The 55693-nt window shown below is 74.3% G+C and carries 45 protein-coding genes and 1 tRNA gene; 25 read left to right on the forward strand and 21 right to left on the reverse strand.

Annotated features, from left to right (window positions below; translation table 11 throughout):
- Positions 1-142: 142 nt before the first annotated feature.
- Positions 143-991, reverse strand: coding sequence for an SDR family NAD(P)-dependent oxidoreductase (locus AB0469_RS36910; RefSeq protein WP_366455946.1), 849 nt, complete (start codon positions 989-991; stop codon positions 143-145).
- Positions 992-1092: 101 nt separating this feature from the next.
- Here AB0469_RS36910 and AB0469_RS36915 point away from each other — a divergent pair, with 101 nt between their 5' ends.
- On the forward strand, positions 1093-1554 hold the full coding sequence (locus AB0469_RS36915; RefSeq protein WP_366455948.1) for a MarR family transcriptional regulator: 462 nt from the start codon (positions 1093-1095) through the stop codon (positions 1552-1554).
- 50 nt (positions 1555-1604) lie between these two features.
- Here AB0469_RS36915 and AB0469_RS36920 read toward each other — a convergent pair whose 3' ends face one another.
- Both AB0469_RS36920 and AB0469_RS36925 read right to left on the reverse strand, forming a co-directional pair.
- On the reverse strand, positions 1605-2483 hold the full coding sequence (locus AB0469_RS36920; RefSeq protein ID WP_366455949.1) for an acyl-CoA thioesterase II: 879 nt from the start codon (positions 2481-2483) through the stop codon (positions 1605-1607).
- Positions 2484-2489: 6 nt separating this feature from the next.
- Entirely contained in the window at positions 2490-3647 is a 1158-nt protein-coding gene (locus AB0469_RS36925) for an acyl-CoA dehydrogenase family protein (RefSeq protein ID WP_079427101.1), read from the reverse strand.
- Between the two features lie 267 nt (positions 3648-3914).
- On the opposite strand from AB0469_RS36925, the gene AB0469_RS36930 reads away from it, so the two are divergent.
- Together AB0469_RS36930 and AB0469_RS36935 are read left to right on the forward strand one after the other, a co-directional pair.
- Entirely contained in the window at positions 3915-4487 is a 573-nt protein-coding gene (locus AB0469_RS36930; protein WP_366455950.1) for an RNA polymerase sigma factor, read from the forward strand.
- Positions 4484-4801: a hypothetical protein gene (locus AB0469_RS36935; RefSeq protein ID WP_366455951.1), complete on the forward strand. Its 318-nt coding sequence runs from the start codon at positions 4484-4486 to the stop codon at positions 4799-4801. Before AB0469_RS36930 ends, AB0469_RS36935 begins: the two co-directional genes overlap by 4 nt.
- Before the next feature lie 15 nt (positions 4802-4816).
- On the opposite strand, the gene AB0469_RS36940 is transcribed toward AB0469_RS36935, so the two are convergent.
- Positions 4817-6694, reverse strand: a complete 1878-nt coding sequence (locus tag AB0469_RS36940) for a PucR family transcriptional regulator (protein WP_366455952.1) — start codon at positions 6692-6694, stop codon at positions 4817-4819.
- 116 nt (positions 6695-6810) lie between these two features.
- Here AB0469_RS36940 and speB point away from each other — a divergent pair, with 116 nt between their 5' ends.
- From speB to AB0469_RS36955, 3 genes are all read left to right on the forward strand, one after another.
- Entirely contained in the window at positions 6811-7779 is a 969-nt protein-coding gene (speB, locus tag AB0469_RS36945) for an agmatinase (RefSeq protein ID WP_366455953.1), read from the forward strand.
- A 56-nt stretch (positions 7780-7835) separates the two neighbouring features.
- Complete coding sequence (locus AB0469_RS36950) at positions 7836-9524, forward strand: thiamine pyrophosphate-binding protein (RefSeq protein ID WP_366455955.1); 1689 nt, start codon at positions 7836-7838, stop codon at positions 9522-9524.
- A gap of 130 nt (positions 9525-9654) precedes the next feature.
- Positions 9655-13443, forward strand: a complete 3789-nt coding sequence (locus AB0469_RS36955) for an ABC transporter ATP-binding protein (protein WP_366455956.1) — start codon at positions 9655-9657, stop codon at positions 13441-13443.
- A 29-nt stretch (positions 13444-13472) separates the two neighbouring features.
- On the opposite strand, the gene AB0469_RS36960 is transcribed toward AB0469_RS36955, so the two are convergent.
- Positions 13473-14027, reverse strand: coding sequence for an EF-hand domain-containing protein (locus AB0469_RS36960; RefSeq protein WP_366455957.1), 555 nt, complete (start codon positions 14025-14027; stop codon positions 13473-13475).
- A gap of 126 nt (positions 14028-14153) precedes the next feature.
- Between AB0469_RS36960 and AB0469_RS36965 the strand changes: the two genes are divergently transcribed.
- Entirely contained in the window at positions 14154-14555 is a 402-nt protein-coding gene (locus tag AB0469_RS36965) for a hypothetical protein (protein WP_366455958.1), read from the forward strand.
- An 86-nt stretch (positions 14556-14641) separates the two neighbouring features.
- Positions 14642-16114, forward strand: a complete 1473-nt coding sequence (locus AB0469_RS36970) for an aminopeptidase (protein ID WP_366455959.1) — start codon at positions 14642-14644, stop codon at positions 16112-16114.
- A 31-nt stretch (positions 16115-16145) separates the two neighbouring features.
- Here AB0469_RS36970 and AB0469_RS36975 read toward each other — a convergent pair whose 3' ends face one another.
- Both AB0469_RS36975 and AB0469_RS36980 read right to left on the reverse strand, forming a co-directional pair.
- Positions 16146-17909 (reverse strand): glycoside hydrolase family 3 N-terminal domain-containing protein, encoded by a 1764-nt coding sequence (locus tag AB0469_RS36975; RefSeq protein WP_366455986.1) that lies wholly within the window; start codon positions 17907-17909, stop codon positions 16146-16148.
- Between the two features lie 55 nt (positions 17910-17964).
- Entirely contained in the window at positions 17965-18924 is a 960-nt protein-coding gene (locus AB0469_RS36980) for a LysR substrate-binding domain-containing protein (protein WP_366455960.1), read from the reverse strand.
- Between the two features lie 104 nt (positions 18925-19028).
- On the opposite strand from AB0469_RS36980, the gene AB0469_RS36985 reads away from it, so the two are divergent.
- Complete coding sequence (locus tag AB0469_RS36985; protein ID WP_366455961.1) at positions 19029-19964, forward strand: EamA family transporter; 936 nt, start codon at positions 19029-19031, stop codon at positions 19962-19964.
- Between the two features lie 123 nt (positions 19965-20087).
- Here AB0469_RS36985 and AB0469_RS36990 read toward each other — a convergent pair whose 3' ends face one another.
- Positions 20088-20609 carry a DUF937 domain-containing protein gene (locus AB0469_RS36990; protein ID WP_366455962.1) on the reverse strand — a complete coding sequence of 174 codons (522 nt, stop codon included), beginning with the start codon at positions 20607-20609 and terminating at the stop codon, positions 20088-20090.
- Positions 20610-20905: 296 nt separating this feature from the next.
- Between AB0469_RS36990 and AB0469_RS36995 the strand changes: the two genes are divergently transcribed.
- Positions 20906-23152, forward strand: a complete 2247-nt coding sequence (locus tag AB0469_RS36995; protein WP_366455963.1) for an ATP-dependent RecD-like DNA helicase — start codon at positions 20906-20908, stop codon at positions 23150-23152.
- Between the two features lie 182 nt (positions 23153-23334).
- Complete coding sequence (locus tag AB0469_RS37000) at positions 23335-24624, forward strand: citrate synthase (protein WP_042820327.1); 1290 nt, start codon at positions 23335-23337, stop codon at positions 24622-24624.
- Between the two features lie 357 nt (positions 24625-24981).
- On the opposite strand, the gene AB0469_RS37005 is transcribed toward AB0469_RS37000, so the two are convergent.
- From AB0469_RS37005 to AB0469_RS37025, 5 genes are all read right to left on the reverse strand, one after another.
- A complete protein-coding gene (locus AB0469_RS37005; protein WP_366455964.1) occupies positions 24982-27282 on the reverse strand; it encodes a heavy metal translocating P-type ATPase in 2301 nt (766 codons plus the stop codon).
- Between the two features lie 88 nt (positions 27283-27370).
- A complete protein-coding gene (locus tag AB0469_RS37010) occupies positions 27371-27592 on the reverse strand; it encodes a heavy-metal-associated domain-containing protein (RefSeq protein ID WP_042816569.1) in 222 nt (73 codons plus the stop codon).
- A 136-nt stretch (positions 27593-27728) separates the two neighbouring features.
- Positions 27729-27929 carry a MerR family transcriptional regulator gene (locus AB0469_RS37015; RefSeq protein ID WP_042816568.1) on the reverse strand — a complete coding sequence of 67 codons (201 nt, stop codon included), beginning with the start codon at positions 27927-27929 and terminating at the stop codon, positions 27729-27731.
- A gap of 242 nt (positions 27930-28171) precedes the next feature.
- Entirely contained in the window at positions 28172-29185 is a 1014-nt protein-coding gene (locus AB0469_RS37020; RefSeq protein ID WP_366455965.1) for a Gfo/Idh/MocA family oxidoreductase, read from the reverse strand.
- Between the two features lie 19 nt (positions 29186-29204).
- Entirely contained in the window at positions 29205-30119 is a 915-nt protein-coding gene (locus AB0469_RS37025) for a sugar phosphate isomerase/epimerase (RefSeq protein ID WP_366455966.1), read from the reverse strand.
- 69 nt (positions 30120-30188) lie between these two features.
- Here AB0469_RS37025 and iolC point away from each other — a divergent pair, with 69 nt between their 5' ends.
- The 4 genes from iolC to AB0469_RS37045 are packed head-to-tail and all read left to right on the forward strand — an operon-like array spanning position 30189 to position 35584.
- The gene (iolC, locus tag AB0469_RS37030) at positions 30189-31169 is read left to right on the forward strand and encodes a 5-dehydro-2-deoxygluconokinase (RefSeq protein ID WP_366455967.1); all 981 of its coding nucleotides are present in this window, start codon (positions 30189-30191) and stop codon (positions 31167-31169) included.
- Between the two features lie 14 nt (positions 31170-31183).
- Complete coding sequence (gene iolB, locus AB0469_RS37035; RefSeq protein ID WP_366455987.1) at positions 31184-32191, forward strand: 5-deoxy-glucuronate isomerase; 1008 nt, start codon at positions 31184-31186, stop codon at positions 32189-32191.
- Positions 32188-34074: a 3D-(3,5/4)-trihydroxycyclohexane-1,2-dione acylhydrolase (decyclizing) gene (iolD, locus tag AB0469_RS37040; RefSeq protein WP_366455968.1), complete on the forward strand. Its 1887-nt coding sequence runs from the start codon at positions 32188-32190 to the stop codon at positions 34072-34074. Before iolB ends, iolD begins: the two co-directional genes overlap by 4 nt.
- A gap of 10 nt (positions 34075-34084) precedes the next feature.
- Positions 34085-35584, forward strand: a complete 1500-nt coding sequence (locus tag AB0469_RS37045) for a CoA-acylating methylmalonate-semialdehyde dehydrogenase (protein ID WP_366455969.1) — start codon at positions 34085-34087, stop codon at positions 35582-35584.
- A gap of 158 nt (positions 35585-35742) precedes the next feature.
- On the opposite strand, the gene AB0469_RS37050 is transcribed toward AB0469_RS37045, so the two are convergent.
- The 4 genes from AB0469_RS37050 to AB0469_RS37065 all read right to left on the reverse strand — a co-directional run bounded on the left by AB0469_RS37050 (position 35743) and on the right by AB0469_RS37065 (position 40811).
- Positions 35743-36768 (reverse strand): DUF916 domain-containing protein, encoded by a 1026-nt coding sequence (locus AB0469_RS37050; protein ID WP_366455970.1) that lies wholly within the window; start codon positions 36766-36768, stop codon positions 35743-35745.
- A gap of 90 nt (positions 36769-36858) precedes the next feature.
- A complete protein-coding gene (locus AB0469_RS37055) occupies positions 36859-38154 on the reverse strand; it encodes a hypothetical protein (protein ID WP_366455971.1) in 1296 nt (431 codons plus the stop codon).
- A 224-nt stretch (positions 38155-38378) separates the two neighbouring features.
- Positions 38379-39629 (reverse strand): S8 family peptidase, encoded by a 1251-nt coding sequence (locus AB0469_RS37060; RefSeq protein WP_366455972.1) that lies wholly within the window; start codon positions 39627-39629, stop codon positions 38379-38381.
- A 480-nt stretch (positions 39630-40109) separates the two neighbouring features.
- Positions 40110-40811, reverse strand: coding sequence for a 4'-phosphopantetheinyl transferase superfamily protein (locus AB0469_RS37065; protein ID WP_366455973.1), 702 nt, complete (start codon positions 40809-40811; stop codon positions 40110-40112).
- Between the two features lie 82 nt (positions 40812-40893).
- Between AB0469_RS37065 and AB0469_RS37070 the strand changes: the two genes are divergently transcribed.
- Positions 40894-41664: an alpha/beta hydrolase gene (locus tag AB0469_RS37070; protein WP_366455974.1), complete on the forward strand. Its 771-nt coding sequence runs from the start codon at positions 40894-40896 to the stop codon at positions 41662-41664.
- A gap of 4 nt (positions 41665-41668) precedes the next feature.
- Here AB0469_RS37070 and AB0469_RS37075 read toward each other — a convergent pair whose 3' ends face one another.
- Together AB0469_RS37075 and AB0469_RS37080 are read right to left on the reverse strand one after the other, a co-directional pair.
- Positions 41669-42211, reverse strand: a complete 543-nt coding sequence (locus tag AB0469_RS37075) for a hypothetical protein (RefSeq protein ID WP_366455975.1) — start codon at positions 42209-42211, stop codon at positions 41669-41671.
- A 347-nt stretch (positions 42212-42558) separates the two neighbouring features.
- A tRNA-Arg gene (locus AB0469_RS37080) sits at positions 42559-42631 on the reverse strand.
- A gap of 322 nt (positions 42632-42953) precedes the next feature.
- Here AB0469_RS37080 and AB0469_RS37085 point away from each other — a divergent pair.
- From AB0469_RS37085 to AB0469_RS37105, 5 genes are all read left to right on the forward strand, one after another.
- On the forward strand, positions 42954-44573 hold the full coding sequence (locus AB0469_RS37085) for a dynamin family protein (protein ID WP_366455976.1): 1620 nt from the start codon (positions 42954-42956) through the stop codon (positions 44571-44573).
- Between the two features lie 4 nt (positions 44574-44577).
- Complete coding sequence (locus AB0469_RS37090) at positions 44578-46611, forward strand: GTPase (RefSeq protein WP_366455977.1); 2034 nt, start codon at positions 44578-44580, stop codon at positions 46609-46611.
- 100 nt (positions 46612-46711) lie between these two features.
- A complete protein-coding gene (locus tag AB0469_RS37095) occupies positions 46712-47119 on the forward strand; it encodes a single-stranded DNA-binding protein (RefSeq protein ID WP_366455978.1) in 408 nt (135 codons plus the stop codon).
- Between the two features lie 176 nt (positions 47120-47295).
- Positions 47296-48594 carry a thioester domain-containing protein gene (locus tag AB0469_RS37100; RefSeq protein ID WP_366455979.1) on the forward strand — a complete coding sequence of 433 codons (1299 nt, stop codon included), beginning with the start codon at positions 47296-47298 and terminating at the stop codon, positions 48592-48594.
- 49 nt (positions 48595-48643) lie between these two features.
- Positions 48644-50326, forward strand: a complete 1683-nt coding sequence (locus AB0469_RS37105; protein ID WP_366455980.1) for a phosphatase PAP2 family protein — start codon at positions 48644-48646, stop codon at positions 50324-50326.
- Between the two features lie 2 nt (positions 50327-50328).
- Here AB0469_RS37105 and AB0469_RS37110 read toward each other — a convergent pair whose 3' ends face one another.
- Positions 50329-50898 (reverse strand): hypothetical protein, encoded by a 570-nt coding sequence (locus AB0469_RS37110; protein WP_366455981.1) that lies wholly within the window; start codon positions 50896-50898, stop codon positions 50329-50331.
- Between the two features lie 201 nt (positions 50899-51099).
- Between AB0469_RS37110 and ettA the strand changes: the two genes are divergently transcribed.
- Genes ettA through AB0469_RS37125 form a run of 3 tightly spaced genes read left to right on the forward strand, consistent with a single transcriptional unit; the run spans position 51100 to position 53984 of the window.
- Positions 51100-52764 carry an energy-dependent translational throttle protein EttA gene (ettA, locus tag AB0469_RS37115; protein ID WP_366455982.1) on the forward strand — a complete coding sequence of 555 codons (1665 nt, stop codon included), beginning with the start codon at positions 51100-51102 and terminating at the stop codon, positions 52762-52764.
- Between the two features lie 9 nt (positions 52765-52773).
- Complete coding sequence (locus AB0469_RS37120; RefSeq protein ID WP_366455983.1) at positions 52774-53253, forward strand: thioesterase family protein; 480 nt, start codon at positions 52774-52776, stop codon at positions 53251-53253.
- The gene (locus AB0469_RS37125; RefSeq protein WP_366455984.1) at positions 53250-53984 is read left to right on the forward strand and encodes a hypothetical protein; all 735 of its coding nucleotides are present in this window, start codon (positions 53250-53252) and stop codon (positions 53982-53984) included. Before AB0469_RS37120 ends, AB0469_RS37125 begins: the two co-directional genes overlap by 4 nt.
- 63 nt (positions 53985-54047) lie before the next feature.
- On the opposite strand, the gene AB0469_RS37130 is transcribed toward AB0469_RS37125, so the two are convergent.
- Positions 54048-54452 (reverse strand): globin, encoded by a 405-nt coding sequence (locus AB0469_RS37130; protein WP_042818584.1) that lies wholly within the window; start codon positions 54450-54452, stop codon positions 54048-54050.
- Positions 54453-54561: 109 nt separating this feature from the next.
- Between AB0469_RS37130 and AB0469_RS37135 the strand changes: the two genes are divergently transcribed.
- On the forward strand, positions 54562-55605 hold the full coding sequence (locus AB0469_RS37135; protein WP_366455985.1) for a methyltransferase domain-containing protein: 1044 nt from the start codon (positions 54562-54564) through the stop codon (positions 55603-55605).
- Positions 55606-55693 lie beyond the last annotated feature (88 nt).

The raw sequence follows: 55693 nt of genomic DNA on the forward strand, positions 1-55693 counted from the left end.
AGCTACCTCGCAGGCCTCCACCTCCGCGCCGCCATGATCTGGATCAAGGACCTCACCCGAACCAGCCCTTGATCACGACCAAATACGCGCCCTAGCTGCTAGCCCGCCGGGTGCGAACGGGTCGCCGCGCGGCGGCGCCCGGTCAGGCGAGCCAGGACGAGGTCATGGACTGGACGGCCGAGCCGTCCAGGTCCGTCAGCTTCGTGGCGACGAACTGCCGCGCCCAGTCCGAGGTCTGCACCCGCAGCGGCATCCGCTCGGCGTCCAGCAGCTCCACGATCGGGGCCGCGGCCTGCGCGGGGGTCTGCGCACCCCCGTAGGACTTCCGCGTCCGCTCCACGTACGCCTGGAGCGTCGCCGTGTACGGTCCCGCCGTGGACAGGAGTTCCGTCACGTAGTCCAGCTGGCTCGCCACGAACTCGCTGGTCACGGCGCCCGGTTCGACGAGGGACACCTGGACCCCGACCGTGGCCGCGACCGGCGCCAGCGACTCCATGAACCCCTCGACGGCGAACTTGGCCGCGCAGTAGGCCTCGTTGAACGGCTGCCCGACCACTCCGCCGACGCTCGTCACGGTGATCACCCGGCCGCCCGAGGCGCGCAGGTGGGGGAGGGCCGCGCGGGTCAGCTCCACGACGCCGAAGTAGTTCACCTCCATCGAGGCCCGGACGGCGGTCATGCCGTTCTGCTCGACGGTGCCCACGAAGCCGGCCCCCGCGTTGTTGACGACGGCGTCCAGGCGGCCGTGTTCGGCGACCACCTCCGCCACGCAGGCCTCGACCGCGGCGGCGTCGGTCACGTCCAGCGGCTTGACCTGCACGAGCTCGGCCACTCCGGCCTCCCGGGCGGCTTCGAGCAGGGCTCCGGCCCGGCCGGTGTCCCGCATCGTGGCGACGGCGTGCCAGCCGGCCCGCGCCGCGGCGACGGCGGCGGCCAGGCCGATGCCGGTGGAGGTTCCGGTGATGAGGACGGTGCGGGTGTTGCCGGACATGAGGGCTCCCAGACGAGGGTCGATCGGATGCGATCATCAAGTGCGTGTGCACACACATTATATTTCCGTGCGCGTGCACGCAACCGGGGTACGCTGCCGGCATGGCGAAGAACAACCTCACCCTCGGCGACCTCAGCCCGCGCGACCACGCCTTCTACGGCCTGGTGTGGGCCGGATCCACGCTCAGCGCCCGCGTCGACCAGGCCCTCGCCCGCCGCCACGACCTCCCGCTGTCCTGGTTCGAGGTCATGCTCTGGCTCCAGGCCCAGCCGGAGCCGGTGGCCCCCTCCGACCTCGGGGCGATGACCCTGCTCAGCCGCAGCCAGGTCTCGCGCGTCGTCGACTCGCTCCAGGCCCGCGGGCTCGTCGAGCGGATACCCTCCCCGACCGACGCCCGCTCGGTCCGCATCGCCCTCACCGGGGCGGGCCGCCGCGCCTACGCCGAGGCCGACGCCACCCGCCGCGAGACCCTCGCCGAGGTCTTCGACGACCTGCTCGACGACGAGGACATCGCCGCCCTGGAAGCCGTCTGGGCCAAGCTCAAGGCCCGCCCGAAGGAGTAGGGAACGCGCGAGGCCCCCGGACCGGGTCCGGGGGCCTCGAAGGGCGGGGGTCAGGCGCGCGGTACGCGGACCACGCCCTCCTGGATCACCGTGACGGCCAGCCGGCCGTCCTGGGTCCAGATGCGGGCCTGGCCGAGGCCCCGGCCGCCGTGCGACGTCGGCGAGTCCTGGTCGTACAGGAGCCACTCGTCCGCCCGCAGCGGGCGGTGGAACCACATCGCGTGGTCCAGGGAGGCCCCGACCACGTCCCCCACGGCCCAGCCGCCGCGCCCGTGGGCGAGCAGCACCGAGTCCAGCAGGGTCATGTCCGAGACGTACGTGGCCAGGCACGTGTGCAGCAGCGGGTCGGCGCTGTCCAGCTTCCCGGCCGTGCGGAACCACACCTGCGAGCGCGGCTCCACCGGCTCGCCGATCGACCCCCACGGCGGCGTCGTCGCGTACCGCAGGTCCACCGCGCCGCGCGCCTCCAGCAGCCGCTCCACCGTGCCCGGGTCGCGGAACAGGTCCCGGTAGGCGGGCAGGGCCTCGGCGGCCGTCGGCAGGGTCTCCGGGTCGGGTGCGGGGGGCATCGTGACCTGGTGGTCGAGCCCCTCCTCGTACACCTGGAAGGAGGCCGACAGGTGGAAGATCGGCTGCCCGTGCTGCACGGCGACGACCCGCCGCGTGGTGAAGGAGCGCCCGTCGCGGATCCGGTCGACCGTGTAGACGATGGGCGCGCCCGGGTCACCCGTGCGCAGGAAGTACGAGTGCAGCGAGTGCGCCGTACGGTCCCCGGGCACGGTGCGGCCGGCCGCGACCAGTGCCTGGGCCGCGACCTGTCCGCCGAAGACGCGCGGGACCAGCGACGGGCGGCTGGTCCCGCGGAAGATGTTCTCCTCGATCTGCTCCAGGTCGAGCAGGTCGAGGAGACCGCTGAGCGACTCGTTCAACGGGACTTACAGACCCATCGACTTGGCGATGATCGACTTCATGATCTCGCTGGTGCCGCCGTAGATGCGGTTGACGCGGTTGTCCGCGTACAGGCGGGCGATCGGGTACTCGTTCATGTAGCCGTAGCCGCCGTGCAGCTGGAGGCAGCGGTCGATCACGCGGTGCGCGACCTCGGTGCAGAAGAGCTTCGCGGAGGCGGCCTCGGCCGGCGTCAGCTCGCCCGCGTCCAGGGCCTCCAGCGCGCGGTCGGCGACGGCCTGGGCGGCGTCCACCTCGGCCTGGCAGGCGGCCAGCTCGAACTTGGTGTTCTGGAAGTGCGCGACCGGCTTGCCGAAGACGGTGCGGTCGGTGACGTACTGCTGGGCGAACCGGACGGCCGCGGCGGCCTGGGCGTACGCGCCGAAGGCGATGCCCCAGCGCTCGGAGGCCAGGTTGTGGCCCAGGTAGTAGAAGCCCTTGCCCTCCTCGCCGAGCAGGTCCTCGACCGGCACCTTGACGTCGACGAAGGCCAGCTCGGCGGTGTCGGAGGTCTTCAGGCCCAGCTTGTCGAGCTTGCGGCCGATCGAGTAGCCCTCGGACTTGGTGTCCACGGCGAACAGGGAGATGCCGAAGCGGCGGTCGTCCTCGCTCGGGGCGGAGGTGCGGGCGCAGACGATCACGCGGTCGGCGTGGACGCCACCGGTGATGAAGGTCTTGGAGCCGTTGAGGACGTAGTGCGTGCCGTCCTCGGAGAGCTTGGCGGTGGTCTTCATGCCGGCGACGTCGGAGCCGGTGCCCGGCTCGGTCATCGCGAGGGCCCACATCTCCTCGCCGGAGACGAACTTCGGCAGGAAGCGCTTCTTCTGCTCGTCGGTGGCGAGCATCTTGATGTACGGCAGGGCGAGCAGCACGTGCACGCCGGAACCGCCGAAGTTCACGCCCGCGCGGGAGGTCTCTTCGTAGAGGACGGCCTCGAACTTGTGGGTGTCCAGGCCCGCGCCGCCGAACTCCTCGGGGACGTTGATGCCGAAGACGCCCAGCTCGCCGAGCTTGTAGTAGAAGTCGCGCGGCGCCTGGCCGGCCTGGAACCACTCGTCGTAGACGGGGACCACCTCGGCCTCGATGAAGGCGCGGAGGGTCTCGCGGAACGCCTCGTGGTCCTCGTTGAACACCGTACGGCGCACGGCCGGCTCCCTTCGTCGCGGCGGTCCGCCGCTTATGTCTAAGCGCTTGCTCATAGCTAAGTTACCGGCGGGTTGTCGATCCTGTCCAGACTCGGCCGCCCCGTGCCGAATCCTTTGCGGCGGCCCGCGCCTCTTATCCCCGTACCGCGACGGACGTCGGTACGGGAACCGACCTGGAGGTCGCCATGATCATCGCCATCGCCATCGCAGCGGGCGCGGTCCTGCTCTGCACGTGCGTGTTCGTCCTGAAGCGGGGGCGCGGCGCGCGTGGCTGACACCTCCTGGCCCGGCGAACAGCTGATCACCGAGGCCCAGCGCGGTGACACGGACTCGATCGCCGCGCTGGTCTCGGGCTCGCACCCGAACGTACGGCGCTTCGCCCGCTCCCTCTGCGCGACCCCGGAGGACGCCGAGGACGCGGCCCAGGAGGCCCTGATCATCCTCTACCGCAAGATCGGGATGCTCCGGGCCTCGGGCGCCCTGGCGTCGTGGATGTTCCGCATCGTCCGCAACGAGTGCCTGCGGCGCGCACGGGCCGTCGTCCGCGACCGGGAGCACCCGGCGGTCGCGGACACCGCCGCCGACTCGGCGGAGGACGAGGCGCTGCGCCGCTTCGAGGCGGGCCGGGTGGCGGCCGCGGTCGCGGCCCTGCCGGCCGACCAGCGGCGGGTGCTGATCATGCGGGACGTCCAGGGCCTCAGCGGCCGCATGGTCGCCGACGCGCTGGGCCTCACCACGGCGGCGATGAAGTCCCGCCTCCACCGGGCCCGCGCGACGGTCCGCAGCACGCTCCGCGCCACATCCGACACCGACACGGCTCCCGGAGGGGACGAACGATGACCGCGACGACGACCGCTACGACCACCGCGACGGAGGCCGCGACGAAGGCCGACGGCCGCCCCGACTTCGCGAGCGCGTCCCTGCCCCGGCACCTGGTGCGCGGCGCGCTGGGATTCGGCTCGCTGGCCCTGGCCGTCGTCCTCCTGCCGTACGCCTGGCCGGTCGGCCTGGCGCTCGTGCCGGCCGGCCTGCTCGCCCTGCGCGGGTGCCCGATGTGCTGGGCGATCGGGCTGGCGCAGACGATCTCCAGGGGCCGCCTCCAGCGGTCCTGCGAGGACGGGCGGTGCAGCCTGAACGTCGCCCGCCCGGCCTGACCCGGAGGGGGCGGCCTACGCCGGCCGCCCGGGCCCCGGCGCGGGTGCCGCCGCCCAGCGCAGGGCGAACCACAGCTCCATCCGGGTGTCCGCGTCGTCCAGGTCGGCGTCGCCGAGCAGGGCGGCGCAGCGGGCCGTGCGCTGGCGGACCGTGTTCCGGTGGACCCCCAGCGCCGCGGCCGTGCGGTCCCAGCTGCCGTGGTGGGACAGCCAGGCCCGCAGGGTCTCCCGGAGGGCGGGGGATAGGGGCGCGAGGAGGGCTTCGGCGTGGGCGCGGGCCTCGGCCTCGCCGACCAGGCCCGCGAAGCCGGGGTCGGTGTGGCGGGCCAGCGGGGTGCGGGACGCCTCGGCGCGGGACAGGGCCCGGCGGGCCTGGGCGTCGGCCGTGCGCAGCTCCGCCGGGCCGGCCGGGGCGCTGACCCCGAGCCGCCACCCCGGCTGCGGGCCGGGTTCCCGGTCGGTGAGGAGGCGTGCGCCGTCCCCGCGCGGGTCCAGCAGCACGGTGCCCAGCGCCGCCGCGAGGGTCCGCGGGTCCCCGCCGCCCCGGGCGTGGACGGCGTACCAGGGGCCCGGGGGGAGGGCCGCGGCCGGATCGCCGTCCAGCAGGAGACGGGTCAGCGCGACCGCCTCCGCGCCGGCCGGGCCGCTCGCGGTGAGCAGGGTCAGCAGGACGGCGGCGACCGAGGCGATGGTGTGGTCCCCGGGAGCCCGCCCCGGGGTGGCCAGGACCAGCACCTGGCCACCGCCGACCGCGTAGGCGGCCAGCTGGGTGCCGCCCAGGCTGTCGGTGGCGGTCGCGGCGCTCCCCGGCGCCACCCGCAGCGCCAGCGCACCCAGCGCCGCCCGCAGCTCCTCCCCGGGCTCAGCCCCGGCCGTGGCCCTGGCCGGGCGGAAGGCGGGGGACGCCGCGCCCGTGGCCGCCGCCCCCGGAAGGGGGCCGACGCCAGGACCCGGGCCTGCCAGCCCCGGCCCGGCCCCGACGGCAGGGCCGGAGCCCGCGCGTGCCGGACCGGGCGCGGTCCGCATCCCGGCGGCGGCAGCGGACGCGACGCGCGCCCCGGCGACCGTTCCCGCACCGGCGGTGGTGCCCGCAGGACCGGCCCCTGCACCCGCCGATCCGGGCCCGGGACGCGTTCCGGCGGCGGCCCCGGGTGAGCTGCCCGCAGCGGTGACCGTGCCCGTACCGGCCGCGGGGCTCGCCCCGGCGGCGCCCCCCGGGCCGGGGCCCGCGCCCGCCGGACCGGTTCCGGGCCCGGGGCGCACCCCGGTGCCGGGGCCCGGCGTGGCGCCGGCACCGGCGGCCGGGACCTTGCGGGTCCCCGGGCCCGCCCCGGCGGCGCCCACCGCCCCCGGCTCACCCTCCGGCCCCCACAGGGCCGCCCAGCCCCCCAGGGCCGTCGCCAGGCGGGACAGGACCGCCGCGACCGGGTCCGGGCGGGCGGCGGCCGCCGCCAGGGACTGCTGGGCCTCGGTGACGCGGCGGAGCTCACGGGTGCGGGCCTCCGCCATCAGCCGCCACACCGTGCGGGCGACCGCCGTGAACGGGGTTCCGGGCGGGACCTCCACCAGCGGGAGCCCGTACGCCCCGCAGGCCTCCGTCAGTCCGGACGGGACCGTCTCGTGGACCGGGGTCACCCCGAACCCGAGCCCGGCCACCCCCGCCCGCACCAGCCGTTCGACGTACGCGCCGCACTCCGCCCCCGCCAGCCCCGAGCCCGCCGTCAGCAGCAGCTCCCCGCCCAGCAGGTACGGCGACGGGTCGGCCATCTCCGAGGCGTGCACCCCGTGCACCTCCGCCTCGGCCGGGCCCGCCAGCCGGCGCAGCCCCAGCTCACGGTCGGCGAGCAGCGCCGCGAGGGCGACCGGCGCGGTGGGAGGGGCTTCCGCTGCCATGGACACTCCCTCCACATCTCAACGGTTCGGTGGATAGAACGTACACTTCGCGCCCCCTCCCCGCCCCCTTACGCTCGAAGGACCGCACCAGCAGGACCACCAGAAGGGCACCCCCCATGAGCACCGACCAGACGCCGCGCGGCCCCGTCGACTCCTCCCGGATCCCGCGCTACGCCGGTCCGGCGACCTTCGCCCGCCTGCCCCGCCTGGACGAGGTCGGCTCCGCCGACGTCGCCGTCGTCGGCGTACCCTTCGACTCCGGTGTCTCCTACCGCCCCGGCGCCCGCTTCGGCGGCAACGCCATCCGCGAGGCCTCGCGCCTGCTGCGCCCCTACAACCCGGCGCAGGACGCCTCCCCGTTCGCCCTCGCGCAGGTCGCCGACGCCGGCGACATCGCGGTGAACCCCTTCAACATCAACGAGGCCGTCGAGACGGTCGAGGCCGCCGCCGACGAGCTCCTCGGCAACGGCTCCCGCCTGATGACCCTCGGCGGCGACCACACCATCGCCCTGCCCCTGCTGCGCTCGGTCGCGAAGAAGCACGGCCCGGTCGCCCTGCTGCACTTCGACGCCCACCTGGACACCTGGGACACCTACTTCGGCGCCGAGTACACCCACGGCACGCCGTTCCGCCGCGCCGTCGAGGAGGGCATCCTCGACACCGAGGCCCTCTCCCACGTCGGCACCCGCGGTCCGCTGTACGGCAAGCAGGACCTGGACGACGACGCCAAGATGGGCTTCGGCATCGTGACCTCCGCCGACGTCTACCGCCGCGGCGCCGACGAGATCGCCGACCAGCTGCGCCAGCGCATCGGCGACCGCCCGCTGTACATCTCCATCGACATCGACGTCCTGGACCCGGCGCACGCGCCCGGCACCGGCACGCCGGAGGCGGGCGGCATGACCTCCCGCGAGCTGCTGGAGATCATCCGCGGCCTGTCGTCCTGCAACCTCGTTTCCGCCGACGTGGTCGAGGTCGCCCCGGCGTACGATCACGCCGAGATCACCTCGGTCGCGGCCTCGCACACCGCGTACGAGCTCACCACGATCATGAGCCGCCAGATCGCCGCCTCCAGGGCGAAGTAGGGCGAGACACGGCGGCCCGGCAGCGCAGCGCGACGGCACGAAGGGCACGCAAGCACGTGACGCACGACCACGACCTGGTTCTCCGCCCCACCGAGGCCCAGACGGCGGCCGCCCTGGCCCCGCCGCCGGGCCGCACGGGCGGGGACCTGGTCGTGGAGACGCTGCGGGGCCTCGGCGCGACGACCGTCTTCGGCCTGCCGGGGCAGCACGCGCTGGCCCTCTTCGACGCCGTCGGCCGCTCCGACCTGCGGCTCATCGGCCTGCGGACGGAGAACAACGCGGGGTTCGCCGCCGACGCCTACGGCCGCCTCACCGGCGAGGCGGTCCCGCTGCTGCTCTCCACGGGCCCCGGGGCGCTCATGTCCCTGCCGGCCCTCGCCGAGGCGGCGGCCGCCTCCGCCCCGGTCCTCGCCATCTCCTCCCAGGTCCCCTCCGCGGGCCTGGGCGGCGGGCGGCGCGGCCACCTGCACGAGCTGCGCGAGCAGTCCGCGTCCTTCCGGGACGTGGTGAAGTCGGTCCACACCGCCCGCACCCCCTCCCAGATCCCCTCGGTCGTCGCCGAGGCCTGGGAGTCGGCCCTCACGGCCCCGCACGGCCCCGTCTGGGTGGAGATCCCCGAGGACGTGCTCCGCGCGGAGACGGTGGTCCCCCAGGTCACGGGCATGGACGCGAGCCCGCACGAGCTCGCCCCGCGCCTGGAGCTGACCGCGCTGGCGGCGCACTGGCTGTCCCGGGCCTCCCGCCCGGTGATCATCGCGGGCGGCGGCGTGGTCCGCGCCGACGCGGCGGGCAAGCTCAGGCAGCTCGCCGAGCGCCTGGACGCCCCCGTGGTCACCACCTTCGGCGGCAAGGGCGCCTTCCCCTGGACCCACCCGCTCTCCCTCCAGTCCTGGCTGGAGGACCGCCACATGACGGACTTCCTGGAGGACGCCGACGTCCTCCTCGTCGTCGGCTCCGGCCTGGGCGAGCTGTCCTCGAACTACCACACCTTCTTCCCCACGGGCCGGGTCGTCCAGATCGAGGCCGACCTCGGCAAGCTGGAGTCCAACCACCCCGCGCTCGGCATCCACGCGGACGCCCGCCTGGCCCTCCAGGCCCTCCTGGAGACGGTCGAGCCCCGCGAGGACGTGGACGCCCCCGCCCGGGTCCGCGCGGTCCTCGCCGACATCGCAGCCCGCCTCGACGCCCAGGACCTCGGCCTCGAACAGGAGCTCCTGAGCTCCATCAGGTCCGCCCTGCCGGCCCGCTCCCCGTCCTTCTGGGACATGACGATCCTGTCCTACTGGGCCTGGTCGGCCTTCGACGCCAGGCACCCCAACACCATGCACTCGGCCCAGGGCGCCGGCGGCCTCGGCTACGCCTTCCCGGCGGCCCTCGGCGCGGCGGTCGCGGAGCCGGGCACCCCGGTCCTCGCGGTCTCCGGCGACGGCGGCGCGATGTACTCCGTCGCCGAACTCGCCACCGCGAAGCAGTACGACCTGGACGTCACCTGGCTGATCGTGGACGACGGCGGCTACGGCATCCTGCGCGAGTACATGACGGACGCCTTCGACGGCCGCACCACCGGCACCGAGCTCACCCGCCCCGACTTCGCCGCCCTGGCCCGGTCCTTCGGCGTCCCGGCCGCCACCACCACCCCGGCCGCCCTCCGCGAGGACCTCGCCGCCTCCCTCGCCACCCCCGGCCCCTCGGTCCTGGTCCTCCCCGCCACCCCGAGGATGTTCGCCCCGACGCACCTCGGCTAGCCCGTTCGGGCGCTCCCGGCGTGCGCCGGAGGCGCCGTGCGCGCATGTTCGCATTGTTGCGGCGGGATGAAATCCGCCGGTCGGAGCGTTGGGGGTGGCGGCAGGACAGGACCTACGGGGAGGCACCCACGTGACGGCGGCTGGGGAGAAACAGGGCTGGGGCAGGCGGCTGGCCGCCTACACCTGGCGGTACAAGCTCAACGTGCTGCTGGCGCTCGGCTCCTCGCTGGCCGGCATGGCCGTCATGGCGCTCGTACCGCTCGTCACCCGGGTCATCATCGACGACGTCATCGGGGACGGGACCAGGCCGATGGGGCCCTGGGCGGGCCTGCTCGTCGGCGCCGCCCTGCTGGTCTACGCGGCCACCTACGTGCGCCGGTACTACGGCGGCCGCCTCGCCCTCGACGTACAGCACGACCTGCGCACCGACATGTACGACACCATCGCCCGCCTCGACGGGCGGCGGCAGGACGAGCTGTCGACCGGACAGGTCGTCGGCCGTGCCACCAGCGACCTCCAGCTGATCCAGGGCCTGCTGTTCATGCTGCCCATGACCATCGGCAACTTCCTGCTCTTCGGCATATCCCTGGCCGTCATGGTGTGGCTGTCGCCGCTGCTGACGGTGGTCGCGCTGCTGATGGCCCCCGCGCTGTGGTTCATCGCCAAGCGCAGCCGCAGGAAGCTCTTCCCCGCCACCTGGTACGCCCAGGGCCAGGCCGCCGCCGTCGCCACCGTCGTCGACGGGGCCGTGACCGGTGTGCGCGTGGTCAAGGGCTTCGGGCAGGAGGAGCAGGAGACCGGCAAGCTCCGCGAGGCCGGCCGCCGGCTCTTCGGCGGGCGGATGCGCGCCATCCGGCTGAACTCCCGCTACACCCCCGCCCTCCAGGCCGTCCCCGCGCTCGGCCAGGTCGCCATGCTGGCCCTCGGCGGCTGGCTGGCCACCAACGGGCACATCACCCTGGGCACCTTCGTCGCCTTCTCCACCTACCTCGCCCAGCTGGTCGGCCCCGTCCGCATGCTCGCCATGGTGCTCACCGTCGGCCAGCAGGCCCGGGCCGGCGTGGAACGGGTCTTCGAGCTCATCGACACCGAGCCGGTGATCCGCGAGGGGACGCGGGAACTGCCCGCCGACGCGCCCGCCACCGTCGCGTTCGAGGACGTCCGCTTCGGCTACGACCCCGAGCGGCCCGTCCTCGACGGCTTCTCGCTCGCCCTCCGGGAGGGCGAGACGGTCGCCGTCGTCGGGGCGTCCGGCTCGGGCAAGTCCACCGTCTCGCTGCTCCTGCCGCGCTTCTACGACGCCGACCGCGGCACCGTCCGCGTCGGCGGCCACGACGTGCGCGAGCTGACGTACGACTCCCTGCGCGCCGCCATCGGGCTCGTGCCCGAGGACTCCTTCCTCTTCTCCGACACCATCCGGGCCAACATCGCCTACGGGCGTCCCGGCGCCACCGACGAGGAGATACGCGCGGCCGCCCGCGCGGCCCAAGCGGAATCGTTTGTTCAGGCGCTGCCGGCCGGCTACGACACCAAGGTCGGCGAACAGGGCCTGACCCTCTCCGGCGGCCAGCGCCAGCGCATCGCGCTCGCCCGCGCCCTGCTGACCGACCCCCGGCTCCTCCTCCTCGACGACGCCACCTCCGCCGTCGACGCCCGCGTCGAGCACGAGATCCACGAGGCGCTGCGCGCCGTGATGGCCGGCCGCACCACCCTGCTGATCGCGCACCGCCGCTCCACCCTCGCCCTCGCCGACCGGATCGCCGTCCTCGACGGCGGCCGGCTCGCCGACATCGGCACGCACGAGGAGCTGGAGGTCCGCTCCGCCCTCTACCGCCGCCTGCTGACCGACCCCGAGGCCCTGGGCGCCGGCTCCCCGCGCATCCCCGACGCCCCCTCCATGGCCGAGTTCGAGCGGGACATCGACGGAGACCTCGAACGGGACATCGAGCTGGAGGCCGAGATCGACTCCGAGCCGGTGAACGCCAAGCGGCGCGTCGCCGACGGGGTCACCCCCGAGCTGTGGCGCCGCGAGGAGGAGACGAGCGCACCCGGGACCGCGTCCGGGATGCCGGGCGCCACCCCCGAACTGCTCGCGCAGGTCGCCGCCCTGCCGCCGACCGACGACCGGCCGCAGGTGGACGAGGACCGGGCCGCGGCCGCCGAGGAGAGCTACGGCCTGCGCCGGCTGCTCCACGGCTTCTGGGCCCCCCTCGCCGTCAGCCTCGCCCTCGTCGCCCTCGACGCCGGCGCGGGCCTGCTGCTGCCGGTCCTGATCCGGCACGGCATCGACCAGGGCGTGGAGAAGGCCGCCCTGGGCGCGGTGTGGGCCGCCGCGGGACTGGCCCTGGTCGTCGTCATCGCCCAGTGGGCCGCGCAGTTCGCCGAGACCCGGATGACCGGGCGCACCGGCGAGCGCATCCTCTACGCCCTGCGCGTCAAGATCTTCGCCCAGCTCCAGCGCCTCGGCCTGGACTACTACGAGCGCGAGCTCACCGGCAAGATCATGACCCGGATGACCACCGACGTGGACTCCCTGTCCAGCTTCCTGCAGACCGGGCTGGTCACCGCCGTCGTCTCCGTCCTGACCTTCTTCGGCATCCTGGTCGCCCTGCTCGTCCTCGACCTCGAACTCGCGCTGATCGTCTTCGCCACCCTGCCGGTGCTGGTCCTCGCCACGATCGTCTTCCGCCGCAAGTCGGTCGCCGCGTACGAGCTCGCCCGCGACCGGGTCAGCCTGGTCAACGCCGACCTCCAGGAGTCGGTGGCCGGGCTGCGCCTGGTCCAGGCCTTCCGCCGCCAGCGCTCCGGCGCCGAGCGCTTCGCCGGGCGCAGCGACTCCTACCGGCAGGCCCGGGTGCGGGGCCAGTGGCTGATATCGGTCTACTTCCCCTTCGTCCAGCTGCTGTCCTCGGGCGCGGCGGCGGCCGTGCTGATCGTCGGCGCGGGCCGGGTGGAGGCCGCCACCCTGACCACCGGCGCGCTGGTGGCGTACCTGCTCTACATCGACCTGTTCTTCGCCCCGGTCCAGCAGCTCTCCCAGGTCTTCGACGGCTACCAGCAGGCCACCGTCTCCCTCGGCCGCATCCAGGACCTGCTGCGCGAGCCCACCACCACCCCGCCCCCGGCCGCGCCCCGCGAGGTGCACGCCCTGCGCGGCGAGATCGCCTTCGAGGACGTGCGCTTCGCGTACGCCACCGCGGAGGAGCGCGGCGAGAACGGAGAGGCACTGGGCGGCATCAGCCTGCGGATACCCGCCGGTCAGACCGTCGCCTTCGTCGGCGAGACCGGCGCCGGGAAGTCCACCCTGGTCAAGATGGTGGCCCGGTTCTACGACCCGACCTCCGGCCGGGTCACCGCCGACGGCACCGACCTGCGGGACCTGGACCTGACGGCGTACCGCCACCGGCTGGGGGTCGTCCCCCAGGAGTCGTACCTCTTCCCGGGGACGGTCCGCGACGCCATCGCCTACGGGCGGCCGGGGGCGAGCGACGCCGAGGTGGAGGCGGCCGCCCGCGCGGTCGGCGCCCACGACATGGTCGCCACCCTCGACGGCGGCTACCTGCACACCGTCACCGAGCGCGGCCGCAACCTCTCCGCGGGCCAGCGCCAGCTGATCGCGCTGGCCCGCGCCGAGCTCGTCGACCCCGACGTGCTGCTGCTCGACGAGGCCACCGCCGCCCTCGACCTGGCCACCGAGGCGCAGGTCAACCAGGCCACCGACCGGCTCGCGGGCAAGCGCACGACCCTGGTGGTGGCCCACCGGCTGACCACCGCCGCCCGCGCCGACCGGGTGGTGGTCATGGAGCGCGGCCGGGTCGTCGAGGACGGCAGCCACGCCGAACTGCTCGCCCGGGGAGGCCGCTACGCCGTGCTGTGGCGGACCTTCGTCGGCGAGGACGAGCCGGCGGCCGCCGCGTAGCGGAGTTCTCCAGGAGTGCGCCCCGGGTCTCAGAGCTCGCCGAAGAGCAGGTTGCCCGGGGCGTCCTCGTCCTCACCCGTGTAGTACTCGCGCACCGCGTCGAGGAGCTCGTCGACCGACAGGTACCCGTCGTGGTTCCTGTCGATCCGCTCGAAGAGGGCGTCCGCGTCGGCGGGCTCCAGCCGGGTGTCGAAGGCCAGCTGGGCCTTGTGGAACTCCTCGGGGCTGATGTGGCCGTCCCCGTTGGTGTCGACGACGGTGAGGATCGCCTTCATCATCGGCCGGAACGACTTCTCGTACGCCGGGCCGCCGTCCTTGTAGAGGCGGGTCATCCCGTCCCGGTACTGCCCGGGCGTCAGCTTCTGGTCCCCGCCCACGCCCAGCTCGCTGAAGAGGTCCACCCAGAAGTCGGTGAGCCCGCGGAACACCTCGGCCGCCCTGGGGGAGTCGGCGGGCTCGGCCAGCGCCGTCAGCAGCCGGGAGCCGAGCGCGATCATGTCCTTCTCGTCGATCACGCCGTTGTCGTCGGCGTCCAGGTGCGCGAACGCGCGCTCCAGCTTCCGGTCGAGCAGGTCGGTGGTCATGGGCGGACGCCTTTCACGGTGACGGTGGGCATGCGGTCGATCGCCCAGAGTAGTGCAACCTTCCGGTGGCCCAGCGCGTCGTACGTACGTCAGTACGGGTCGCGTACGACCGATCGGGGGGTCAGGGTGTCTCAGGGGTGGAAGGCGCGGGGGCGGGGCGCGTCGCTCGCCACGGTCTTGGCGGCGCTGTGGCTGGCCGCCGGCGGGGTGTTCGCGGCGGCCCCCCGGGCGGCGGCCGCCACCGGCGGCTGCGCGGGCGATCTGGTCAGGACGATGCCCCTGCCGGACGCCGAGGTGCGCGTGTACAAGAGCCGGACGCAGGTCTGCGCGGTGACCGTCGCCCTGCATCCCGGGGAGCGCCGCTACCTCGCGGTGAGCGTTCAGCCGCGCGGCGGGGTCCCCGTCGGCGATGCGGGGCAATTCACCCGCTACGCGGGCCCCGTCACCGTCGGCGCGATCAGCCGGTGCGTGTACGTGAAGGGGGCCGTGGCGGCCGGATCCGTGGAGTCCGGCTGGATCCTGTGCTGACGCAGCGGCCCAACCGGTACTGTTCACGGGCGTGTTGACCCCGCTAGGTTCACGGCGACCACCAGTGGACTGAATGGGGAGAGTGCATGCGCAAGACCCTTGGCCGGCTGCTGCCGCTCGCGGTGCTCATCGGCACCATCGGCTCGGCCGGTCTCACGGCGCAGGCGGCCACCGCCGCAGAGCCGTCCGCCGCCGTGCCGACCACCGCCGGGCAGGGCGCCACCGCGGACATCAAGGACCGGATCCTCGCCATCCCGGGCATGAGCCTGATCGAGGAGAAGCCCTACCCCGGCTACCGGTTCTTCGTGCTGAACTACGAGCAGCCGATCGACCACCGGCAGCCGTCGAAGGGCACCTTCAAGCAGCGCATCACCCTGCTGCACAAGGACGAGTCCCGGCCGACCGTGTTCTACACCTCCGGCTACAACGTCAACACGAACCCGCGCCGCGCCGAGCCGACGACCATAGTCGACGGCAACCAGGTGTCCATGGAGTATCGATTCTTCAACCCGTCCCGCCCCGACCCGGCGGACTGGTCGAAGCTGGACATCTGGCAGGCCGCCAGCGACCAGCACCGCATCTTCACCGCCCTGAAGAAGATCTACACCAAGAACTGGCTGGCCACCGGAGCCAGCAAGGGCGGGATGACGGCGACGTACTTCGAGCGCTTCTACCCCCGCGACATGGACGGCGTCGTCGCCTACGTCGCGCCCAACGACGTGGTCAACAAGGAGGACTCGGCCTACGACCGGTTCTTCACCAAGGTCGGCACCAAGGAGTGCCGCGACAAGCTGGCGGCCGTCCAGCGCGAGGCCCTCGTCCGCCGCGAGCCGCTGGAGGCCAAGTACAAGGACGCCGCCGCCGCCAACGGCTGGACCTTCAACACCATCGGCAGCCTGGACAAGGCCTTCGAGGCCGTCGTCCTCGACTACACCTGGGCCTTCTGGCAGTACAGCCTGCTCTCCGACTGCGGCACCCTGCCGGACGCGAAGACCGCGACCGACCAGCAGATCTGGGACAGCGTCGACACCATCTCCGGCCTCTCGGCCTACACCGACCAGGGCCTGGAGACCTACACGCCGTACTACTACCAGGCCGGCACCCAGCTCGGCTCGCCCGACATCAAGCAGCCCTGGCTGAAGGGCCTGAGCCGCTACGGCTACCAGCCGCCGCGCGACTTCGTGCCCCGGGACATCCCCATGGCCTTCCAGCCGGGGGCCATGGCGGACGTGGACACCTGGGTGCGCAACAACGCCCACCAGATGCTGTTCGTGTACGGGCAGAACGACCCGTGGGGCGCCGAGCCCTTCCACATCGGGTACGGGGCGACCGACAGCTACGTGATGATCGCACCGGGCGCCAACCACGGGGCCAACGTCTCCAAGCTCCAGGACGGCGAGAAGGCCCTGGCCACCGCCCGGATCCTCCAGTGGGCCGGAGTGGCCCCCGCCGCCAACGCGTTCAGCACGCAGAAGGCCGCACCGCAGGCGGCCCCGCTGGCCAAGCCGGACCCGCAGCTCGACCGGACCGACCTGCGCCGCGACTCCCTGCGGCCGTAGCGGCCCCCGCCGGGCCGCGGGCCGGGGTACGTCAGTACGCCAGTCCGTGGCCCAGCGGGTAGCGGCCCGGTACGGGCACCGGCAGGCGGCCGGCCGGCCGCCGCGCCCCCGTCAGCACCCGGGCCGCGGCCTGCAGTTCCACGTCCGTCCAGCCGTACGTCGCCACCTCGGCCGCGCATTCCGGCAGCCGCGCCGGGTCGTAGGGGTTGCGGACCGCCACCAGCACCACCGGGACGCCCGTCGCGATCAGGTCCGCCACCAGCGTCCGCTGCGGACCGGCCCCCTCCGGGACGTTGTACGTGCACACCAGCACCGCCGCGTGGCCCGGCGCGGCCGCCACGGCCCGCTCCGGGACCAGTGCCTGCGCCCGGCAGCCCAGGGCCGTCAGCTCCCGCGCCAGGACCGTCGTGGGCGGTCCCGTCGTCCCCGTGGGGGAGGCCGGATCCGCGCCGGTCACCAGCAGCCGGGGACCGGCCGACGCGTCCAGGGGGAGCAGCCCGCGCGGGTTGGCCAGCAGGGTGGTCGTCCCGGCCGCGACCGCGTCGGCCGCCTCCAGGTGCTCCCCGGTGCCCACCACCGCGTCCACCCGCTCCTCGTCGGCGTACGGGTCGTCGAACAGGCCCCGGCGGGCCTTGACCTCCAGGATCCGCAGCACCGACTCCTCGACCCGCTCCCGCGTCAGCTCGCCCGACCCGACCGCCGCCAGCACGCTGCGGTACGCCAGCCCCAGGTCGGGCGCGTTCAGCAGCTGGTCGCAGCCCGCCTTGAGGGCCAGCACCGGCACCCGGTCGTCCCCGTACTTCTGGCGGACCCCGGCCATGTCGAGGGCGTCGGTCACCACCACCCCCCGGAAGCCCAGGCGTTCGCGCAGGATGCCGGTCACGATCGGCCGCGAGAGGGTCGCCGGATCCCCCGAGGGATCGAGCGCGGGGAAGACGATGTGCGCCGTCATCACCACGTCCGCGCCCGCCCGGACCGCGGCCCGGAAGGGGGGCTCGTCCAGCTCCTCCCACTGGGCGCGGCTGTGCCGCATCACCGGCAGCCCGACGTGGCTGTCGGTCTCGGTGTCCCCGTGCCCCGGGAAGTGCTTCGCGGTCGCGGCCACCCCCGCCCCCTGGTAGCCGCGCACCTGGGCGGACGCCAGCTCCGCCACCGCCCGCGGGTCGGAGCCGAAGGAGCGGACACCGATCACCGGGTTGGCCGGGTTCACGTTCACGTCGGCCACCGGCGCGTAGTCCTGCCGGATGCCCAGCGCGGCCAGCTCCGAGCCCGCCACCCGGGCCGCCCGGCGGGCGTCGGCGGGGGAGCCGCCCGCGCCGAGCGCCATCGCCCCCGGGAACAGGGTCGCGGGGCGGCCGATCCGGGCGACCGCCCCGTGCTCCTGGTCCACGGAGAGCAGCAGCGGGATCCCGGCCCCGGAGCCGGCCGCGGCCCGCTGGAGGCCGTTGGAGAGGGCGGCGATCTGCCGCGGGGAGCGGGTGTTGTGCGCCCAGGCGAAGTAGACGACGCCGCCGAGGTGGTAGCGGGCCACCAGTTCGGCGGCGGTCCGCACCCCGAACTGGGCCCGGTTCAGCTCCGCGTCCGCCGGGTCGGGATCGGTCGCCGAGTGCCCGTAGGCCCGGGAGACGAACAGCTGTCCCACCAGCTCGGGCAGGCCCATCGAGGCCACCAGGGCGCGCAGCCGCTCCCGGTCCGGGCGGCCGCCCGGGGGGCTTTCGGGGGAGCGGGGGTCGTCGGGGGTGCGGCGGGAGCCCACGGCGGAGGAGGCGGCGCCGGCGGCCGTGGCGGCGGCCATGGCCGCGGCGGCGAGCAGGGACCGGCGGGAGGCGTGGTACGGCACCCCCGGGACCCTACTCCCGGACCGCGCCCCGCGTCCCCGGGACACCCGCGGCGTCCCCCGGAAGCAGGCCGGACACGGCCGGCCAGTGCTCCCTGAGGGTGCGCACGGTCTCGGTGATGGCCGGCCGGCGGGAGGCGCCCGTCCGCCACAGGGCGTACAACCGGCGTACGGGGACCGGCTCCAGGGGGACGGCCACCGCGCCGGGCGGCAGCGGGCCCGTGCCCAGCCGGGGCACGATCGCGATCCCGAGCCCGGCCGCGACCAGCGCGACGATGGTGTGGTTCTCCTCGGCCATGTGCGCCACGTCCGGCTCGAACCCGGCCGTGCGCAGGGTCCGCATCAGCCAGTCGTGGCAGACCCGCCCCGGCGGCTGGCAGACCCACCGCTGGCCGCCCAGGTCCGACCGGCGGAGCTGGCGCCGGGCGGTGAAGGGGTGCCCCGCGGGGACCACCAGGTCGCAGCGGTCGTCGCCGATCAGCGCGTGCTCCACGCCCTCGGGGGCGGGCAGCGGGGCGATGTCCCAGTCGTGGGCCACCGCCAGGTCGGTGACGCCCCGGGCCACCAGGTCCACCGAGAGGTGCGGGTCCACCTCCGTGAGGCGTACGTCCAGTGCCGGATGGCGGGCGGCGAGGTCGGCCAGGACCCCCGGCAGCAGTCCGCGCGCCGCCGAGGCGAAGGCGGCCACCGTCAGCAGCCCGCCGGGCAGGCCGCGCCGCTCCTCCAGGGTGGTCTCGGCCCGCTCGACGATGGCCAGCAACTCCCGGGCCGTCTCGGCCAGGTGGCGGGCCTCCTCGGTGAGGGCCACCCCGCGCCCGCGCCGCTCCAGCAGGGTGGTGCGGGTCTCCCGCTCCAGCTTGCCGATCTGCTGCGAGACGGCGGAGGGGGTGTAGCCGAGGGCGGCGGCCGCGGCGGCGACGGAGCCGTGGACGGAGACGGCGTGCAGGGCGCGCAGCCGGGGCAGGTCGAGCATCCGCCCATCGTAGGGGCACGGGACGGGAACCGTAAGCAGTGCTTCATCCGTACCGGAAGAGATCCGCGCTGGTGCTACATCGTCGGGGCGCCGATGCTCGGAGCATGCGTCCCGTACACACCGCTCTCGCCGTACTCGTCGCCGCCGTCTGGGGGTTCAACTTCGTCGTCATCCAGATCGGGCTCGGCCACTTCCCGCCGCTGCTGCTGTCCGCCCTGCGCTTCCTCGTCGCCGCGCTGCCCGCCGTGTTCTTCGTGGGGCGGCCCAAGGTCGCCTGGAAGTGGATCGTGGGGGTCGGGGCCGCCCTGGGCATCGCCAAGTTCGGGCTGCTGTTCACGGGCATGGCCGCCGGGATGCCGGCCGGACTGTCCTCGCTGGTGCTCCAGATCCAGGCCGTGTTCACCGCCGTCCTCGCCGCCGCCGTGCTGCGCGAGCGGCCCGGGCGGGTGCGGATGCTGGGCATGGCCGTGGCGCTGGCCGGGATCGCGGTCGCCGCCGTGGAGCGGGGCCTGTCCGGCCCGGCGACCGGGTTCACGCTCGTCGTGGCGGCCGCCGCCTGCTGGGGCGTGTCCAACGTGCTGACCCGCAAGGCCGCCCCGCCCGACGCGCTGAACTTCATGGTGTGGGTGTGCACGGTCCCGGTGGTGCCGCTGCTCGTGCTGTCGCTGCTGACGGAGGGGCCCGAGCGGGACCTGGCCGCGCTGCGGGCCCTGGACTGGTCCGGGGTGGCCGTCATCGGCTACGTCGCCTGGGTGTCCACGGTGTTCGGCTTCGGCGCCTGGGGCCATCTGCTGCGCCGCTACCCGGCCTCCGCGGTCGCGCCGTTCTCCCTGCTGGTACCGGTGTTCGGGATGTCCTCGGCCGCGCTGGTGCTCGGGGAGTCGGTCTCGGGGCTGCGCTGGCTGGCGGCCGTGCTGCTGGTCGGCGGGGTGGGCCTGACCTCGCTGGCGCCGGCGGCCGGGAAGCGGGGTGCGCCGGCCGCCGGAGGCGCCCGCACGGCTGCCGCCGCCGGTCCCGGTCCGGTGGGGGCGGCCCGCTAGGGCCTGTCGTCGAACTCCCGTCCGCCCCGCGACGCCTGGCACGCGCTCCGTGCGCCGCGGGGCCGCCCTCCGGGCGACGACGGGACTTCGACGACAGGCCCTGGGGGCCCCACCGGGCCGCCGCTACTTCTTGCCGCCGCCGAGGACCTGGCCCAGCAGGTCGCCGAGGCCGCCGCCCTCCGCGGGGGCGGCGCCCGGGGCCGGGGCGCCCGCGGGTGCACCCGCACCCTTGCCGGCGGAGGCGCGCTTGGCGAAGACGGCCAGCAGGACGGGGACCAGCATCTCGATGACCCGGGCGACCGTCGGGGCGGGGATGCCCGTCTTCTTCGAGACCGCACTGGCCACCGGCCCGCTCACCTTGCCGAGCACCCCCGCCATCATCCCGCCGCCGAGCAGGCCGCCGAGGCCGCCGCCCAGGGTGGCCACGCCCTGGAGCGGAGGCTGGGACACCTCCTCGAAGGCCTGGCGGACCTCGTCGTCGCCGCCGTCGGCCTTCTCCCGGAGACCGCCGGTCATGCCGCTGACGGTCGTCGAGACCACGTCCTCGGCACCGGCCCGGTCGGTGCCGAGCAGACCGGCGATCTCCTGGAGCCGGTCGTCACCGAGCTCGCGCATCACGTCGTCCTGGAAGGAAGATTCGCTCATGCCCGGAACGCTACGTGTGCGGTGGTTCATCGGCATCTCAGAGCGACCTCCGGAGCACCGTCGGTAATGGAAAGGTAAAGCTGTGATTCCGCATGCAACCCTTCGGGCCGCACGCGGGTCGTACGGTGCGTCGGGACTTCCGGGAGGGGATCCGGGGGGATCGGGAAGTCCGACGAGGGAGGGGTAACCGTGAGGGGGTCCGGCCGCGAGGCCGGACCCCCTTTCGTTCGTCCACGAGGTCTTTCGTTCGTCCACAAGGTCGGCCCGCTGTCGGCGCGGGACGGTAGCTTCGTGCCATGGCGAACAACGGGGCGGGGCAGTCGGCGGTGGTCGAGGGGGTGCTGGAGCGCATCACCTACGCCAACGAGGAGAGCGGCTACACGGTCGCCCGGGTCGACACGGGCCGGGGCGCCGGCGATCTGCTGACCGTCGTCGGCTCGCTGCTGGGCGCCCAGCCCGGCGAGTCCCTGCGCATGGAGGGCCGCTGGGGCTCGCACCCGCAGTACGGAAGGCAGTTCAGCGTCGAGAACTACACGACGGTCCTGCCCGCCACCATCCAGGGCATCCGGCGCTACCTGGGCTCCGGCCTGATCAAGGGCATCGGGCCGAGGATCGCCGACCGGATCGTGGAGCACTTCGGGACCGACACCCTCGACGTCATCGAGGCCGAGCCGAAGCGGCTGATCGAGGTGCCGGGCCTGGGCCCCAAGCGGACGAAGCTGATCGGCGCCGCCTGGGAGGAGCAGAAGGCCATCAAGGAGGTGATGGTCTTCCTCCAGGGCGTCGGGGTCTCCACCTCCATCGCCGTCCGCATCTACAAGAAGTACGGGGACGCCTCCATCTCGGTGGTGCGCAACCAGCCGTACCGGCTCGCCGCCGACGTCTGGGGCATCGGCTTCCTCACCGCCGACCGCATCGCCCAGTCCGTCGGGATCCCGCACGACAGCCCCGAGCGGGTCAAGGCCGGGCTCCAGTACGCCCTGTCCCAGTCCGCCGACCAGGGCCACTGCTTCCTCCCCCAGGAGCGCCTCATCTCCGACGGGGTGAAGCTGCTCCAGGTGGACACCGGGCTGGTCATCGAGTGCCTGGCCGAACTCGCCGCCGATCCGGAAGGGGTCGTGCGGGAGTCCGTGCCCGACCCCCAGGGCGGACCGGACCCCCTCACCGCCGTGTACCTGGTCCCCTTCCACCGGGCCGAGCTGTCGCTGGCGGGCCAGGTCCGCCGGCTGCTGAACACCGAGGAGGACCGGATGCCCGGCTTCCGGGACGTGGACTGGGAGAAGGCCCTGGGCTGGCTCGCGGCCCGGACCGGGGCCGCCCTCGCCCCCGAGCAGCGGGACGCGGTCCGGCTCGCCCTGACCCGCAAGGTCGCCGTCCTCACCGGCGGCCCGGGGTGCGGGAAGTCCTTCACCGTGCGCTCCATCGTGGAGCTGGCCCGGGCCAAGAAGGCCAAGGTGGTCCTCGCCGCCCCCACCGGCCGGGCGGCGAAGCGGCTGTCCGAGCTCACCGGCGCCGAGGCCTCCACCGTGCACCGGCTGCTGGAGCTGAAACCGGGCGGGGACGCCGCCTACGACCGGGACCGGCCGCTGGACGCCGACCTGGTCGTGGTCGACGAGGCCTCGATGCTGGACCTGCTGCTCGCCAACAAACTGGTCAAGGCGGTGGCCCCCGGGGCGCACCTGCTGCTGGTCGGCGATGTGGACCAGCTCCCCTCCGTCGGCGCCGGCGAGGTGCTGCGGGACCTGCTCGCCGAGGGCGGGCCGGTGCCCGCCGTCCGGCTGACCCGGATCTTCCGGCAGGCCCAGCAGTCGGGCGTGGTCACCAACGCCCACCGCATCAACACCGGGGTCCCGCCCCTCACCGACGGCCTGCCGGACTTCTTCCTCTTCCCCGAGGAGGACACGGAGGCGGCGGGGGTGCTCGCGGTGGACGTGGCCGCCCGCCGGATCCCCGCCAGATTCGGACTCGACCCGCGCCGCGACATCCAGGTGCTGGCGCCCATGCACCGGGGGCCGGCCGGCGCGGGCAACCTGAACGGCCTGCTCCAGCAGGCCATCACTCCGGCCAGGCCGGACCTGCCCGAGAAGCGGTTCGGCGGCCGGGTCTTCCGCGTGGGTGACAAAGTCACGCAAATCAGGAACAACTATGAGAAGGGCGCCAATGGTGTCTTCAACGGCACCGTGGGCGTGGTGACCGCTATCGACCCGGACGAGCAGCGCTTGACGGTCCGTACGGAGGAGGACGAGGAGGTGGGGTACGAGTTCGCGGAGCTGGACGAGCTGGCGCACGCCTACGCCGTCACCATCCACCGCTCGCAGGGGAGTGAGTATCCGGCGGTCGTGATCCCGGTCACGACCGGAGCTTGGATGATGCTCCAGCGGAACCTGCTCTACACCGCTGTGACCAGGGCGAAGAAACTCGTCGTCCTGGTCGGGTCGCGCAAGGCCCTCGGACAGGCCGTGCGGACCGTTTCCGCAGGCAGGAGGTTCACGGCGGTGGCGGCCAGGCTCGCCGGACGGATACCGGTGGGAAACATCACCTAGATGATCGATCATTTGGGTTCCCACAAGCGGCACGCGCAGGGCAGGATGTGCAGGTTGACGGCACTCAGTGCCGTCAAAAAGACCAAAGGCCGACCCCGAGTGCACTCTCCTGCGCCAAATGGGGGAAGGTAGAGGCAGTCAGGGCACCTCGAAGAAGAGGCACTACGTCGGTGAGGGATGACGTGAGCGACAACTCTGTAGTACTCCGGTACGCGGACGGCGAATACACCTACCCGGTGATCGAAAGCACCGTCGGTGACCAGGGCTTCGACATCTCGAAGCTGAGGGCCCAGACCGGGCTCGTCACGCTGGACAGCGGCTACGGCAACACCGCCGCGTACAAGTCCGCGATTACCTACCTCGACGGTGAGCAGGGCATCCTGCGCTACCGCGGCTACCCGATCGAGCAGCTGGCGGAGCGCTCGACCTTCATCGAGGTCGCCTACCTCCTGATCAACGGTGAGCTGCCGACCGTCGACCAGCTCGCGTCCTTCCGCAACGAGATCACCCAGCACACCCTGCTGCACGAGGACGTCAAGCGGTTCTACGACGGCTTCCCGCGCGACGCCCACCCGATGGCCATGCTGTCCTCGGTCGTCAGCGCGCTGTCCACCTTCTACCAGGACAGCCACAACCCGTTCGACGAGAAGCAGCGCCACCTCTCGACGATCCGCCTGCTGGCCAAGCTCCCGACGATCGCTGCCTACGCGTACAAGAAGTCGGTCGGCCACCCCGTGGTCTACCCGCGTAACGACCTCGGCTACGTCGAGAACTTCCTGCGCATGACCTTCTCCGTGCCGGCCCAGGAGTACGAGCTCGACCCGGTCGTGGTCTCGGCGCTCGACAAGCTGCTGATCCTGCACGCGGACCACGAGCAGAACTGCTCGACCTCCACCGTCCGCCTGGTCGGCTCCTCGCAGGCGAACATGTTCGCCTCGATCTCCGCCGGCATCTCGGCCCTGTGGGGCCCGCTGCACGGTGGCGCCAACCAGTCCGTCCTGGAGATGCTCGAGGGCATCAAGAAGGACGGCGGCGACGTCGACGCCTTCATCCGCAAGGTGAAGAACAAGGAGGACGGCGTCCGCCTGATGGGCTTCGGGCACCGCGTCTACAAGAGCTTCGACCCCCGGGCGAAGATCATCAAGGCCGCGGCGCACGACGTCCTCTCGGCGCTCGGCAAGAGCGACGAGCTGCTGGACATCGCGCTCAAGCTGGAGGAGCACGCGCTCGCCGACGAGTACTTCGTCTCGCGCAACCTCTACCCGAACGTGGACTTCTACACCGGTCTCATCTACCGGGCCATGGGCTTCCCGACCGAGATGTTCACCGTGCTGTTCGCGCTCGGCCGCCTGCCCGGCTGGATCGCCCAGTGGCACGAGATGATCAAGGAGCCCGGCTCCCGCATCGGCCGCCCGCGCCAGATCTACACCGGCGAGGTCCTGCGCGACTTCGTCCCGGTCGAGGCCCGCTGAATCTGAGCCCCCAGGGCCCGGACACGCGAAAAGCGCCCCGCCGTCGATCCCCCCACGGGTCGACGGGCGGGGCGCTTCCCTTTCCCCGGCGGCGGATTCCCCCCACGGGACCCGCGCCGGGGCGTCGGTGTGCTGCCGGGACCCGTTCGGGTCGGGAGGGCCGCTCAAGGCTTCCCGAGGGCACGCGTCCCGGCCGGCGAATGCCGCGGACGTCCCCCAAGACCTCCGTGAAACATCCCCCAAGATGTTTCTGGCATCGCCCCATTAGACCCGGGACGACCCCGGATGGTTACGTTGTCATCACTGTGATCTGCGTCTCCAGTGAAGGATGTGTGGAGGCCCCGAGGAGGCCCTCCTTCAGCGGAACGAGCGCAGCCGCAGGCTGTTGGTGACGACGAAGACCGAGGAGAAGGCCATCGCGGCCCCCGCGATCATCGGGTTGAGCAGGCCCGCCGCGGCCAGCGGCAGCGCTGCCAGGTTGTAGCCGAAGGCCCAGAACAGGTTGCCCTTGATGGTGGCCAGCGTCCGGCGCGAGAGCCGGATGGCGTCGGCCGCCACCCGCAGGTCGCCCCGTACGAGGGTCAGGTCGCCGGCCTCGATGGCGGCGTCGGCGCCGGTCCCCATCGCCAGGCCCAGATCGGCCCGGGCCAGGGCGGCCGCGTCGTTGACCCCGTCCCCGACCATCGCGACGGTGCGGCCCTCGGCCTGGAGCCGGCGGACCACGTCCACCTTGTCCTGCGGGAGCACCTCGGCGATCACCTCGTCGATGCCCACCTCCCGGGCCACCGTCTCGGCCACCGCCCTGTTGTCGCCGGTCAGCAGGACCGGGGTCAGGCCGAGGGCCCGCAGCCGGGCCACGGCCTCGGCGCTGGTCGGCTTCACGGCGTCGGCCACGGTCAGCACCCCGCGGGCCTCGCCGTCCCAGGCGACCAGCACCGCCGTGCTGCCGGCGGCCTCGGCGGCCGCCCCGGCCCGGGCGAGGGCGCCGGACGGGGTGATGCCCCGCTCGGCCAGCAGCCGTTCGCGCCCCACCAGCACGGAGCGGCCCTCGACCACCCCCCGGACGCCGAGCCCCGCGAGGTTCTCGAAGGACTCGGGGACCGGCAGCCCGCCCGCGGCCTCGGCCGCCTCGGCGGCCCCGGCGGCGACCGCCCGGGCGATCGGGTGTTCGGAGGCGTGTTCCAGGGCGCCCGCGAGCCGCAGCAGCTCCTTCTCGTCCACCCCTTCCGCGGGGTGCACCCCGGACAGGGCCATGCGGCCGGTGGTGACGGTGCCGGTCTTGTCCAGGACCACGGTGTCCACCCGGCGGGTGGACTCCAGCACCTCCGGGCCCTTGATCAGGATGCCGAGCTGCGCGCCGCGCCCGGTGCCGACCATGAGGGCGGTCGGGGTGGCAAGGCCCAGGGCGCAGGGGCAGGCGATGATCAGGACGGCCACGGCGGCGGTGAAGGCGGCGGTGGCGTCGTCGGTGATCAGCAGCCAGGCGACCCAGGTGCCGAGCGCGAGCAGCAGGACGACGGGCACGAAGACGCCGGAGATCCGGTCGGCGAGCCGCTGCACCTCGGCCTTGCCGCTCTGCGCCTCCTCCACCATGCGGGCCATCCGGGCCAGCTGGGTGTCGGCCCCGATCCGGGTGGCCTCCACGACCAGCCGCCCCGAGGCGTTGACGGTGGCGCCGGTGACGGCGTCCCCGGCCGCCACCTCGACCGGGACGGACTCGCCGGTCAGCATCGAGGCGTCCACGGCGGAGGAGCCCTCGACGACCGTGCCGTCGGTGGCGATCTTCTCCCCGGGCCGGACGACGAACCGGTCGCCGACGGAGAGGTCGCCCACCGGGATCCGGACCTCCCGCCCGCCCCGCAGCACGGCCACGTCCTTGGCGCCCAGCTCCAGCAGCGCCCGCAGCGCCGCCCCCGCCTTCCGCTTGGAGCGGGCCTCCAGGTAGCGGCCGAGCAGGATGAAGGTGACGACGCCCGCCGCGACCTCCAGGTAGAGGGCGGAGGAGCCGTCCGTGCGGGTGATCGTCAGCTCGAAGCCGTGCCGCATGCCGGTCACGCCCGCGTGCCCGAAGAACAGGGCCCACAGGGACCAGGCGTAGGCGGCCAGCGTGCCGACCGAGACCAGGGTGTCCATGGTCGCGGCGCCGTGCCGGGCGTTGGTCCAGGCGGCCCGGTGGAAGGGGAGGGCGCCCCACACCACGACGGGGGAGGCCAGGGTCAGGCAGAGCCACTGCCAGTCGTCGAACTGGAGGGCGGGCACCATCGACAGCAGGACGACGGGCAGGGCCAGGGCGGCGGACACCAGCAGCCGCTGCCGCAGCGCGGCGAGTGCGGGGTCGGCGTCGGAACCGGTCCGCGCGGGCGGCCCGGAGCCGGCGGCGGGCTCCGGTTCCGGCGGCGGCGGGGGCTCCTCGGCCGTGTACCCGGTGCGGACCACCGTCGCGATGAGATCGGCCACCCGGACGCCGTCGCCGTAGGAGACGTGCGCCTTCTCGGTGGCGTAGTTCACCGTGGCGCTGACCCCGTCCATCCGGTTCAGCTTCTTCTCGATGCGGGCCGCGCACGAGGCGCAGGTCATCCCGCCGATGGTCAGCTCGACCTCCGCCGGGCCGCCGCCGGCCGCGGTTATGGGCCCCTCGTGCACTGTGCTGCTGCTCATGTCCCGCTCCGGGGGAAGGGCCGGGCCGCACGGTCCAGTCGGGGGCTGGCGGGTGCGGCCCGGCGGGGTGCTGCGGAAGGAAGGGGGCTCAGACCTGGCCGGCGAGCTCGTACCCGGCCTCGTCCACGGCGGCGCGGACGTCGGCCTCGGCGAGCGGGGCGGCGGACACCACGGTGACCTCGCCGGTGGCGGCGACGGCCTTGACGGAGGTGACGCCCGGCAGGGCGGTCAGCTCGGCGGTCACGGCGCCCTCGCAGTGCCCACAGGTCATTCCGGTGACCTTGTACACGGTTTCCGTCACGGCGGTCATGTCGTTCTCCTATCAGGGGGTGTCTCTCTCTACCAGAGACTATACCCCTAGGGGGTATGGACCGGCCATCGAGTCGCGGTCCGGCCCCCCTCCAGTGTGTGCCGGTGCGCCCGGTGGCCGCGTGCGGGCGGCGGGATCACTCCTCGCGCCGCCCCCGGTTGCCGGGCCGGCGGGCCACCCAGGCCCGGATCGTGTCGGGGAGCCAGTAGGGCTTGCCGCCCTCCACGTGGTCGGGGGCCGGAAGCAGCCCGTGCTTGCGGTAGGAGCGCACGGTGTCCGGCTGCACCCGGATATGGGCGGCGATCTCCTTGTAGGACCACAGCTGCCGGTCGCTCATCCACGACACCTCCTCGTCCACGCCCCGGGGCCGGCCGGGCGGCCGTCGGGGGAGCCGGCGCGCGGACACTGACGATCACTCGCTTCGTGCCCGGAGAACGACGGCCGGTGGAGGCGGGGGAGGGGCTGTGAACCGCCTGTGACGAAAAACCCGCGTAATCCGGATATGTGTGACACGGGTGCGACACCCGTGACGGACGCGGCACAGGCGTCGCCCCGCGGACCCGGGACGCGGGTGGAGGCTCAGCGGTAGAGTTCCGGCCGCTCCACCAACCGCACCTCGGTCCGCACGCCGCTGCGCGCGGCCGCCAGCCCCGCCTGCGAGACGGCGGCGGCCGCGTACCCGTCCCAGGCGTCCGGGCCGTCCACCCGCCCCCGCGCGGCCGCCGCCACCCACCGCCGCACCTGGCGGTCGTAGGCGTCGGCGAAGCGGGTGGTGAAGTCCTGGGCGATCTCCCCGCCCCAGCGGCCGCCCGACTGGACCACCATCGCGTGGCCGTCGCCGATCCGGGCGCTGCCGGACTCTCCGACCGCCTCGCACTGCACCTGGTAGCCGAACCCGCAGTTGACGAAGATCTCCACGTCCACGATCGCCCCGCCCGAGGTCTCCAGCAGCACCATCCGCGGGTCGCGCAGCCCCTCGGGCGCGGCCGAGGACGGCGTCGGCGAGAGCACCGTCACGGCCGTGACCTCCTGCCCCAGCAGCCAGCGGGCCGCGTCCACCTCGTGCACCACGGAATCGCCGATCAGCATGTCGCTGGTGAAGAAGGACGGCGAGGCGGCGTTGCGGTGACGGCAGTGCAGGAACAGCGGCCGGCCGATCCCGCCCCCGTCCAGCAGCTCCTTGAGCCGCTCGTACTCGGCGTCGAACCGCCGCATGAACCCCACCTGCACCAGCCGCCTGCCCAGCCGCCGCTCCGCCTCCAGCACCCGCAGCGCCCCCTCCGGATCCGGGGTCAGGGGCTTCTCGCAGAGCACCGGCAGCTCCCGCCCCAGGGCGTGCAGAATCGCTTCCTCGTGCGCCGGGCCGGGCGAGGCGATCAGCACGGCGTCCACCCCCGGGGCCGCCACGGCCGCCGCCGGGTCCGTGAACGCGGCCGCACCCTCCACCCGGTCCGCGACCGCCTTGACCCGCTCCCCGTCCGGATCGGCGACGGCCACCACCCGCGCCCCGCCGACCGTGTCGCCGATCCGCCGCACGTGGTCGGCGCCCATCTTCCCGGTGCCGAGGACGGCGATGCCGAGCGTGTTCATCATGACGTGTCTTCCTCCGGGTTCAGCGGGCGCCGCAGGAGCGCAGGTAGGCGCGGGTGCGCCGGGCGATGGGCAGCGGACGGTCGGGCGGGCACGGGTACATGTCCTGCTCCACGATCGCGAACAGCTCCACCCCGAGCCGCTGCGCCGCCGCCAGCACGGGCTCCAGCGCGGGCACCCCCGACGGCGGCTCGCACATCACCCCGCGCTCGACGGCCGGCCCGAACGGGATCCCGCCCGCCACCACTTCGGCGAGGATCCGCGGGTCCACCTGCTTGAGGTGCAGGTAGCCGATCCGCTCGCCGAAGGTCTCGACCGCCTCGACGCTGTCCCCGCCGCAGTACGCGTAGTGCCCGGTGTCCAGGCACAGGGAGACCAGGTCCGGATCGGTGGCGTCCAGGAACCGGGCCACGTTCTCCGGGGTGTCGACATGGGTGTCCGCGTGCGGGTGGACCACGATCCGCAGCCCGTACCGCTCCCGGACCTCCCGGCCCAGGCGCTCGGTCTGGGTGGTCAGTTCACGCCATTGGGCGGGGGTGAGGACCGGATCCTCCAGCATGCCGCCGGTCTTGTCGTCCCGCCAGAACGAGGGGATGACCACGAGGTGCTCCGCGCCCGTGTCCCGGGCGAGCGCGGCGATCCGCGACACGTGCGCCCAGGTCTGCTCCCAGACGGCGGGGCCGTGATGGAGTCCGGTGAAGACGGTGCCGGCGGACACCCGCAGGCCCCGCTTCGCGGTCTCCTCGGCGAGCCGGACCGGATCGGTGGGCAGGTAGCCGTACGGGCCGAGCTCGATCCACTCGTACCCGGCGTCCGACACCTCGTCGAGGAACCGGTCCCAGGGCGTCTGCAGCGGATCCTCCGGGAACCAGACACCCCAGGAGTCCGGAGCCGAACCGATGCGGATACGGGTCAACGCGGGCGGGGAGGAGGTCATGACGGCCACCTTAGGGTGCGAGGTCCGAGGGGAGAGGGAGGACGAGTGGGAGTGGGAGGAGTGCCCGACGTGACCACGGGGGACGCAGGGAACGGGGCCGGGGACGGGTCCGCGTACGACCTCATCACGATGGGGCGGATCGGGGTGGATCTCTACCCCCTGAAGACGGGCGTACCGCTCGCGGAGGCCGACACCTTCGGGAAGTTCCTCGGCGGCTCGCCGGCGAACGTCGCCGTCGCCGCCGCCCGGCTCGGGCGGCGCACGGCCGTGATCAGCCGGACCGGCGCGGACCCCTTCGGGGCGTATCTGCGCAGTGAGCTGCGGGGGTTCGGGGTCGACGACCGGTGGGTGGGGGAGGTGGCGCGCTATCCGACGCCCCTCACCTTCTGCGAGGTCTTCCCGCCGGACCGCTTTCCGCTCTACTTCTACCGGCTCCCGAAAGCGCCCGACCTGGAGATCGAGCCCGGCGAGATCGACCGGGAGGCGGTGCGGGCCGCGCGGGTGTTCTGGATGACCGGCACGGGTCTGAGCGCCGAGCCGAGCCGCGCCGCGACCCTGGCCGCGCTGGAGGCCCGCTCGAAGTCCGGTACGACCGTCTTCGACCTGGACTGGAGGCCGATGCTGTGGGACGGCGACGCGCCGCGGCCCTGGTACGGGCGGGCGCTCGCCCTGGCGACGGTGGCCGTCGGCAACACCGAGGAGTGCGCGGTCGCCACCGGCGAGAGCGAGCCGTACGCGGCCGCGCGGGCGCTGCTCGCCGCCGGGGTGGAACTGGCGGTGGTCAAACGGGGGCCGCAGGGGGTGCTCGCCGTCCACCGCGACGGGACGGCGGTGGAGGTCCCGCCGGTGCCGGTGACGGTGGTTAACGGGCTGGGCGCCGGGGACGCGTTCGGCGGGGCCCTGTGCCACGGGCTGCTGGCGGGCTGGGAGCTGGAGCGGGTCCTGCGGTACGCGAACGCGGCGGGGGCGATCGTCGCCTCGCGGCTCGCCTGTTCCACGGCGATGCCGTTCCCGCACGAGGTGGAGGAGGTTCTGGAGACGTGCCGGTGACCGTGTCGCACACGATGGAGTGGACGAGGCTGCGCGTCCTCGACCTGGCGCCGGGGGAGACGTACGCGCACGCATGCGGGGAGTCGGAGTGGATCGTCCTCCCGCTGAGCGGTGCCTGCGAAGTCCGCTGCGCGGAGACCTCCCCCACACCGCCCCCTCCTGATTCCCGGGGCTCCGCCCCGGACCCCGCGCGGCGGCAGGATCCAGCCCGCGCGGCGTTCGAGCGCACCGGGCGCGCGGAGCCCGGAACGGGGTCCGGGGACGGAGCCCCCGACAGGGTCCGGGGCGGAGCCCCGGTTTCGGGAAGGGGCCGGGTGGGGGAGGGCCCCGCAGGGATCTTCCGGTTGCGCGGCCGGAGCGGGGTGTTCGCGGGGCCCACCGACTTCGCGTACGTGCCCCGGGACGCCCGCGCCGAGATCGCCTCCGCCGACGGCGGCCGGTTCGCCCTCGTGGGGGCCCGCTGCGAGCGGCGGCTGCCCGCACGGTACGGCCCCGCCGACGCCGTGCCCGTCGAGCTGCGCGGCGCCGGGCAGTGCTCGCGCCAGGTGCACAACTTCGCCGCCGCCGACGCCTTCCCCTGCGACCGGCTCATCGCCGTCGAGGTGCTCACCCCCGGCGGCAACTGGTCCTCGTACCCGCCCCACAAGCACGACGAGCACCACCCGGGCGAGGAGTCCCGCCTGGAGGAGGTCTACTTCTACGAGATCGCCCCGCACGGCGACACCCCCGGCGTCGGCTACCAGCGCGTGACGCCCTCGCCCGCCGGGAAGACCGACGTGCTCGCCGAGGTCCGCTCGGGTGACGTCGTCCTCATCCCCGACGGCTGGCACGGCCCGTCCATCGCGGCGCCCGGCCACGACATGTACTACCTGAACGTGATGGCCGGCCCGGACCCGACGCGGGAATGGCTGATCCGCGACCATCCCGACCACGCGTGGATTCGCGGGGCGTGGGCGGGGCAGGAGGTCGATCCCAGGCTCCCGCTGAACCGGCCCGCACCCCGACCCGAGGAGACCCCGTGACCGCGCCGCGCAGCGTCCGGCTGACCACCGCCCAGGCGCTCGTCCGGTTCCTGAGCCGCCAGTACACCGAGCGCGACGGCCGCACCCAGCGGCTGATCGCCGCCACCTGGGGGATCTTCGGGCACGGCAACGTCGCCGGCGTCGGGCAGGCCCTGCTGGAGAGCGGGCCGGACGCCATGCCCTTCCTCCAGGGACGCAACGAACAGGCCATGGTGCACGCCGCCGTCGGGTACGCGCGCCAGCGCGGCCGGCTGTCGGCGCACGCCGTGACCACCTCCATCGGGCCCGGCGCGACCAACCTGGTCACCGGGGCCGCCCTCGCCACCGTCAACCGGATCCCCGTCCTCCTGCTGCCGGGGGACACCTTCGCGACCCGGCCCGCCGACCCGGTGCTCCAGCAGCTGGAGGTCCCCTACGCCGGGGACGTCTCCGTCAACGACACCCTGCGGCCCGTTTCCCGCTACTTCGACCGGATCACCCGGCCCGAGGCCCTGGTCCCGGCCGCCCTCCAGGCGATGCGGGTGCTCGCCGACCCGGTGCAGACGGGCGCCGTCACCCTCGCGCTGCCGCAGGACGTGCAGGCCGAGGCCCACGACTGGCCCGAGGAGTTCTTCGCGGAGCGGGTGTGGGCGGTGCGCCGCCCCCGGCCCGCCGCCGCCGAGCTGCGGACCGCCGCCGAGGCCGTACGGGAGGCCCGCCGGCCCCTGATGATCGTCGGCGGCGGCATCCGGCACAGCGGGGCGGAGGAGGCGCTGCGGGCCTTCGCCGAGGCCACCGGCATCCCCGTCGCCGCCACCCAGGCCGGCAAGGGCGCCCTGCGCCACGACCACCCCGCCGAGGTGGGCGCCGTCGGCCACACCGGCACCGCCACCGCCGACGACCTGGCCCGTGCCGCCGACCTGGTCATCGCGGCCGGGACCCGGCTGACCGACTTCACCACCGCCTCCTCGACCCTCTTCCAGGACCCCGGCGTCCGCTTCCTCGGCCTCAACCTCGACCCGTACGACGCCCACAAGCAGGCCGCCCTCCCGCTGGTCGCGGACGCCCGCGAGGGCCTGGACGCCCTGCGCGCCGAGCTGGCGGGCCACCGGGTGGACCCCGCGTACGAGCAGACGTACCGCAGGGCCAAGATCTCCTGGGAGGCCCTGGTGGACCAGGCCTTCCACGCCCCCGACGAGGACGCCGTCCCCACCCAGGCGCAGGTGCTCGGCGCGCTGGACGCCGTCGTCGACGACACCGACGTGATCGTCAACGCGGCCGGCTCGCTCCCGGGCGACCTGCACCGGCTGTGGCGGGCCCGCTCGCCGTACCAGTACCACGTCGAATACGGGTACTCCTGCATGGGCTACGAGATCCCGGGCGCCCTCGGAGCGGCCCTGGCGGCCCCGGACCGGCCGGTGTGGGCGCTCGTCGGAGACGGCTCGTACCTGATGAACCCGACGGAGATCGTCACCGCCGTCCAGGAGGGCGTCCCGCTCCGGGTGGTCATCCTCGACAACCACGGCTACGCCTCCATCGGCGGCCTCTCGGGCGCGGTGGGCGGCGAGGGCTTCGGCACGGCGTACCGCTTCCGGGGCCCCGGCGGCGCGTACACGGGCGACCCCCTTCCGGTGGACCTGGCGGCCAACGCCGCCTCCCTCGGGATGGCCGTGATCCGCACCCGCACCATCGGTGACCTGCGGAAAGCCCTGGCCGAGGCACGCGGGGCCGACCGTCCCACATGTGTCTACGCACAGACCCGAACACCCGACACTGTGTCGGGCCCACCCCCGGCACAGGCGTGGTGGGATGTTCCCGTGGCCGAGACCGCGACCCGTGCGTCGGCGGCCCAGGCCCGCGAAGAGTACGACCGGCAAGCCGCGCAGCGACGTCGCCATCTGTGAAGGAGCAAGCATGAAGACCGTCAACCACTGGATCGGTGGCAAGACCGTCGAGGGCGCGTCGGGCAACTACGGCCCGGTCACCGACCCGGCCACCGGCGAGGTCACCACGCAGGTCGCCCTGGCCTCCGCCGAGGAGGTCGACGCGGCGGTGCAGATCGCCAAGGAGGCCTTCCTGTCCTGGGGCCAGTCCTCGCTGGCCGCCCGCACCAAGGTGCTGTTCGCCTACCGCGCCCTGCTGGACGCCAACCGCGACGCCATCGCCGAGCTGATCACCGCCGAGCACGGCAAGGTGCACTCCGACGCGCTGGGCGAGGTCGCCCGCGGCCTGGAGATCGTCGAGCTGGCCTGCGGGATCACCACCCAGCTCAAGGGCGAGCTGTCCACGTCCGTGTCCAACCGCGTGGACGTGGCCGCCATCCGCCAGCCGCTGGGCGTGGTCGCGGGCATCACCCCGTTCAACTTCCCGGCCATGGTGCCGATGTGGATGTTCCCGCTGGCCGTCGCCTGCGGCAACACCTTCGTCCTCAAGCCGAGCGAGAAGGACCCGTCGGCCGCCAACAAGCTGGCCGAGCTGGCCACCGAGGCCGGCCTGCCGGCGGGCGTGCTGAACGTCGTCCACGGTGACAAGGTCGCCGTCGACGCCCTCCTCTCCCACCCGGACGTGGCCGCCGTCTCCTTCGTCGGCTCCACGCCGATCGCCCGCCACATCCACACCACCGCCTCCGCCCACGGCAAGCGGGTCCAGGCCCTGGGCGGCGCCAAGAACCACATGCTGGTCCTGCCGGACGCCGACCTCGACGCCGCCGCCGACGCGGCCGTCTCCGCCGCCTACGGCTCGGCCGGCGAGCGCTGCATGGCCATCTCGGCCGTCGTCGCGGTCGGCGCCATCGGCGACGCCCTCGTCGAGAAGATCCGCGAGCGCGCCGAGAAGATCAAGATCGGCCCCGGCAACGACCCGGCGTCCGAGATGGGCCCGCTGATCACCGCCGCCCACCGCGACAAGGTCGCCTCGTACGTCAAGGGCGCCGCCGACCAGGGCGCGGAGGTCGTCCTCGACGGCACCGGCTACACGGTCGACGGCCACGAGAACGGCCACTGGATCGGCCTGTCCCTCCTCGACCACGTCAAGACCGACTCCGACGCCTACCGCGACGAGATCTTCGGCCCGGTGCTGTGCGTGCTGCGCGCCGAGACCTACGAGGAGGGCGTGGCCCTCATCAACGCCTCGCCGTTCGGCAACGGCACCGCGATCTTCACCCGCGACGGCGGCGCGGCCCGCCGCTTCCAGCTGGAGATCCAGGCGGGCATGGTCGGCGTCAACGTGCCGATCCCGGTGCCGGTGGGCTACCACTCCTTCGGCGGCTGGAAGGACTCGCTCTTCGGCGACCACCACATCTACGGCAACGACGGCATCCACTTCTACACGCGCGGCAAGGTCGTCACCACCCGCTGGCCCGACCCGTCCGAGGACCACGCGGGCGTCGACCTCGGCTTCCCCCGCAACCACTGACGCCTTCTCCCGCCGCGCCCCCGGACGCGCTCCTGAGACGCCCCCGGACGCGCTCCTGAGACGCCCCCGGGCACGCTCCTGAGACGCCCCCGGGCACGCCCCGAACAGCAGGAACCCCCGGCTCACCCTCACCGGCCGGGGGTTCCTGCCGTGCGCGGTCAGCGCGCCGCCGCCAGGTCCGGTACGGGTTCCGCCGCGGGCGGGGCCGCGCGGCGGCGCCTGCGCAGCACGAGGAGGGCGACGCCCGCTCCGGCCAGCAGGAGGAGCGTGCCCGCCGCCGGCCAGGGGACGGCCAGGAACTCCGTACCGGCCCGCGCGTCCAGGCCGGGGTAGGCGGCGGCGCTCGCCCTGACCTCCACCTCGACCCGGTCCAACTGGGGGGAGTCCGGCCACGGTTCGGTCAGCGTGATCCGCTGGCCGGGCAGCAGCGCCGGCTTCGGGCCGCGGGCGGGCCGGTCCAGCACCCGCCGCCCGAACAGGCCCCGCGCCGAGACCGCCACCTTCGGCTCGACCACCACGTTGCCCCGGTTGACCAGCGTGTAGGTGACGGTGGCCCGGGCGTCCTGGGTCCAGGGCAGCAGCGGGGCGCCGCGGGCGACCCGTACGTCCTCCACGCTCAGCGCCGGGGTCAGCGGACCCGGCACCCTCAGGTACAGCCGGGCGCCCACCTGGCGCTTCACCCCGACCTGCACCCTGCCCTCGCGCTGGATCCCCTCGACCTGCGTGTTCAGCGCGACGATCCCGCCCACGTGGTCGCCCGGGGCCGCGTCCTGGGGGACCTTGACGGTGAACGGTATGTCCTTGCGGCCCTTGGGCGGGACGGTGACGGTGCCCGCCGCCTCCGGCCCCAGCGCGATCCAGGAGCCGACGTCCCGGGGCCTCGTCTCGGCGGGCAGCAGGGCGAACGCGCCGCCCGAGGGGGTGTTCACCGCGTCCGTGGCGAAGACCTGGAAGGTCAGCTCCCGGTCCGAGGAGTTCAGCAGCGTCACGCTGTCGCCGATGGCGGCCCCGGCGGCGCCCTGGTGGAAGAAGTACGCCCGGTCGGTCATCGCCGCGCCGGCCGGCGGTGTCGGGAAGACGCCCCAGGTGCCGTTGTCCGCGGCCGCGGCGGGGCCGGCGGGGAGCAGCAGCAGCCCGCACAGGCCGAGGAGGAGGGTGCGGAGGACGGTCGTGCGCAGGCGCATGGGCGGTCTTCTCCAGGATCGCGGCGGGAGAGCGGGGAGGGTGGTGCGGCGCCGGGGGCGCCGCACCACCCCGGGGCTGCGGTGGCGGGATCAGGCGATCGAGAAGGTCACGACCGACTGGTAGGTGTCGGCGAACATGAACGGCGGAAGCTGGAGCATCGCCGCGCCGCCCACGGCGAACTCGCCGCCGGTCAGCTCGTCACCGCCGGCCGCCTGCGAGGCGACCTTCATCGGGGTCTCCGTGATCGCGCCGGGCGCGCCCGCGGTGCAGGTGCTGGGGCTGTCCGGGTTGGTCACGGTGCAGGACGGCTGGATGCCGAGCTGCGCCTTGGCCATGGCGTGGCCCGTCGTCTGGTTCAGGAACGGCGTACGGGTCGCCGTCACGTCCCAGCCGAGGGTGCCGCCGCGGAAGTCCTGGACGGTCGCGGCGTTGAACGCGCCGAACACCGACTGGGCCTTGCCGTTGATGGTCACCGAGCCGAAGCTGACGGCGGGCTGGCCGTCCTTCGGGCCGAGGGCCAGCGGCCCGGGCAGCACCTCGACGTCCACCGGGTTCTTCACGCCGGCCTGCTCCTCGACGAACACGAAGGGCTTGGCCGGCGGGACCGAGCCGTCGATCCTGATCGCGTCGGCCTTCTTCGTGACGGTGATGTTGCAGGTGGCGGCGCCGGAGGCGTCCGCCGTGCCGGTGCCGGTGTCACCGGTGGCCGCGCCCGCGAGGAGGGCGGAACAGGTGACGGGGCCGGTCGGGAAGTTGGCGCCGGTGGCGACGACGGCGGTGCCCGCCTTGCCGCTGTTGGGCGTCAGCCGGGTGGTCACCGGGTCCTTCGGCAGGGCCTCGACGGCGATCGAGCCGACGGAGGCGCTGGGACGCGGGTCCGGGGTGCAGGTCGTGGTGTAGACCGTGCCGCCCAGGTCGGCGTCCGTGACCACCTGGTCGACGGTGATCTGGACCGTGGTGCCCTCGCTGCCGTCCGGGATCTTGACCGTGCCGGAGAAGGCGGGCGGGTCGGACTTCTTGCCGGCTTCCTGGTGGCTGGGGACGGCGGGGCTGGTGACCGTCTGGGCGACCCCTCCGACGAGCAGCTTCGCCTTGATGGTGTTGACCGTGTCGATCGTGAACATCGGGACGACCGGCGTCTCGCCCGGGTCGATGGTGATGGGTACGGTCTCACCCGCCCTGGCGGTGTCCGGCACCGTGATCGTGTAGTCCTGGGTGCCGTTGGCGCCCGGCTGCGGGGCCGGGGCGACGCACTTCACGGGGACGGGGGTGGTCTTGGTCGCGGCCTGCGCCGGTCCCGTCAGGGCCACGACGCCGCCCGTCAGGGCCAGGGACAGGGCGCCCGCCCCGGCCAGCACTCTTCGTTTGAGGGTTCTCGAACTCACTGGGTCGCGACTCCTTCGTCATGACGAACGAACCCCTCCCCCCACCCGCTGTGTGGGGGAGGCCGAGCCGGTGCGGATGGCCGTCATTGACGCGTCGCGGTGTCGAGAAGTCAATGGATTGCCCGGGTCCGAAGCACACAGACATTGATGTCCCATCAGGCCCGGTCTGATGGGACATCGGATACCGACCGGTCGGTGAGGCGCTGCCGGCCGGGCGGGGCGGGTCAGCCCGCCGGGGGGACCTGGAGGAGCAGGTTCGGGGTGCCGGCGGGCAGGCCGCTGATCAGGTCCGTGGCGGCGGCCCGGAGCAGGGCGGCGCGGACCTGTTCGGGGCTGTGCGCCGCGCCGCCCGCCAGGACCAGGGCGGCGGCGCCCGCGACGTGCGGGGCGGCCATGGAGGTGCCGGTGGCCCGCGCGAGCGCGGTCGTGGACCCCTTCCAGGCGGAGACGACGGCCACGCCCGGGGCCGAGAGGTCCACGCAGGGGCCGTGGTCGGAGAAGGACGGGTGGTGGTCGGCGGCGTCGGTGGCGGCGACCGTGAGGGCCTGCGGGACGTTGGACGGGGAGCCCGAGCAGGCGTCCCGGCCCTCGTTGCCGGCGGCCACGGTGACGGTGATCCCGTAGGCGGCGGCGCGGACGACCGCCGCGTCCATGGAGTGGCTGCGAGAGCCGCCCAGGCTCATGTTGGCGACGGCGGGGCGCAGCGGGAGGCCGCCGCGCGTGGCGTCCTTCACCATCCAGTCGAGGCCGCGCAGGATGTGCGACAGCCGTGCGTCGCCCCGGCAGTCGGCCACCTTCACCCCGACGAGGGAGACCCCCTTGGCGACCCCGTAGGTGGCCCCGCCGACGGTCGCCGCGACGTGCGTGCCGTGGCCGTTGCAGTCGGCGGAGCCCTCCGCCCACAGTGCGTTGTAGCCGCTGCGGGCCCGGCCGCCGAACTCCTGGTGGAGGGTGTTGATTCCGGTGTCGACCACGTAGACCGTGACGCCCTCGCCGGTGGCGGGGTACGTGTACGAGCCGTCGAGCGGCAGCGTGCGCTGGTCGAGCCGGTCGAGGTGCCAGGGCGCCTGCGGCTGGCTCCCCGGGGCGGCGGCCGGGGGCCGCCCCGGGCGGCGGCGGGGGGCGGGGGGCCGGTCCGGGATCCGCTCGGCGGTGTCGGAGATCCGGTACACCGTGTCGGGTTCGACGGAGGCCACGCGGGGGTCGGCGGCGAGCGCCGCGGCGCGGGCCGCGGTGGTGCGTACGGCGAAGCCGTCGAGGGCCGTGTCGTAGACCGCGTCGACCCGGTCGCCCGCCCGCGCCGCCTCGGAGGCCAGGGCGCGGGCCGGGGCGCGGGTGGTGGCGTCCTTGAGGACGACGACGTAGGGGGCGGTGGGCGCGTCGGGGCCGTCGGCGTGAGCGGCCGGGTGCTGCGGCAGGACGGTGGCCGCCGCCAGCAGGGCGGCGGCCGGGAGGAGTGCGGTCATCGCGGTCATGCGCCCGATGCTCGGCCCGCCCGCGCGGGCCCGCGCGGAGGGTGCGCCGACTGGCCGCACGACACGCCGCCGCAACGGGCGCGGCGCGTCGGGACCACGGCCGTACGGGAGCACGGCTGTACGGGGCCGCGGTCGTACGGGGCCGCGGTCGTACGGGGCCGCGGCTGTACGGGGCCACGGCCGTACGGGACCACGGCCGTACGGGACCACGGCCGTACGGGGCCGCGGTCGTACGGGACCACGGCTGTACGGGACCACGGCTGTACGGGGCCGCGGGCGCCCAGAACTACGGGCATACGGGCATGCGGGTCCACGGCGTTCGGGTCCACGCGTTCGGGATCATGGCGCCCGGGACCGCGGCGCCCGGGACCACGGGGTGGGCTTCCAGCCGGGAGCCGGGAGCCGGGAGCGGAGATCCGGGAGTCCCCGCGTGGTGTCGGGCCCGGGGCGGCGCCGGTGGTGGTGGGGGCGGTCCGGTGGTCAGGGGGTGCGCAGGACCAGGGCGGCGGCGTAGCCGGGCGGGGCCGGGAGGTCGCGCAAGTCCCAGCCCGGCACCGCGGCGGGGGTGTCGGCCGCGCCCACGTAGGGCTCGACCACGCCATCGGCGAGGCCCGTGCCGGTGGCCTTGAGGAAGGCCTCCTTGCGGGACCAGACGCGGGCCAGCGCGGCTCGGCGCCCGTCCTCCGGGAGGGCGGTGATCTCGGCCGTCTCCGCCGGGTGCAGGCTGCTGAGGACGTCGGCCAGCGCCCCCGCAGTCGGCAGCCCCTCGACGTCCACACCCACCGGTGCGCCGGCGAAGGCGAAGTACGCCAGGCCGTCGCTGTGGGAGAGCGAGAAGTGCACCCCGCCCCCGGCCACCGCGGGCCGGCCGTGCGGGCCACCGCAGTTCGGGCAGTCCTCCCGGACGAACCGCACCTCCCCGGGCGCCATCCCCAGGTACCCGCCGAGCAGCACCCGCAGCCCCAGGTGCGAGGCCAGGTAGGTGCGCCGGTCGCCGGGCCGCAGCAGCCGGGCCGCCCGCTCGCGCTCGTCGGCGTCCAGCAGCTCCGCCGCCCCGCCGGCGTCGTATCCGCCGATCACCTCGCGCGTGGTGTCCAGCGACCACACCGCCGCGCCGGAGCCCCCCGGCAGGTTCCCGAGCCGCGGTGCCGCACCGCCGAGTTGGTTCAGTTCCTCGATCACCTCACGAGAGTAGTCGGGGCAGTTGGCGTCCCGGTTAACCTCGTCCCCGATCCACTGCGGACGATTCAGGGGGAAACACACCGTGCACCATGCCGTCGTGACGCCGGAAGGCGACCGGATCCGTTGGGTCGAGCTCCCGGGGGAGGAACCGGCCCGCGTCTACCTGCACGGGCTCGGCTCCACCGCGCCCGCCTACTTCGCGGCGAGCGCCGTGCACCCCCGGCTGGCCGGGCGGCGCTCGCTCCTGCTCGACTTCCTCGGACACGGGCACAGCGACCGCCCCGAGGCGTTCGCGTACACCCTGGAGGCGCACGCGGACACCGTGGCGCGGGCGCTCACCGCCGCCGGCGCGGACGCTGCCGAGGTGATCGCCCACAGCATGGGCGGGGCGGTGGCCATCGTGCTGGCCGCCCGGCATCCGCACCTGGTCTCCCGCCTCGTCCTGGTCGACGCCAACCTGGACCCGTTGCCGTCCACCCCGGGCGCGGCGTCCAGCAGCGGGATCGCCTCCTACACGGAGGAGGAGTTCCTGGCCGGCGGCTGGGCCGAGGTCCGCGACCGGGTCGGTGACCACTGGTGGTCGACCATGCGGCTGGCCGGCCGCACCGGCCTGTACCGCAGTGCCGTGAACCTCGCCGCGGGCACGCAGCCCACCATGCGGGAGCTGCTGCTGGAGCTGGAGGTCCCGCGCAGCTTCCTCCACCCTGAGGCGGACGGATCCCCTTCCGGCGCCGAGGAACTGGAGGCCGCCGGGGTTGCCGTCGTCCCCGTGCCGGAGTGCGGGCACAACATCATGCTCGACAACCCCGAAGGCTTCGCCCGGGCCGCCGCCGAGGCGCTCGCGCGGGACTGACCCGTCAGCGGCGTACGGCCGGGACGGCCCCCGGCTGGGGGACGGCCGGGACGCCCTGCGGTATTCGCGCCCCCGGGGAGGGCGTCCCGTCGGTCCAGGCGTAGACCTTCCTGCCGCGCACCGACACCTGGTACTGGTAGCGGTCCCGGCACTCGGGCCGCTCCTCGCCCCGGGTGTCGCGCGGCCACCAGCGGGCGCCCAGCCGGGGGCCGCCCGCCTTCTTCGGGGTCTCGGCGGCGCACTGCGGGCCGTCGAGGGGCGTCCTGCCGAGGGTGAACCGGATGAGCCGGGCCTTGCCGTCGGTGCGGGCCTGTATGCGTATGTCGGTGGCGTCCCTCGGCATCCAGCTGGGCAGTGAGAGGGTCCGGTCCCCGCGGGTGTGCGCCTCGGCGACGCCGGCGGTGGCGAAGTGCCTGCCCTTTTCCTTGAAGAACCGGTCGTTGAGGGCGTTGCTGACCGGGTTGGGCGGGAGGTTGGGCAGGGCGAAGGCGGCCGTGGCGAGGGCTCCCACGATGGCGGCGGCGATCACGAGCGGACGGCGGTTCATGCCTACAAGTGTTCGCGCCGGGAGGCGTTCACGCGTCCCTCCCCGGTACGAACCTCGGCTCTGCCGCAAGTCGCATACGGAGTCATACCTGAGAGTGGTTCCCGGTGCGGTCGGACCGCCGCGGGCGCGAACACCCGTGCCCGGAGCGTGCCGTGGGAGCAGCCCCGGTCAACTCCCGCCCCGGCGGCAGCCCTCACCCCCGGAGCGGACGGCGGGCGGGCCGGCCCGCCCGTCCGGGCGACGGCCGTTTTGCGCCTGCAAGGATCCGGTCGGGTGATTTTCCGCCAGTGCTGGACGGCTTTCCCCGGGGCGCCCGTGCAGGGCCCCTCGGGGAGGAAGAGGAAGAGTGCCCCCGGCAGGACTCGAACCTGCGGCCAAGCGCTTAGAAGGCGCCTGCTCTATCCGCTGAGCTACGGGGGCCGGTGGTGACCGTGTTGGCCTGGAGCCCCTTGGTGGGGGTGGGACTGCGGTCCATGCCGGGTCAAGGATAGGGCTCCGGTTGCCTTGTCCCGGTTGCTTCGCTGGCGTGCCACGTTGTGGAGGTTCGGTGAAGCGGTCCCGATAATCGCAGGCAGGTGCGATTCTCGCACCGCTTTTGCGCCGCGGCGGCCTGGGTGTTGTGCACTCGTTATGCCTGCGTCCCACTCGTCCTCCGTGTCCATGATGTCCCTGTGGAGTCGCGGTCGGCGCGCAGAGGGCGTATAAGCTTCAAAAATGGTCCCAAACCGGGCATTCTTCGCATGTGGTGACCTTGGATGTTCGGCCTCAGCTGCTCGATGCCCTGTCCGCCCTGCGCGACCGGGTCGCGTCCGTGCGTCTGCCGCTGCCCCTGCCCGGCGCCCCGCGCGCCCGCCAGACCAGAGCCGAGCTGCTCGCGCAGCTCGACGACTACCTCGTCCCCCGGCTCAAGGCGCCCGAGGCGCCGATGCTCGCCGTCGTCGGCGGGTCCACCGGAGCCGGTAAGTCCACACTCGTCAACTCCCTCGTCGGCCGCCAGGTCAGCGAAGCCGGAGTGCTGCGCCCCACCACCCGCACCCCGGTGCTCGTCTGCCACCCCGACGACCACCACTGGTTCGCCGGGATGCGGATCCTGCCCGACCTCATGCGCGTGTGGGCGCCCCAGGACGAGGACGACCTGCTCCCCGCCCGGAAGGGCCGCCCGCCCGGAAGGCACCGCGGCCCCACCAGCCGCGAACTGCGGATCGAGACCGTCTCCACCCTCCCCCGAGGACTCGCCCTCCTCGACGCGCCGGACATCGACTCCCTCGTCGTCGAGAACCGGACCCTCGCCGCCCAGCTGATCTGCGCCGCCGACGTCTGGGTCATGGTCACCACCGCCTCGCGGTACGCCGACGCCATCCCCTGGCACCTGCTGCGCACCGCCAAGCAGTACAACGCCACCCTGATCACGGTCCTCGACCGGGTCCCGCACCAGGTGCTCGCCGAGGTCTCGCGCCAGTACGGGGCACTGCTCAACCGGGCCGGACTGGGCGACGTGCCGCGGTTCACGGTGCCCGAGCTGCCCGAGTCGGCCGGGGGCGGCGGTCTGCTGCCGGCCAGCGCCGTCGCCCCGCTGCTCGCCTGGCTCGGCCACCACGTCCAGGACCCCGCCGCCCGCCAGTACGCCGTCGGCCGGACCGCGCTCGGCGCGCTCGACTCCCTCCGGCGCAGGATGCCGGAACTCGCCTCCGCCGTCGCCGCCCAGCACGCCGCGGCCGTCCGGCTGACCTCGGCCGTCGAGGACGCGTACAGGAGGGAGGGCAAACGGGTGCAGGGCCGCCTCGACAGCGGTGCCGTCCTCGCCGGGGACGCCCTCACCCGCTGGCGCGGCTACCCCCTCGACACCAGCGCCGACGAACTGCTCGACTCCCTCGCGGAATCCCTCGCGGCGCTGCTCCAGTGCGCCGTCGCCGCCGCCGACGAGCGCATCGCCGAGGTGTGGCGCCGCGAGCCGGCCGCCGGAGCGGTGCCGCTGCCCGGACCCGACCGGGAGGCGGCGGAACGTATCGGCATGGCCGTACGGCGCTGGCGGCGCGTGCTGGAGGAACTCGCCGAGGAGGAGGTCGCCAAGCTCGACAAGCAGCCCGCGCCCGACCCCGACGGCATCGCCGCCCTCCTCGTCGCTGTCCTCCTCGGCGGCAAACGGGCCCGCCCGGCGGGGGAGAAGCTCGCCGAGCGGATCGGCGTCCAGGCCGCCCTGCGCCTGCGCGACCGGGGCGGAGAGGCGGTCAGCGACCACCTCGACCAGATCCTGCGCGCCGAACGGGACCGCCGGCTCGCACCGCTCCAGGCGCTCGAAGTGACCCCGGAACCACAGGCCGAACTGATCGCGGCGCTGTCCGTACTGCAGAAGGAGAGGTGACGGGGTGACCGCCTTGACCGACCGCGATCAGGCCGGAGACCGCGACCACGTCCGCGACCAGGCCGGGGACGGGATGCGCCTCCGCAGCCGGGCCGCCCGCCGCAGCGCCGAACCGGCGACCGGCCACCCGGACGGCGCCGCGGACGGCCGTACGGCCGACCGGGCCGCCGACCGCTGGGACGACGGGTTCATCGCCCGCTCGCGCCACCGGACCGCCCGCAAGGGCGGTTTCGGCAGGGGCCGCTCGCGCGGCGCCGGGGAGGAACTCCCGGCCGAGGAACTCGACGAGGAGCCGGACGCGGGCGAGGAGGCCCTCGTCCGCGCCGTCTCCGGCGCCGGGAGCGACGGCGGCAAGGCCCCCGCACCCCCGCTCAGCCCCGAGGCCCAGGCCCTGCGCACCCGGCTCGACGCCCTGCGCCAGCTGGTCGGGCTCTCCCGCACCCGCCTCGACGGCAAGACCCTCGCCGAGGCCGGCCGGGTCCTCGACGAGGCGGCCGCGCGCCGGGGCCTGTCCGCCCAGCACACGGTCGTCGCCGTCGCCGGAGCCACCGGAAGCGGCAAGTCCACGCTCTTCAACGCACTCGCCGGAGTGCAGATCTCCGAGACCGGGCTGCGCCGTCCGACCACCGCCGCGCCGATCGCCTGCAGCTGGTCGGACGGGGCCGCCGGACTGCTGGACCGGCTGGAGATCCCCGGACGGCTGCGGCGCCGGCCCCGCGAGACCCCCGAGGCCGAGGCCCTGCGCGGGATGGTCCTCGTCGACCTGCCCGACCTGGACTCGGCACTCGGCGTGCACCGCGAGCACGTCGACCGCGTGCTGGCGCTGGTCGACGCCGTCGTCTGGGTCGTGGACCCGGAGAAGTACGCGGACGCCGTCCTGCACGAGCGGTACCTGCGGCCGCTGGCCGGACACGCGGAGGTGACGTTCGTCGTGCTGAACCAGGTGGACCGGCTGCCCGGCGAGGCCGCCGACCTCGTCCTTGACGACCTGCGCCGGCTCCTGGACGAGGACGGCATCGCGCTCGGCGAGCACGGCGAGCCCGGTGCCACCGTCCTCGGACTGTCCGCCCTGACGGGCGAAGGGGTCGGGGAACTGCGCGAGCTCCTCGGACAGTTCACCCAGGAGAAGGGCGCCGCGACCCGGCGGATCGCCGCCGACGTCGACCGGGCCGCCGTCCGCCTGCGCCCGCTGTACGTCGCCGACGGGCCCAACGGCCCCTCCGGGCCGGAGATCGGCGAGGCGGCGCGCGCCGAGTTCGAGGACCGGCTCGCCGAAGCGGTCGGGGCGTACGCGGCCGGCCTCGCCGCCGAACGGGCCTGGCGGCGCAACGCCGGGAAGGCCTGCGGGACGCCGTGGCTGCGGCTGTGGCGCTGGTACGAGAACCGGCGCGCCCCCCGCGCGCTGGGCGGGCTGTCCGCCCTCGCGGTGATCGGCCGCTCCTCGACGGCCGCCCCCGTGCCGGTCGAGGAGGAGGTGACCGCCCGCCAGCGGGTGGAGCAGGCCGTGCGGACCGTCGCGGACGAGGCGGCCGTCGGGCTGCCCGAACCCTGGGCGCAGGCCGTACGGGAGACCGCCGTACGCGGGGCCGCCCGGCTGCCGGAGGCGCTGGACGAGCTGGCGGTGACCCTCGGCGCGCCCGCCCCGGTGCCCGGAACGAAGCCGCCCCGGCCCGCCTGGTGGCCGGCGGCGGTACTGGCGCAGGCGGCCATGACGCTGGTGCAGGTCTTCGGCGGGCTGTGGCTGGTCGGGCAGATCGCCGGGGTCCTGGGGCCGAGGCTGCTGCCACCGGTCCTGTTCATGGTGGCGGGGATCGTCGGCGGGCCGCTGGTGGAGTGGGCCTGTTCCCTCGCGGCCCGCGGGCCGGCCCGCCGGTACGGGCAGGACGCCGAGCGGCGGCTGCGGCAGGCCGCGGCGGGCTGCGGGCGGGCCAGGGTGCTGGAGCCGGTGGCGGCGGAGCTGCTGCGCTACCGGGAGGTCCGGGAGCAGTACGCGACCGTCTCCTCAGGGGGGACGAGGTTGTCCACAACCCGCCAGTAGTCCACAGGCCGGAGCGGCGGGTCGGGGGCCCGGGCCAGCATGGTCGTACCTCGCGCGGACGGTCCGGGCGAGCCGTACGAACGCGGGGAGGGCGGCCGGGATGAACGACACCCTGGTGACGCTGGTGGGGCACGTGGCGACGCAGATCGACTTCAAGGAGACGGCGACCGGCCCGTCGGCGAGGTTCCGTTTCGCGGTGACCCCGAGGTACTTCGACCGGCGGACCGACGTCTGGACGGACGGCACCACCAGCTTCTACACCGTGTGGGCGCGCCGGGTGCTCGCGGTGAACCTGGCCAGTTCGGTCTCGGTCGGGGAACCGCTGGTGGTGCACGGGCGGTTGCGGGTCCGGGAGGGGCCGCCGGACGGCGACGGGGTCCGCTGGTTCTCCGCGGACATCGACGCGTTCGCCGTCGGACACGACCTGAACCGCGGAACCGCGGCCTTCCGTCGGGTGGTCAAGACGGAGACCCCGCTGATGGGCCCTCAGAAGGCGGCGGTGGTCTGAGTGTTCGATGAGGCTAGGATTCCCCGGTACTCACGGGCACCTGGGTCTTTGGCCCGAAGGGGAAGACTGTGTCGATTGCTGTTCCCGCGTCCTGCGCGTCCTTCGAGTCCCACGCCGCGTCCACGGACGGACCGGCCCCCGCCGGATCCGTCACACCGGCGGTTCCGCTTCCCGGCGTGCGCGCCGCTTCCGCCGCCCCCGCGGGCGCCGCTCCCGACTCCCTTCCCGGCCCCGGCGCGGGTGCCTCCGGTGCCGGGTCCGCTTCCGCCGGCGCGGGCGGCGGGGTGCGCGGCTCCGCGCGGCGGCCGCTGGCGGTGGCCCTGCTGGCCGCGGCCCTCACCGCCGCCCCGGGCGCCCGGGCCTCGGCCGAGTCGGGCACGGCGGTGGCGAGCGCGGCGGCCGGAGGGGCGAGCGCCGTGCTCGACGGCCTGAAGGCCTACGGCCAGGCGGTCCTGCGCGCCGGTGACGGCTCGGTCCGGCAGATCCCCGCCGGGCTGTACGAGATGCGGGTCGACGGCGGGGGCATGCTCCAGACGTACGGGGTCGGCGTCGCGGGCAACGCGCAGCCCCAGGCCCGGTTCACCGAGAGCGGGTGGGGCGGCATCCCCCTCACCGGGAACGCCGAGGCCGGCGGCCGGATCCGCTGGGTGCTGGAGCACTCCTACCCGCAGCACAACGACCTGGCCGGACTGGCGAAGGCGGCCGGCGCCGGGGCTCTGACGGCGGAGAGCGCCGCCGCCGGGACCCAGGTGGCGATCTGGCGGCTCGCGGACGGGGCCCAGGTCGAGGCCGCCGACCAGGCGGCCGAGAAACTGGCCGACTACCTCCAGCGGGAGGCGGGCCGGCTGCCGGAGCCGCCGGCCTCGCTGGGGCTGGACCCCGGCCGGGTGACCGGGACGGTGACGGGGCCCGCCGGCACCCGCCTCGGCCCGGTGACCGTCCGCACGGGGGCGCAGAGCGTGACCGTCACCCCCGACGCGGCCGCCGTGGCCATGGGCGTGCGGGTGGTCGACGCCGACGGGCAGCCGGTGGGCTCCGCGGCCAACGGCAGCCGGCTGTACTTCGAGGTGCCCGCCGGCACCCCCGACGGGACGGCCTCGGTCGTCGTGCAGGGCTCGACGAAGGTGCCGGTCGGGCGCGTCTTCAGCAGCGGGATCCCGGCCGAGGCGCAGGTCGTGGCCGGCTCCAGCGAGTCGGCGGCCTCCGCCAGCGCCACGGCGGTCTGGCCGCAGCCGCCCGCCGGACCGGCCGGGAAGGTGGGCACGCTGGCGGGCAGCGCCGAGGTGGTCCCGGCCCCCGACGCCGTCACGGAGACGCAGTCGCCGGAGGAGGAGCGGCTGGCCGTCAGCGGGAGCTCCGCCGCCACCCCGGTGATCGCCGCCCTGGCGGTGGGGCTGGTGGTGCTGGGCGGAATGGTGGTCCTGATGGTGCGCAGGCGTCCGTTGGAAGGGGAAGAAGGCGAGAGGGAGGGCTGAACGAGGGGCGGGGTGCTTCATCCCGCCGGGGCCCGGGTAAGGGCGTGAAATGGCAGATCGGGATCAGGAACTGACCTGGCGGGGCACCGCCGCGCAATGGGACCGGCGGCTGTTCGACGCCGTGGCCCGGCGGCACTGGCCCGCGGCCGAGCGGGCGCTGCCCGCGCTCGGGCGGGCCGCCGACCACGGGGTGCTGTGGGGCGGGATCGCGGCGGCGCTCACCGTCCTCGGCCCGCCGCGCACCCGCAAGGCGGCGCTGCGGGCGGCGGCCTCGCTCGCGCTGGCCTCCGCGACCGTCAACACCGTCGGGAAGTGGACCGTGCGGCGGCCCCGGCCCCTGCTGGAGGGGGTGCCCGCGGTACGGCAGCCGGCCGTGCCGCCCTGGACCACATCCTTCCCGTCCGGGCACTCCGCCTCGGCCTTCGCCTTCACGGTCGGGCTGGCGCTGGAGTCCCCGGTGTGGGGGGCCGTGGTCGCACCCCTGGCCGCGTCGGTGGCGTTCTCCCGCGTCTACACCGGGGTGCACTATCCGTCCGACGTGGCGGCGGGCGCGCTGCTCGGGGTCGCGGCCGGGTTCGCCGTCCGCGGGCTCGCGCGGGGCGCGCGGCAGGCGCGCGCCGTCCCGGGTGACGAGCGGCCCGCGGCCGGGGTGCCGGCGCTCCCGGACGGGGACGGGCTGACGGTGGTGGTGAACACCGGCGCGGGAACGGTCGGCGCCGAGGTGCTCGGCGTCCTGCGGGAGCGGCTGCCGCGGGCGGAGGTCGTGGAGTGCGGGGGCGACGCCCTGGAGACGGAGCTGGCCTCGGCCGCGGAGCGTGCGGACGTGCTCGGGGTGTGCGGGGGCGACGGCACGGTCAACGCCGCCGCGACCGCCGCGCTGCGGGCCGGGGTGCCGCTGGCGGTGTTCCCCGGTGGCACCCTGAACCACTTCGCCCTCGACCTCGGCCTCAGCGGCCCGGAGGACACCTGCCGGGCCGTCGCCGAGGGCCAGGCGGTCCGCGTCGCGGTGGGCCGCTTCACCCCGTCCGCAGGCCCCCGCGCCGCGCCCGCCGGAGCCCGTCCGCCGTCCGCCGGCCCCCGGGCCGCCGGCGCGTCCGGGTCCCCGCCCGCCGCCGGCGCGGCGCCGACACCCGCCCCGGCTTCCGGCGAGGCGCCCGCCTCGGCCGCCGGCGCGTCCACGGACTCCGGAGCGGGTTCCGGGAGCCGGCCGGACGGGGACGCGGGGGGCGGGCGCGGGGAGGGCGGGTACTTCCTCAACACCTTCAGCTTCGGGGTCTACCCCGAGCTGCTGCGCCACCGGCTGCGCTGGGCCCCGCGGATCGGGGGCGGCCCCGCCGCGCTCGCGGCGGCCTGGCGGGTGCTGCGCGCCGAGCGCCCCGTACGGCTGACGCTGGCCGGGAGGCCCCGGAGCGCCTGGCTGCTCTTCGCCGGCAACGGCACCTACCACGGCTCCGGTGCCACCCCCCGCCGCCGCGACGGTCTCGGCGAGGGCCTGCTCGACCTGCGCCTCGTCCACGGAGGCGGCCGCCCCGGCCCCCGCCTCCTCGCCGCCGCCCTCGCCGGACCGCTGACCCGCTCCCCGGCCCACGTGGCCATCCGCGTGCGCCGCCTGCACATCTCCGACATTCCGCCCGGCACCCCCTTCGCCTACGACGGCGAGTACGCCCAGGCCCCGCCCGCCCTCGTCCTCGACACCCTCCCGGACGCCCTCCCCGTCTACCGCCCCCGCTGACCTCAGGGCCCGGCCGGGCCCGGCTCCACCCCCAGGTCCGCCCGCATCGCCGTCCGCATCCCCACCCACTGGTCGTTCGCCCTCAGCAGCATCACCCGTATCTCCTCGAACGCCCCGTCCGCCCCGTCCGCCCCGGGGGCGCCCTCGCCCAGGCGCATGACCCGGTCGTACGCGTGGGCGAGGGTCTGCGCCATGGAGTCCAGCTCCGCCAGGACGGTGTCGGAGGCGGCCATCTGGGCCTCGGCGAAGGAGGCGTGCATCGAGTGCCGCGCGTCCTCCAGCGCAGCCCGCGCCTCCGGGGTGACCTCCCCGTCGTGGACCCGCCACAGGTAGTTCATCAGCTCGACCCGGTGCCGCCGGTAGCCGGAGTTCGCCGCCACGTAGCACGCGCGCCGCTTGTCCAGCTCGGCGACGCGCTGCTCGCGCGCCCACTGGGCGTCGGCCGCCCGCTCCTGCCGCTCGAACTGGTCCGACTGCGTCCGTGACAGCAGCCGCTGCGACAGGACGGGGGCGAGGAGGGTTCCCGCCACGGCGATCGTCGTACCGGCGAGCGCGACCAGGGTGCTCTCCATTGCTGCTGCTTCCTCCGGGGGGCGGCGGGACCGGGACCGGGCGCCATCCTGCCGCCCGTGCGCGCCGCCCGCGGGGGATTTCCCTCCCCGGCACGAGCGAGGCGCAGATCAGGGCCCTGACCACGTGCGTTTCCCCCGGGGGATGGACGTACGGCAGTATGGGGTGTATCTGCCCACCATCGATCTGCCGGACGGTTTCTCTTGGCTGAGTTCATCTACACCATGCGCAAGACGCGCAAGGCGCACGGCGACAAGGTGATCCTCGACGACGTGTTCCTGAACTTCCTGCCGGGGGCGAAGATCGGCGTGGTCGGCCCCAACGGCGCCGGCAAGTCGACCGTCCTGAAGATCATGGCGGGCATCGAGCAGCCGTCCAACGGTGACGCCTTCCTGTCGCCCGGCTACACGGTCGGCATCCTCATGCAGGAGCCCAAGCTCGACGAGTCCAAGACGGTCCTCGAGAACGTCGAGGACGGCGTCGGCGAGATCAAGACCAAGCTCAACCGGTTCAACGCGATCGCCGAGGAAATGGCGACGAACTACACCGACGAGCTGATGGAGGAGATGGGCAAGCTCCAGGACGACCTGGACCACGCCAACGCGTGGGACCTCGACGCCCAGCTGGAGCAGGCCATGGACGCCCTGGGCTGCCCGCCCGGCGACTGGCCGGTCACCAACCTCTCCGGTGGTGAGAAGCGCCGCGTGGCCCTCTGCAAGCTGCTGCTGGAGGCCCCCGACCTGCTGCTCCTCGACGAGCCCACCAACCACCTCGACGCCGAGTCCGTGAACTGGCTGGAGCAGCACCTGGCCCAGTACAAGGGCGCCGTCGTGGCCGTCACCCACGACCGCTACTTCCTCGACAACGTCGCCGAGTGGATCCTCGAGCTCGACCGCGGCCGCGCGCACCCCTACGAGGGCAACTACTCCACCTACCTGGAGAAGAAGGCCGAGCGCCTCAAGGTCGAGGGCAAGAAGGACGAGAAGCGCGCCAAGCGCCTCAAGGAAGAGCTGGAGTGGGTCCGCTCCAACGCCAAGGGCCGCCAGGCCAAGTCCAAGGCCCGTCTCGCGCGCTACGAGGAGATGGCGGCCGAGGCCGACAAGATGCGGAAGCTGGACTTCGAGGAGATCCAGATCCCGCCGGGCCCGCGCCTGGGCTCGATCGTCGTCGAGGTCAACAACCTCACCAAGGCCTTCGGTGACAAGGTCCTCATCGACGACCTGTCCTTCACGCTGCCGCGCAACGGCATCGTCGGCGTCATCGGTCCGAACGGCGCGGGCAAGACCACGCTGTTCAAGATGATCCAGGGCCTGGAGACCCCGGACTCCGGCGACATCAAGGTCGGCGAGACCGTCAAGATCTCCTACGTCGACCAGGGCCGCGCCAACATCGACCCCAAGAAGACCCTCTGGGCGGTCGTGTCGGACGAGCTGGACTACATCAACGTCGGCAACGTCGAGATGCCGTCCCGCGCGTACGTCAGCGCCTTCGGCTTCAAGGGCCCGGACCAGCAGAAGCCGGCCGGCGTGCTCTCCGGCGGTGAGCGCAACCGCCTGAACCTCGCGCTCACCCTCAAGCAGGGCGGCAACCTGCTGCTCCTCGACGAGCCCACCAACGACCTCGACGTCGAGACCCTGGGCTCGCTGGAGAACGCGCTGCTGGAGTTCCCCGGTGCGGCCGTGGTCGTCTCCCACGACCGCTGGTTCCTGGACCGCGTCGCCACGCACATCCTGGCGTACGAGGGCGACTCGAAGTGGTTCTGGTTCGAGGGCAACTTCGAGTCCTACGAGAAGAACAAGGTCGAGCGGCTCGGCCCGGACGCCACCCGTCCGCACCGCGCCACCTACAAGAAGCTCACCCGGGGCTAGGTCGCGCACATGGCCAGACACCACTACCGGTGCCCCCTCCGCTGGGCGGACATGGATGCCTTCGGGCACGTCAACAACGTGGTCTTCCTCCGCTACCTGGAGGAGGCGCGCATCGACTTCATGTTCCGCCTGGCGCCCGGGGAGGGCAGCGAGTCCTTCACGGGCGGCTCCGTCGTGGCCCGTCACGAGATCGACTACAAGCTGCCCCTCGTGCACCGGCACGAGCCGGTGCTGATCGAGTCCTGGGTCACCCGGATAGGCGCCGCGTCCCTGACCATCCGCTACGAGGTCAAGGACGAGGCGACCGAGGACGCGCCCGAGACGGTCTACGTCCGGGCCGAGACGGTCGTCGTGCCCTACAACCTCGCCGAGGGGCGGCCCCGCCGCATCACCGACGAGGAGCGGGTCTTCCTCCAGGAGTACCTGGAGGAGCCCGTCGGCCGTGTCACCGGACGCCCCGGCGGCGCGGAAGGGCGCCTCGCGGCATGACCGACCAGCTGCACTTCGCCGACTCCGGGGAGGCGGCGGACCTCGCCGCCTTCCTGGGCCGGCTGGTGCACTACGACCGTGCCGCCGCGGTCCGCCTGCAGGCGCGGGCGGGCGGCGGCGCGCTCGCCGTCTTCGGGCGGCCGCCGTCCTTCGAGGTCCTGGCCGTCCGCGCGGTGCGCCTCGCCGCGCCCCTCGCGACGCCGCTGGACGTCACCGTGTCCGCGGGCGAGCTGCTGGAGTCGGTCGACGAGGCCGGCGCCGGGGCCCGGGTGCCGGGCGCCGTCACCGGCCCGCCGTGGACGGGTGTCCTGCCGCCCCAGGGCGGCTGGCGTCCCGTGCCCGGACTGCCGCGTCCCGAGGCGGTACGGGCGGTCCTGGCCGCCGCCGTCGCCGAATTCCGGGCCCGGGACGAGGCCCTGCCCCCGCAGCACCGGACCCGCTCCGAGCGCGACCGCATCGGCCGCGAGATCTGGTCGCGGACGCTCGGCGACACCGAGCTCCCGCTGCGCGCCGCGCACGCCGCCCAGTCCCTGGGCTTCCTGCGGCCCGTCCGGGCCACCGTGCCGGCCCCCGCGACCGCCGACGGCCCCGGCGCGCCCGCGCCCGTGGCGCTGTTCGCCTCCGGCGGGTGGCTCAGGCTGAGCACCCCGTACGGCTCCGTCGCGACCCGGACGCCCGGCCCCGGCGGCGGTGGCCTCGGCGCCCTCCAGGTACGGCCGCTCCAGGGCTGATCCGAACGCCACGGCCCAAGGCCCCGCAGCCCCTCCCGGGGCCGCGGGCGCCCCGCGGGCCGGCTAGCCCGCCGTGTTGATCATCGAGGCGGCCGCGTAGGTCAGGTACCGCCACAGCTGCGCCTCGTGCTCCGGTGCCAGGCCCAGCTCGTCCAGCGCCTCCCGCATGTGCTTCAGCCACGCGTCGTGCGCCGCCGAGTCCACCTGGAACGGGGCGTGCCGCATCCGCAGGCGCGGGTGGCCGCGGTTCTCGCTGTACGTGCCCGGGCCGCCCCAGTACTGCATCAGGAACAGCGCGAACCGCTCCTCGGCGGGCCCGAGGTCCCCCTCCGGGTACATCGGACGCAGCAGCGGGTCCTCCGCGACACCCTGGTAGAAGCGGTGGACCAGGCGCCGGAAGGTCGCCTCGCCGCCCACCTGCTCGAAGAAGGTCGTCTCCTGGACGTTGCTCTGCGGATCGTCATTCACCCGACCATCGTCTCAGACACCCGGACGGAGGACCCCGGTCCTAGGACCGGGGTCCGGCGGCAGCCCGGGAGGGCTCGCACGCGGCGGCCGCCCGCCGCACAGTGGAGACATGGGCACGGGAGGCAGGCGCGCGCACGCGGCACACACCCCGCGGGAACCCCAGGAGCCGGCTCGCGACCTGCGGGAGATCGCGCACGCCGCCCAGGTACGGGAGCTCACGGCCGCCGGGGCGCTGGAGGACCCGGCCTGGCGGGCCGCCTTCGCGGCCGTGCCCCGGCACGTCTTCGTGCCGTACTTCTGGACCGGCCGCGGCGCCGGCCACGAGCGGCTGTGGGCCGAGGACCCGGACCCCGAGCGCCGGGCCCGGTGGCTGCGCGGGGTCTACACGGACGGCCCGCTCGCGACCCGCCTGCGCGACGGCGAGCTGCTCTCCTCCAGCAGCCAGCCCTCCCTGATGGCGAGGATGCTGGAGGCCCTCGACGTCCGCGACGGGGACGACGTGCTGGAGATCGGCGCGGGCACCGGCTACAACGCCGCCCTGCTCTGCCACCGGCTCGGCGAGGAACACGTCACCACCGTGGACCTGGACGAGGAGATCACCGAGTCCGCCCGGGCGCACCTGGCGCTGCTGGGCTACCGGCCCGCCGTCGTCACCGGCGACGGGGCGCGCGGCTGCCCCTCACGCGCCCCCTTCGACCGGATCCTGGTGACCTGCACCCTGCCGCTGATCCCGCACGCCTGGCTCGGCCAGTGCCGGCCGGGGGCGCGGATCCTGGCCCCCCTGTCGACCGGGCTGATCGCGCTCACGGTCCACGACGCCGACTTCGCGGAGGGCCGTTTCCTGCACACCTCCGCCTACTTCGTCCCCCTGCGCGGGGCCACGGCAGGGCCGCCGCCGCCCGGCGCGGGAGGCCCGCTGCACGGGGTCCCGTACGAGCTGGTGGAGAACGAGCGCCTCCAGTTCCTGCTGATCCTGACCGCGGGCGTACTGCGGCCCCGGGAGGCGCTGGACCTGTGGCGCGGCGAGGGCAGGCCGCCGCGCGAGCGGTTCGGCGTCACGGTCACCCGCGAGGGGCAGTGGGCCTGGCTCGACGACCCCCAGGGACCCTACGTGTGGCCCCTGGGGGAGGCCGCCGGAGCGGCGGAGGGCTAGGTGTTCTGTCCAGGGAGGTTGTGGACGGGTGATGCAGGTCTCGGTTGAGGGATCTTGAAATGGGTGAGGGCCTTCTGGCCTGGTGTGG

This window comes from Streptomyces sp. NPDC093801, from assembly GCF_040701585.1.
Lineage (GTDB): Bacteria > Actinomycetota > Actinomycetes > Streptomycetales > Streptomycetaceae > Streptomyces.

Excerpts from the sequence above, each read along its gene's own strand:
- AB0469_RS36910 (WP_366455946.1), bottom strand. The coding sequence starts at position 991 with ATGTCCGGCAACACCCGCACCGTCCTCATCACCGGAACCTCCACCGGC.
- AB0469_RS36915 (WP_366455948.1), top strand. The coding sequence starts at position 1,093 with ATGGCGAAGAACAACCTCACCCTCGGCGACCTCAGCCCGCGCGACCAC.
- AB0469_RS36935 (WP_366455951.1), top strand. The coding sequence starts at position 4,484 with ATGACCGCGACGACGACCGCTACGACCACCGCGACGGAGGCCGCGACG.
- AB0469_RS36940 (WP_366455952.1), bottom strand. The coding sequence starts at position 6,694 with ATGGCAGCGGAAGCCCCTCCCACCGCGCCGGTCGCCCTCGCGGCGCTG.
- speB (WP_366455953.1), top strand. The coding sequence starts at position 6,811 with ATGAGCACCGACCAGACGCCGCGCGGCCCCGTCGACTCCTCCCGGATC.
- AB0469_RS36960 (WP_366455957.1), bottom strand. The coding sequence starts at position 14,027 with ATGACCACCGACCTGCTCGACCGGAAGCTGGAGCGCGCGTTCGCGCAC.
- AB0469_RS36970 (WP_366455959.1), top strand. The coding sequence starts at position 14,642 with ATGCGCAAGACCCTTGGCCGGCTGCTGCCGCTCGCGGTGCTCATCGGC.
- AB0469_RS36975 (WP_366455986.1), bottom strand. The coding sequence starts at position 17,909 with ATGGCCGCCGCCACGGCCGCCGGCGCCGCCTCCTCCGCCGTGGGCTCC.
- AB0469_RS36980 (WP_366455960.1), bottom strand. The coding sequence starts at position 18,924 with ATGCTCGACCTGCCCCGGCTGCGCGCCCTGCACGCCGTCTCCGTCCAC.
- AB0469_RS36985 (WP_366455961.1), top strand. The coding sequence starts at position 19,029 with ATGCGTCCCGTACACACCGCTCTCGCCGTACTCGTCGCCGCCGTCTGG.
- AB0469_RS36990 (WP_366455962.1), bottom strand. The coding sequence starts at position 20,609 with ATGAGCGAATCTTCCTTCCAGGACGACGTGATGCGCGAGCTCGGTGAC.
- AB0469_RS36995 (WP_366455963.1), top strand. The coding sequence starts at position 20,906 with ATGGCGAACAACGGGGCGGGGCAGTCGGCGGTGGTCGAGGGGGTGCTG.
- AB0469_RS37005 (WP_366455964.1), bottom strand. The coding sequence starts at position 27,282 with ATGAGCAGCAGCACAGTGCACGAGGGGCCCATAACCGCGGCCGGCGGC.
- AB0469_RS37010 (WP_042816569.1), bottom strand. The coding sequence starts at position 27,592 with ATGACCGCCGTGACGGAAACCGTGTACAAGGTCACCGGAATGACCTGT.
- AB0469_RS37015 (WP_042816568.1), bottom strand. The coding sequence starts at position 27,929 with ATGAGCGACCGGCAGCTGTGGTCCTACAAGGAGATCGCCGCCCATATC.
- AB0469_RS37020 (WP_366455965.1), bottom strand. The coding sequence starts at position 29,185 with ATGATGAACACGCTCGGCATCGCCGTCCTCGGCACCGGGAAGATGGGC.
- AB0469_RS37025 (WP_366455966.1), bottom strand. The coding sequence starts at position 30,119 with ATGACCTCCTCCCCGCCCGCGTTGACCCGTATCCGCATCGGTTCGGCT.
- iolB (WP_366455987.1), top strand. The coding sequence starts at position 31,184 with ATGGAGTGGACGAGGCTGCGCGTCCTCGACCTGGCGCCGGGGGAGACG.
- AB0469_RS37045 (WP_366455969.1), top strand. The coding sequence starts at position 34,085 with ATGAAGACCGTCAACCACTGGATCGGTGGCAAGACCGTCGAGGGCGCG.
- AB0469_RS37050 (WP_366455970.1), bottom strand. The coding sequence starts at position 36,768 with ATGCGCCTGCGCACGACCGTCCTCCGCACCCTCCTCCTCGGCCTGTGC.
- AB0469_RS37060 (WP_366455972.1), bottom strand. The coding sequence starts at position 39,629 with ATGACCGCGATGACCGCACTCCTCCCGGCCGCCGCCCTGCTGGCGGCG.
- AB0469_RS37075 (WP_366455975.1), bottom strand. The coding sequence starts at position 42,211 with ATGAACCGCCGTCCGCTCGTGATCGCCGCCGCCATCGTGGGAGCCCTC.
- AB0469_RS37095 (WP_366455978.1), top strand. The coding sequence starts at position 46,712 with ATGAACGACACCCTGGTGACGCTGGTGGGGCACGTGGCGACGCAGATC.
- AB0469_RS37105 (WP_366455980.1), top strand. The coding sequence starts at position 48,644 with ATGGCAGATCGGGATCAGGAACTGACCTGGCGGGGCACCGCCGCGCAA.
- AB0469_RS37110 (WP_366455981.1), bottom strand. The coding sequence starts at position 50,898 with ATGGAGAGCACCCTGGTCGCGCTCGCCGGTACGACGATCGCCGTGGCG.
- AB0469_RS37120 (WP_366455983.1), top strand. The coding sequence starts at position 52,774 with ATGGCCAGACACCACTACCGGTGCCCCCTCCGCTGGGCGGACATGGAT.
- AB0469_RS37125 (WP_366455984.1), top strand. The coding sequence starts at position 53,250 with ATGACCGACCAGCTGCACTTCGCCGACTCCGGGGAGGCGGCGGACCTC.
- AB0469_RS37135 (WP_366455985.1), top strand. The coding sequence starts at position 54,562 with ATGGGCACGGGAGGCAGGCGCGCGCACGCGGCACACACCCCGCGGGAA.